Raw genomic sequence first — 56938 nt, forward strand, 5'->3', positions numbered from 1 at the left:
TTTTTCTACATCACCTTTCGAGCGGGCCACAAACCCCCCCCAAACGCGGGGGCGCCGTCCCCCCTGGGGCCCCCCCCCACCGGCGTATTGGATTTCCGGCGGCTCATCGGGCCGCTCAGCCCGCGAGGTTGTCCGCCATCTCCTCGGTGAGGTTGGACTCCGTACCCGGGATTCCCAGGTCCTGGGCCCGCTTGTCGGCCATGGCCAGCAGCCGTCGGATACGGCCGGCGACCGCGTCCTTGGTCAGCGGCGGGTCGGCGAGCGCGCCCAGCTCCTCCAGGGAGGCCTGCTTGTGCTCCATGCGCAGCCGTCCGGCCGCGGCGAGGTGCTCCGGCACCTCGTCGGCGAGGATCTCCAGGGCGCGCTGGACGCGTGCCCCGGCGGCGACGGCCGCGCGGGCGGAGCGGCGCAGGTTGGCGTCGTCGAAGTTGGCGAGCCGGTTGGCCGTGGCCCGGACCTCGCGGCGCATCCGCCGCTCCTCCCAGGCCAGTACGGACTCATGGGCGCCGAGGCGGGTCAGCAGCGCGCCGATCGCGTCCCCGTCCCGTACGACCACCCGGTCCACGCCGCGCACCTCGCGGGCCTTCGCCGCGATCGACAGCCGCCGGGCGGCGCCGACCAGCGCGAGCGCGGCCTCCGGGCCCGGGCAGGTCACCTCCAGCGAGGAGGAGCGGCCCGGCTCGGTCAGCGAGCCGTGCGCGAGGAAGGCCCCCCGCCAGGCCGCCTCCGCGTCGCAGGTGGCCCCCGAGACCACCTGCGGCGGAAGGCCCCTGATCGGGCGTCCACGGCCGTCCACGAGCCCGGTCTGGCGGGCCAGCTGGTCGCCGCCCGCCACCACGCGCACCACGTAGCGGGAGCCGCGGCGCAGGCCGCCGGGCGCCATCACGATCAGTTCGGAACTGTGGCCGAAGATCTCCAGGATGTCCCGCTTCAGCCGACGCGCCGCCATCGCGGTGTCCAGCTCCGCCTCGATCACGATCCGGCCGCTCACCAGGTGAAGGCCGCCCGCGAACCGCAGAATGGCGGAGACCTCCGCCTTTCTGCAGCAGGTCCGGGTGACGGGAAGCCGGGAGATCTCATCCTTCACCGCTGCCGTCATCGCCATGGGCCGATCCTTCCATGCATCCGAAAAATACGGTCGTACGCGGCGGCCAACAGCTCCGGGTCGTGCCGCGGAGATCCGTCGGTCCGGGCCACCGGCGCCAGCTCGACCGCGGCGCCGAGCCGCTTGGCAGCGTCGGTCAGTGAGTCGCGGTCGGGCACGGCGGCCTCGTCGGCCAGCACCACGTCCAGGGCGAGTTTAGGGGCGTGTCGTCCCAAAACCTCCAAATGACGCTGCGGAGAGAAGCCCTCGGTTTCTCCGGGCTGCGGGGCGAGGTTCAGGGAGAGTACCCGGCGGGCCTTCGTCTGCGTGAGGGCGTCCAGCAGCTCGGGGACGAGAAGGTGCGGAATCACCGAGGAGAACCAGGAGCCGGGACCCAGCACCACCCAGTCCGCGTCGAGGACCGCCGCGACGGCCTCGGGGACGGCGGGCGGGTCGTGCGGCACGACGTGCACGGACTGCACCTCGCCGGGGGTGAGCGCCACGGTGGCCTGCCCGCGGACCGTCTCCACCTCGTCGGGCCGGTCCGGACGGTGCCCCTTGACCAGGGCCTGAAGCTCCAGGGGCACGGCGGACATGGGCAGCACCCGGCCGTGCGCGCCCAGCAGCCGGCCGACCAGGTCCAGGGCCTGGACGTGGTCGCCGAGCTGTTCCCACAGGGCGACGATCAGCAGATTGCCGACCGCGTGCTCGTGCAGGTCGCCCTTGGACTGGAAACGGTGCTGGATGACGCGGGCCCAGGTCTGGCCCCAGTCGTCGTCGCCGCACAGCGCCGCCAGGGCCTTGCGCAGGTCGCCGGGGGGCAGCACGCCCAGCTCGTCGCGGAGGCGACCGCTGGAGCCGCCGTCGTCGGCCACGGTGACGACGGCGGTCAGGTCGCCGGTGATCCGGCGCAGCGCGGCGAGCGAGGCGGACAGGCCCATGCCGCCGCCCAGGGCGACGACCTTGGGCTGGGCACCGCGGCGGCGCGGCTTCGCGCCGCGTGTCTCGGCGGGTCTGCCGCCCTGTCCCTCCGCGGTGATCCTCCGCAGCCTGCTCAGCCGCAGTGCGGCACGTCCCGTCATTCGCGGCCCATGTCCCGGTGGACGACCACGGTCTCCACGCCCTGGGAGGCGAGGCGGGCGGCGAGCTTCTCGGAGGTGGCGACGGAGCGGTGCTTGCCGCCGGTGCAGCCGACCGCGATGGTCACGTAGCGCTTGCCCTCGCGGCGGTACCCGGCGGCGATCAGCTGGAGCAGCTCGGCGTAGCGGTCGAGGAACTCCTTGGCGCCGGGCTGGTTGAAGACGTAGGCCGCGACCTCCTCGTTGAGACCGGTGTAGGGGCGCAGCTCCGGGACCCAGTGGGGGTTCGGCAGGAAGCGCATGTCCACGACGAGGTCGGCGTCCACGGGAAGGCCGTACTTGAAGCCGAAGGACATGACGGTGGCCCGCAGCTCGGGCTCCTCCTCACCCGCGAACTGGGCGTCCATCTTCGCGCGCAGCTCGTGCACGTTGAGGCTGGAGGTGTCGATGACCAGGTCCGCGTCGCCGCGCAGCTCGCGCAGCAGCTCGCGTTCGGCGTCGATGCCGTCGACGATGCGGCCGTCGCCCTGGAGGGGGTGCGGGCGGCGCACGGACTCGAAGCGGCGCACCAGAACCTCGTCGGAGGACTCCAGGAAGACGATCCGCCGGGTGACGTTCTTCGCCTCCAGGTCGGCGAGCGACTCACGGAGGTTGTCGAAGAAGCGGCGGCCGCGTACGTCGACGACGACCGCGATCCGGGCCACGTTGCCCTGGGAGCGGGCGCCGAGCTCCACCATGGTGGGGATCAGCGCGGGCGGCAGGTTGTCCACGACGAACCAGCCGAGGTCCTCCAGGCACTTGGCGGCCGTCGACCGGCCCGCTCCGGACATCCCGGAGATGATCACCAGTTCGGGGATGGCGGCGTCGGCCGCCGCGGCCGTCTCCGTCGCCGTGTCTTCCTGTGTTCCCTGCGTTCCCTGTGTCGCGTCGGCGCCCTGCGGGGCGTCCTCTTGTCGGTCCTGGCGTTCGTTGTCGCTCATGTCTCCTGCCCCCGTCGCTCGTACGAGGTGCCCGCGGTCACGGGCTCCTCCGGGGAGTCCGGCGTCGTCCCGGGCTCCTCGTCTTCCATGATCTCTCCAGTCGCCGTGTTCACGGCGGGTGCGGCCGGAGCCGCCTGGGCGAGGGCCACGGCGATCGCCTCGGCCGTCTTGCGGCCTATGCCGGGAACTTCGCAGATCTGGTCGATTGTCGCGGATCGCAGCTTTTTCACGGAACCGAAATGCTTGATCAGCGCCTGTTTGCGTGTCTCGCCGAGACCCGGCACCTCGTCCAGCGGGCTCGCCTTGAAGCGCTTCGCCCGTTTGGCGCGCTGGTAGGTGATGGCGAAGCGGTGGGCCTCGTCACGGACGCGCTGGAGCAGGTACAGGCCCTCGCTGGTCCGCGGCAGGACCACCGGGTCGTCCTCGTCCGGCAGCCAGACCTCCTCCAGCCGCTTGGCCAGGCCGCAGACCGCGATGTCGTCGATGCCCAGCTCGTCGAGGGCCTTCTGGGCGGCCGCGACCTGCGGCCGGCCGCCGTCGACGACGACCAGCTGCGGCGGGTAGGCGAAGCGCTTGGGGCGGCCGTCGTCCTCGGTGAAGGCGTGTTCCCCGTCACCCGCCCCCTCGGCCTCGCCGTCCGTCCATTCGCCGGTCCGCTCCTTCTCGGCGAGGTAGCGCCGGAAGCGGCGGGTGATCACCTCGTGCATGGACCGGACGTCGTCCTGGCCCGCGAAGCCCTTGATCTGGAAGCGGCGGTACTCGCCCTTGCGCTGCAGTCCGTCCTCGAAGACCACCATGGACGCCACCACGTCGTCGCCCTGGAGGTGCGAGATGTCGTAGCACTCGATCCGGAGCGGCGCGCTGTCCAGGCCGAGGGCCTCGGCGATCTCCTCCAGGGCCCGGGAGCGGGTGGTGAGGTCGGAGGCGCGCTTGGTCTTGTGCAGGGCGAGCGCCTGGAGCGCGTTGCGCTGCACGGTCTCCATGAGCGCCTTCTTGTCGCCGCGCTGCGGGATGCGCAGGGACACGTTGGACCCGCGGCGCGCGGCCAGCCACTCCTGGACGGGCTCCACGAGGTCGGGCAGCGCCGGGACGAGCACCTCCTTGGGGACGGAGTCGCCCGTCTCCTCCCCGTAGAGCTGCTGGAGCGCGTGTTCGACCAGGTCACCGGTGGTGACGGCCTCCACCTTGTCGGTGACCCAGCCGCGCTGTCCGCGCACCCGGCCGCCGCGTACGTGGAAGATCTGCACGGCGGCTTCCAGCTCGTCCTCGGCCACGGCCATCAGATCGGCGTCGGTCGCGTCGGCGAGGACGACCGCGTTCTTCTCCATGGCCTTCTTCAGGGCCTCGATGTCGTCGCGCAGGCGGGCCGCCCGCTCGTACTCCATCTCCTCGGCCGCGTCCGTCATCCGCTGCTCCAGGCGGCGGATGTACGTCCCCGTGCGGCCGGCCATGAAGTCGCTGAACTCCTCGGCCAGTTCACGGTGCTCCTCGGCGGTGACGCGCCCGACGCAGGGGGCGGAGCACTTGCCGATGTACCCGAGGAGGCAGGGGCGGCCGGTGCGGGCGGCGTTCTTGAACACGCCGGCCGAGCAGGTGCGGACGGGGAAGACGCGCAGCAGCAGGTCCACGGTGTCGCGGATCGCCCACGCGTGCCCGTACGGCCCGAAGTAGCGCACGCCCTTGCGCTTGTGGCCGCGCATCACCTGGACGCGCGGGAACTCCTCGTTCATGGTCACCGCGAGGTACGGGTAGCTCTTGTCGTCGCGGTACTTGACGTTGAACCGGGGGTCGTACTCCTTGATCCAGGAGTATTCCAGCTGGAGCGCCTCGACCTCCGTGGACACCACCGTCCACTCCACGGAGGCCGCCGTGGTGACCATGGTGCGGGTGCGGGGGTGGAGATTCGTCAGGTCCTGGAAGTAACTGGCCAGGCGCTGGCGCAGGCTCTTCGCCTTCCCGACGTAGATCACCCGGCGGTGCTCGTCGCGGAACTTGTACACCCCTGGGGAGTCCGGGATCTGTCCCGGCTTGGGGCGGTAGCTGGAGGGGTCGGCCATGTCCCACACCCTACTGGCGCGGGCTGACACCGTGACGGCCTCCCGGCCCGCCGGTGGACGGGCCCGGCGGCGTCCGGGGCCCGGCGGGACTCCGGGAACGCCGGGAACGCCGGGCACACCACGGCCACCGGGGACTCCGGGGAGGGGACGGCGCGGCCTGGGTCAGGGCGGGGAGGCCGGGGACGGGACGCGGAGGCCGGGGAGGCCTGAGTCAGGGCGGGGAGGCCTGGGCGGCCGGTCCGGGCCGGTGGGCCGGTCCTGGTGCCGGCCGGCACCCCGGCCCCGATGCCCCGGGACGCTCGGCCACCAGCGTGACGCGCTCCCGACGATCCGGTGCCGACCGTGACCGGCCCGGCCCGCGTGTTCCCGCCGAAGTCGGCCACGGCCGGGTACCCGCCCGGGGAGCCCCTCGGCCTCCCTGCCCTGTCGGCGGGACGGGCGGGCGCGGCCGACGAACGCATCCGCGCCACGGGGCCGCCCGGGTTGGGCGTCAGGTGTTGTCGGGACTTGGTCAACACGCTTCAATGCGGGGGAACTCGGGGGCGTGGACGGGCGACGGGCGCGTGTGAACAGGACCCACGCGTCGGCCGGGCGTCCCCGGGAACCCTCGCGCGACGGTCTGACCAGCCGTTGTGAACTCCATAGAAAGGCCCCTGCATGCGGTACGGCACACAGCACGCGGACGTCGCCACGGCTGAACTGGAGACGGCCCTCGCGGGCGGCCCCTTCCATATCGCGCTGCGTGCCGCGATCACCGCACGCGGCCTGCCCCTGCAGCGCGTCCAGCACCATCTGTCGCGGTACGGGGTGAAGGTCGGGGTGACCAGCCTGAGCTACTGGCAGCAGGGCGCGCGGCGCCCGCAGCGCCCCGAGTCGCTGCGGGCCGTACGCGCGCTGGAGGAGATCCTCCAGCTCCCCGACGAGTCCCTGATCCGGCTTCTCACCAGGGCCGACGAGCGCTCCGAGCCCCAACGCCCCGGAGGCCGCTCGTACCGGTCCCTGGTGGAGGCCTCCGGGGTCCTGGAGGAGCTGCTGGCCGAGCTCCAGTCGACGCTCGACGGCGGACTGCACACGATCGGACACCACGAACGCGTACGGATCGGCGCGCACCGCGAGCTCCTGGCACGCGAGTCGCAGCACATAGTCCGCGCCCATAGAGACGGGGTGGACCGCTATGTGGCCATCCACCATGGCGATCCGGGTTGCGCTCCGGACCGTACGGGGGTCCGCGCCCTGGAGAACTGCCGTACGGGCCGGGTGCGATGGCACCGTGACACCGGGGTGCTGGTGGCCGAGCTGCTCTTCGACACACGGCTGCGCGCGGGCGACACGTTCCTCTTCCGCTACGCCTTCGAGGACGGCACGGCGGGAGCGTCCAGCGAGTACGTGCGCGGGTTCAGCTTCGCGGGCGGGCAGTACGCCCTCCAGGTGGGGTTCGCCGAGGAGGCGCTGCCGGTGCGGTGCCACCGCTTCACCCAGCACTCGGCCGCGGCACCGCGCAGCGGCCGCCAGGAGCTGCCGCTGAGCGGCCACCACCGCTCGGTGCACCTCGTCGAGCCGCGGGTGCGGTCGGGCATCGTGGGCATCGGCTGGGACTGGGAGTGATCCGGTCCCCGCGACCGCGGTGATCAGGCGCCGGGACCGGCGACGATCTTTCCGTCCTTTGCCTCCACGGGCAGTTCCTTCAGCGGCTCGGTGGCCGGTGCCCGCAGCACCTTGCCCGTCGCCGCGTCGAACTCGCTGCCGTGGCACGGGCAGACGAGGGTCGTGCCCTGGAGCTTGTTGATGGCGCACCCGGCGTGCGTGCAGATCGTGCTGAAGGCCTTGAGGACGCCGTTCCCGGCGCGGCTGACCACGACGTTCCGGTCCCGGTACAGCTTGGCACCGCCCTCGGCGATCTCGCTCTCGGCGCCCAGGTCGACGGGCGCGGTCGGCGTCGCCGGTGTCCCGCCGTCGCTTCCGCCGGAGCAGGCGGTGAGGGCGATCCCGGCGACGGGGGCGAGAGCCGCTCCTCGCAGGACGGTACGACGGCCGGGCATGGCGTCTCCACTGGTCGGGGCTGGATTCGCCTCGACGATACCGGTACGGGTCGCTCGCTCCCGAGCGGGGCGGGGGACGGGTGCCCCTGAGGACGTAAACGCTTACGCAACCGTTTACGCGCGTCGCCGTGTGCGATAGGTTCCCGCCGGGAAAGGCCACGGCGGGGAAGGGCTGGGCGATGGCGACGATGGTCGACGTGGCGGCGCGCGCGGGTGTGTCCGTGGCGACCGTCTCCCACGTCCTCAACGACACGCGCCCTGTACGGCCCCACACGCGGCAGGCCGTCCTCGACGCCGTCGACGCGCTCGGCTACACCCCCAACGCCCTGGCGCGTTCGCTGGTCACCTCGCGCACCCGGTCCATCGGCCTCGCGGTGTCGGCGATCAGCAACCCCTACTTCACGGACATCCTCCAGGGCGTCGAGGCGGGCGCCCTGGAACAGGGCTACGGCCTGCTCCTCGCCGACCCGCACGACGACCCCCGGCACGAGCGGAAGGTCGTCCAGCTGCTGCACGAGCGGCGGGTCGACGGACTGATCGTCGCCCCCTCGGCGGACCCCGACGCGCTGCTGCGCTACCTCGGCCGGCACGAGGTTCCGACCGTCTTCCTGGACCGCCTGGTCGAGGCACCGGCCGGCCACTCCTTCGCCTTCGACCAGGTCTGCACCGAGAACGCGGCCCCCATGGCACAGCTGGTCGCCCATCTCGCCGGGCTCGGCCACCGGCGCATCGGTCTCGTCGCCGGCCTGCCGGGCCTGAGCACCACCACCGAGCGGGTCTCCGGCTACCGCCACGGTCTCGCGGGGGCCGGACTCCCGTACGACGAACGGCTCGTGGCGCACGGCGACTCCGTGACGGAGGCGGCCGAGCGCGCCACCGGAGCCCTGCTCTCCCTCGGCGCGCCGCCCACCGCTCTCGTCACCGCGAACAACGCGATGACCATCGGGGCGCTGCGCACCCTGCGCGAGCACGGCCTGTCCGTACCGGACGACCTGGCGCTGTGCTGCTTCGACGACTTCGCCTGGGCGGACCTGTTCGCGCCCCGGCTGACCGCGATCTCGCAGCCCAGCAAGGAGATCGGGGAACAGGCCGTCCGACTGCTCCTGGAACGGCTGGCCGAGCCGGAGCTGCCCGGCCGGACGGTCCGGCTCCCGTGCGCCTTCGTCCACCGCGGCTCGTGCGGCTGCGCCGAGATCCTCCGCCCCGAGATTCCCGAGAGCCCCGCGAAAGGATCCCTGTCGTGATCGTCGTCGCCGGTGAGGCCCTGATCGACCTGGTGCCGCAGGGTGCGGGCGCGCTCGTGCACCTGCGGCCCGCGCGAGGTGGCGGGCCCTACAACACCGCGGTGGCACTGGGCCGCCTCGGCTCCCCCACCGTCTTCTGCTCCCGTGTCTCGAACGACGCCTTCGGCGAGGCGCTGCTGGGCGGGCTGCGGGAGGCGGGCGTCGACGTGTCCTCGGTGCAGCGCGGCGCGGAGCCGACGACGCTGGCGGTCGCCACCGTCGACGCGGACGGTTCGGCCGCGTACTCCTTCTACGTGGAGGGCACGGCGGACCGTCTGTTCACCGCACCGGACCGGCTTCCCGACAGCGTGCGCGCGGTGTCCTTCGGGACGGTCTCCCTGGTCCTGGAACCCGGCGCGAGCGCCTACGAGACGCTGCTGCGGACCGCCGCCGAGCGGGGTGTGTTCACCGCGCTCGACCCGAACGTCCGGGCAGGGCTGATCCCCGACGCGGACGCCTACCGCGCCCGCTTCAGGAGCTGGCTGTCCTCGGTGTCGCTCCTCAAGCTCTCCGAGGAGGACGCAGGGTGGCTGGGCGGCACCCCGCGCGAGTGGCTGGCGTCCGGTCCCGCGGCCGTCGTGATCACCCGGGGCGGCGACGGTCTGACGGTGTTCACCCGGGGTGGCGGCGTCCACTCCGTGCCCGGTGAACCGGTCGAGGTCGTGGACACCATCGGCGCGGGTGACACGGTGAACGCGGCCCTGTTGCACGGCCTGGCCGCACGGGACGCGCTCTCTCCCGCCGCCCTGGCGGACCTGGACGCCGAGGACTGGACCGAGCTGCTGCGGTTCGCGGCCCGCGCGGCGGCGATCACCTGCTCACGCGCGGGCGCGGAACCGCCGTACGCCGCCGAACTCGACGCCCTCTGACGTCTCCGGGGACCCGAGATCACCGGGGCCCCTTCGCAAGCGGCCGGGTCAGCGGGATCGTCAGCGGCGGCCGGGTCGGCAACCGCGGCCGGGTCGGCAGAATCGTCGGCGGCGCCGGCCCGGGACCCGTACCCGTCGAACCGGCCCGGGATCTGAGCCGGGACCGGCCCGGCGCGGCGGCGACCGCCCGGCGGCCCGCCCACGGCAGGCGGTCGAACGGGCGACGGTCGAACGGACGGCGGTCAAGCGCGCGGGCCCCGCGGGGAGTTCCCGCGAGGCCCGATTCCCGCCGCCGTGTCAGGCCTTGCGAGCCCGCGTGGTCTTCTTCGCGGGTGTCGCCTTCTTGGCCGCCGTGCTCTTCGTGGCCGCGGCCGCCTTCTTCGTGGCCGTGTTGTTGACGGCCTTCGTGGCCGTCTTCCTGGCCGCCGTCTTGGCCGCCACCGCCTTCTTGGCCACCGTCTTACGGGGGGCCTTCACGGCGGCGCCGTCACTGATCCGGTCGGCGCCCAGGATCTCGCGGAGGAACTTGCCGGTGTGGCTGGTCGGGACCCCGGCGACCTCCTCGGGCGTGCCCTCGGCGACGACGAGACCGCCGCCGTTGCCGCCTTCGGGACCCATGTCGACGACCCAGTCGGCGGTCTTGATGACATCGAGGTTGTGCTCGATCACGATGACGGTGTTGCCCTTGTCGACCAGACCGGACAGCACCGTGATGAGCTTGCTGATGTCCTCGAAGTGCAGACCGGTGGTCGGCTCGTCCAGTACGTACACCGTGCGTCCCGTGGAGCGCTTCTGGAGCTCGCTCGCGAGCTTGACGCGCTGGGCCTCGCCGCCGGACAGCGTGGGCGCGGACTGGCCGAGCCTGACGTAGCCGAGACCGACGTCGTTGAGCGTCCTGAGGTGCCGGGCGATGGCGGGGACGGCCTCGAAGAAGTCGAGGGCCTCCTCGATCGGCATGTCCAGGACCTCGGAGATGGACTTGCCCTTGTAGTGGACCTCCAGGGTCTCCCGGTTGTAGCGCGCCCCGTGACACACCTCGCAGGGGACGTAGACGTCCGGCAGGAAGTTCATCTCGATCTTGATCGTGCCGTCGCCCGAGCAGTTCTCGCAGCGGCCGCCCTTGACGTTGAAGGAGAAGCGGCCGGGCAGATAGCCCCGCACCTTCGCCTCGGTCGTCTCGGCGAACAGCCTGCGGACGTGGTCGAAGACCCCGGTGTAGGTCGCCGGGTTCGAACGGGGGGTGCGGCCGATCGGCGACTGGTCGACGTGCACGACCTTGTCGACGAGGTCGTCGCCCTCGACCCGGGTGTGCCGGCCGGGAACGCTCCGGGCGCCGTTGAGCTCACGCGCCAGGTGCGTGTACAGGATGTCGTTCACCAGCGTGGACTTGCCGGAACCCGAGACACCCGTGACGGCCGTGAGCACGCCCAAGGGGAAGGACACGTCGATGTCCTGGAGGTTGTTCTCCCGGGCGCCGTGCACCGTGAGGCTGCGGCCGGGGTCCACGGGGCGGCGGATGTCGGGGAGCGGGATCTGCCTCTTGCCCGACAGGTACTGGCCGGTCATCGACTCGGTGTTGGCGAGCAGCTCCTTCAAGGGGCCGCTGTGCACGACCTTGCCGCCGTGCTCGCCCGCTCCGGGGCCGATGTCGACGACCCAGTCGGCGACCTTGATGGTGTCCTCGTCGTGCTCGACGACGATCAGCGTGTTGCCCATGTCGCGCAGCCGGACGAGGGTCTCGATCAGGCGGTGGTTGTCGCGCTGGTGCAGACCGATGGAGGGCTCGTCGAGGACGTACAGGACGCCGACGAGGCCGGAGCCGATCTGGGTGGCCAGGCGGATGCGCTGGGCCTCACCGCCGGAGAGGGTACCGGCCGCGCGGTTGAGCGAGAGGTAGTCGAGGCCCACGTCGACCAGGAAGCGCAGCCGTTCGTTGACCTCCTTCAGGACGCGTTCGGCGATCTTCTTGTCGCGGGCGTCGAGCTTCAGCTCACCCAGGAAGTCCGCGCAGTCGCTGATCGACATCGCGGAGACCTCGGCGATCGACTTCTCCATGACGGTGACCGCGAGGATGAGGGGCTTGAGGCGCGTGCCCTCACACGTGGGGCAGGGCACCTCGCGCATGTAGCCCTCGAAGCGCTCACGGCTGGCGTCGCTCTCGGCCTCGCTGTGCCGCCGCTTGACGAAGGGGACGGCTCCTTCGAAGGGCGTGGTGTAGACGCGCTCGCGGCCGTACCTGTTGCGGTACCGCACCTCGATCTGCGTCTTGTGGCCGTAGAGCAGGGCCTTCTTGGCGCGCTGCGGGAGACCGGCGAAGGGGATGTCGGTCCGGAACCCCAACGCGTCCGCGAGGGCTCCGACGAGCCGCCCGAAGTAGTCCTTGGTGTGTCCGTGCGACCAGGGGTGGATGGCTCCCTCGTCGAGCGACTTGTCCTCGTCGGGGACGATCAGCTCGGGGTCGACCTCCATGCGCGTGCCAATGCCGGTGCACTCGGGGCAGGCGCCGAAGGGCGAGTTGAAGGAGAAGGAGCGGGGTTCCAGCTCCTCGAAGGAGAGGTCGTCGTACGGGCAGTACAGGTGCTCCGAGTACATGCGCTCGCGCTCGGGGTCGTCCTGCGGGAGGTCGACGAAGTCGAGCACGACCATGCCGCCGGAGAGGCCGAGGGCCGTCTCCACGGAGTCGGTGAGGCGGCGCTTGGCGGTGTCCTTGACCGTGAGGCGGTCGATGACCACCTCGATGGTGTGCTTCTCCTGCTTCTTCAGCGTGGGCGGCTCGGTGAGCTGGATCGTCTCGCCGTCGACCCTGGCCCGGCTGTACCCCTTGGTCTGGAGGTCGGCGAAGAGGTCGACGAACTCGCCCTTGCGCTCGCGCACCAGCGGGGAGAGCACCTGGAAGCGGCTGCCCTCCGGCAGCTCCAGGACCCTGTCGACGATGGCCTGCGGCGACTGACGCGTGATGGGACGGCCGCACTCGGGGCAGTGTGGCTTGCCGATGCGCGCGAAGAGCAGACGCAGGTAGTCGTAGACCTCGGTGATGGTGCCGACCGTCGAGCGCGGGTTGCGCGAGGTCGACTTCTGGTCGATGGAGACCGCCGGGGAGAGGCCTTCGATGAAGTCGACGTCCGGCTTGTCCATCTGGCCGAGGAACTGCCGGGCGTACGACGAGAGGGACTCGACGTAGCGTCGCTGCCCCTCGGCGAAGATGGTGTCGAAGGCCAGCGAGGACTTGCCCGACCCCGACAGGCCCGTGAAGACGATGAGCGAGTCGCGCGGGAGGTCGAGCGAGACATTCTTGAGATTGTGCTCGCGCGCTCCACGGACGATGAGACGGTCGGCCACGCCGGTCCGCACCTTTCTTGAGAGAAGTGACAGGGGCGGGGCCCCCGTCGTTTTCAGACTAGGGGGAGCCACTGACAGCGCCGGTTGCTTTCTCTGGTTCAAACAAACCCGGACTCTCCAGCATGCCCGACGCCGCGCCCGAGCTTATAGCACGCGCATTCGATTTGCGGGGCCGGCCGACCACCTTCACCCATACGTGTGGCCGGGCTAGGGTCGGCCACATGATGGATCATGTGCGCGACCTGGCGTCTGTACGTGACGCGACCGAACGGCTGCTCAGCGCTGCCGCCGAACTGGACAACGCTTCCGTGTCCGAGCCGTCACGGCTGCCCGGCTGGAACCGTGGCCATGTGCTCGCCCACCTCGCCCGCAACGCGGACGCACTGGTGAACGTCCTCGGCGGGCGCCCCATGTACGTCTCCGGGGACGCCCGGGACGCCGACATCGAGCGGGACGCCCCGCGCCCCCTGGACGTACAGCTGCTGGATCTCCGCGAGAGCGCGGCCCGCTTCCAGGAGAGCGGGGACGCACCCGCGGACTGGTCCCGCACGGTGGAGCTGCGCAACGGGGTCACCGACACCGCGGCCCGGGTGCCGTTCCGGCGGTGGGTCGAGGTCGCGCTGCACCATGTCGACCTCGGGATCGGGTACGAGTTGGAGGACCTGCCGGCGGAGTTCGTGACGAGGGAGATCGACTTCCTCGCGGAGCGGTTCGGCGGGCACGGGGACGTGCCGAAGACGGGGCTGGCCACCGACGGAGGCCAGGTCTGGACGACCGGCGGTGGCGCCGTCGGCGGGCCGGTGGCCGTGCGCGGTCCGGCCCCCGACCTGCTCGGCTGGCTCTGCGGCCGGCGCGACGGATCCGCGCTGCGGGTCGAGGGCGGAACGCTGCCGCCGCTCCCGCCCTTGTAGGCCCGTACGGACCTCGGGTCCCCTCCCCCGCCTATAGGCTGGCCGCCATGACGTACAGCGGAGCGGTGAAGGTCGGCGGACCCGCCGAAGTGCACGAGCTGCAGAACCTGATGATCTCCAAGGTCGCGGTCGGCCCGATGGACAACAACGCCTATCTGCTGCGCTGCCGGGCCACCGACGAGCAGTTGCTGATCGACGCCGCCAACGACGCCTCGACCCTGCTCACGCTGATCGGTGACGACGGCATCGCGTCCGTCGTCACCACCCACCGGCACGGCGACCACTGGCAGGCGCTCGACGAGGTCGTGGCGGCCACCGGGGCCCGCACCTACGCGGGCCGGGACGACGCGGAGGGCATCCCGGTGCCCACCGACGTCCTGGTCGGCGACGGCGACACGATCCGGGTGGGGCGCGTGGAGCTCACCGCGCGCCACCTGGTGGGACACACGCCGGGCTCGATCGCCCTGGTCTACGACGACCCGCACGGGCACCCCCATGTGTTCACGGGGGACTGCCTCTTCCCTGGCGGTGTGGGCAACACACGCAAGGACCCGGAGGCGTTCGCCAGCCTCATCCACGACGTGGAGACGAAGATCTTCGCCCCGCTGCCGGACGAGACCTGGGTCTACCCGGGGCACGGCAACGACACGACCCTGGGCGCCGAGCGTCCGCACCTGCCGGAGTGGCACGCGCGCGGCTGGTGATCGGGCCGTCCGGCGGAACCCTTGCCCCGGCTCGGGGCGTGAGGCCGTCGGGAGTGCGGCCGTCGTGCGCGCGCCCCGTGTGAAGCGGACGCACGCGCCGGTGCCCCGCGCGCGCTCCCGGCGTGCGCCGTGGTGCAGTCCACTGGAAGCAGCCCCGCACAGGATGACGGCTCCTGTGGTGGGACAGGCCGCCGGCCTTCGATTCCCGCCCTCGGCCGGCGGCCCCGGCGAAGCCCCCGCCGGACCGCTCGGCCGGACTTCTCGCCGAGCGTTCACGCGACTGCAACACCCGTTCCCACCATGCGGACAATTACCGCTGTGACCTCGACAGACGGCATGGTGCACTGCCACTCTCCCGCCATGCCTCTCGCCCAACGCGCCCTGCGCCGCGCCGCGTCCACCGCCACCGTCGCCCTGCTCGCCGTCGCCGTGGGCTGTGCCCCGCAGCCGGAGGACAAGGCCTCCGCCAAGGCCTCCGGGAAAACCGGCGGGACCTGCGCGAAGGGCGCGTTGGCCACCCGGACCTCCGGCCAACTGACGGTCGCGACCGACCAACCCGCGTACGAACCGTGGTTCAAGGACGACAAGCCCGCCAACGGCAAGGGCTTCGAATCGGCGGTCGCCTACGCCGTGGCGAAGCAGCTCGGCTACGCCCGGTCCCAGGTCGTCTGGCAGACCGTCCCCTTCAACAAGGCCTTCGCGCCCGGTGAGAAGACCTTCGACTTCGACGTCAACCAGGTGTCGATCAGTGCCGAGCGCAAGAAGGCCGTGGACTTCTCGTCCGGTTACTACGACGTCCGCCAGGCCGTCATCGCGCTCAAGGGCTCCAAGGCGGCCGGGGCGAAGAGCCTCGCGGACCTCAAGGGCGTGAAACTCGGTGCCCAGGTCGGCACGACCAGCCTGGACTACATCGACGACGTCGTGAAGCCGGACCGGCAGCCCGCCGCGTACGCCAAGAACGACCAGGCCAAGTCCGCGCTGAAGAACGGTCAGGTCGACGCCATCGTGGTCGATCTGCCGACCGCCTTCTACATCACCGCGGCCGAGGTGACGGACGCGAAGATCGTCGGGCAGTTCGAGAACACCGGCGGCACCCCCGAGCAGTTCGGACTCGTCCTCGACAAGGGCAGCGCGCTCACCTCGTGCGTGACGAAGGCCGTGGACGCCCTGCGCGAGGACGGCACGCTCGCCTCGATCGAGAAGCAGTGGCTGTCCGAGGCCGTCGACGCTCCGGTGCTCAAGTGACGGTCACGAAGGAGGAGTCGGGAGAGGGCCCGGCAGAGCACTCCGGCGAGGGTGACCCGTCCGAGGCGTACGTCCCGTCACCGCGACGCGTCGAACGAGAGCGCTACAAGCGTGCCCGTGCCCGCCGCGCGACCGCGATCGCCGCGCTCTCCACCCTGGTGACCGGAGCCGCCCTCTACCTCGTCGTCGTCAGCGCGCCCGGCTGGCAGCGCACCAAGGAGACGTTCTTCGACGGCCGGTACGCGCGCGAGGCGTTCCCGAAGGTCCTGGAAGGGCTCTGGCTCAACGTCCGGCTGCTCCTGGTCTGCGGTGCGGCCGTCCTCGTCCTGGGCATGCTGATCGCCGTCGCCCGTACCCTGCGCGGCCCGGTGTTCTTCCCGGTGCGCGCGCTCGCCGCCGCCTACACGGACTTCTTCCGCGGACTTCCGCTGATCATCAACCTGATGATCGTGGTCCTGGGCGTGCCCGCGCTGCGGCTGCAGGGCGTCACCGTGGACCCGGTGCTGCTCGGCGGAACGGCACTCACCCTCACGTACTCGGCCTACGTCGCCGAGGTGTTCCGGGCCGGCATCGAGTCCGTGCACCCCTCGCAGCGCGCGGCCGCCCGCGCGCTCGGTCTCACCAACCGGCAGGCCCTGCGGTACGTGATCCTCCCCCAGGCCGTGCGCCGCCAGGTTCCGCCGCTCCTCAACGACCTGGTGTCCCTCCAGAAGGACACCGGGCTCGTGTCGATCGGGGGCGCGGTCGACGCGGTGCGCGCCGCGGACATCATCGTGGGCCGCAGCCTCAACTACACGCCGTACATCGTCGCGGGCCTGGTCTTCGTCGCACTGACCATCCCGATGACCCGCTTCACGGACTGGGTCACGGCCCGGATGGACCGTCAGCGGACTCAGGGAGGGGCCCTATGACCGACACCCCGGTGCTGCGGATGGAGTCCGTCCGCAAGACCTTCGGCGAGACGGTGGTCCTGCGGGACGTCGACCTGGACGTCGCCCCGCACACGGTGACCGCGCTGATCGGCACCTCCGGCTCGGGCAAGTCGACGCTGCTGCGCTGCGCGAACCTCCTGGAGGAGATCGACGACGGCGCGATCTGGCTCGACGACGAGGAGATCACCCATCCGCGGGCCGACCAGGACGCCGTGCGCCGCCGCATCGGCGTGGTCTTCCAGGCGTACAACCTCTTTCCGCACATGACGGTCCTGGAGAACATCACGCTCGCACCGCGCCGTGTGCACGGCGCGAGCCGCGCCGAGGCGGAGGCGCACGCCCGGGAACTGCTCGACCGGCTCGGTCTCGGCGCCAAGGCCGGCGAGTACCCCGACCGGCTCAGCGGCGGCCAGCAGCAGCGGGCCGCGATCGTCCGGGCGTTGGCCGTACGTCCCCGGCTGCTGCTGCTCGACGAGATCACCGCGGCCCTCGACCCGGAACTCGTGGGCGAGGTCCTGGCCGTCGTCCGGGATCTGAAGGACGAGGGAATGACCATGGTGCTCGCCACCCACGAGATGGGCTTCGCCCGCGAGGTGGCCGACCAGGTGTGCTTCCTGGACGGCGGTGTGATCCTCGAACGCGGCACGGCCTCGGAGGTCTTCGGGAACCCGCGTGAGGAACGCACCCGGCGGTTCCTGAGCCGGATCGTGGAGGCCGGACGGCTCTGAACCGCGCCTGCTGCCGGTCAGGCCTCCGTCTTCCCCGTTCCCGCCAGCGCCGCGACCCGCTCCACCGCGAACGCGTACCCCTGCACACCGCATCCCGCGATGACCCCGTCCGCGCGCAGCGAGACGTACGAGTGGTGCCGGAACTGTTCGCGCTGGTGGATGTTGGAGATGTGGACCTCCACCACCGGCAGACCGTCACAGGTGTTGAGCGCGTCGAGGATCGCGACGGAGGTGTGCGAGTAGGCGGCCGGGTTGATCACGATCCCGGCGTGGTTCCCGCGCGCCTCGTGGATCCAGTCGACCAGTTCGCCCTCGTGGTTGGACTGGCGGAAGTCCACCGTGCCGCCGTGCGCGGACGCCGTCCTGGCGCACAGGGCCTCGACGTCGGCGAGCGTGTCGGAACCGTAGATCTCCGGCTGCCGCTGCCCGAGCAGGTTCAGATTGGGCCCGTTGAGAATCATGATCGGGGCGGTGGCGAGGGTGCGGGGCACGGTTCCTCCGGTCCTTCCAGGTCTGCCGGCCCTTCGAGGACCGCTGCTCGGACCCCGGTCTATCACGGTGCGACGTTTCCGCGACCGTCCGTACGCCCCTCCTGACCGGTCCCCCGACCTGATGAACGTCTTCGACGGTGACCGGGAGCACGACGATCCCCGCCCCTTCGTCCTTTGTGGCGGAGCGCGAACCGGACCGACGGGGCCCGCCGGGCGCATCACCGTCACCTGCTGACGCACCCCGCGCTCCCGTACGCCCCCCGTAACCGTTGGTCACCGTGGGTAGTTGACGCGGCATGCACGACGTACGCTCCGTGAGGGCACCCTCCATGCTCCGGCTCGCGGCCGCCTCGCTCGTCGGGACGGCCATCGAGTTCTACGACTTCTTCGTCTACGGGACCGCTGCCGCCCTCGTCCTCGGGCCACTGTTCTTCCCGACGTTCTCGCCGCTGGCGGGGACGCTCGCGGCCTTCGCGACGTTCGGCGTCGGATTTGTCGCCCGTCCGCTCGGCTCGGTGCTGTTCGGACACATCGGGGACCGACGCGGTCGCCGTCCGGTACTCGTCGCCTCACTGCTGCTGACCGGCGTCGCGACGGTCGCGGTCGGCTGCGTACCGACGTACGACACCCTCGGTGTGGCCGCTCCCGCGCTCCTTCTCGTGCTGCGCTTCCTGCAAGGGCTCGGGCTCGGCGGGGAATGGGGCGGGGCGGTACTGCTGACCGCCGAGCACGCGCCCGCGGAGCGCCGCGGGCTGTGGTCCAGCTTCCCGCAGATGGGTCCCTCGCTCGGGTTCGTGCTGGCCAACGGCGTGATGCTGGTGCTGTCGGCGACCCTGTCCGACGCGCAGTTCGCCGAGTGGGGGTGGCGGGTGCCGTTCTGGGCCTCGGGCGTTCTCGCGGCGGCGGGGCTGTGGCTGCGCGGCTCACTCGAGGAGAGTCCGCGGTTCCTGGAGGTGCGGGACCACTCGCGCGCGCCGATCGTCGAGGTGGTGCGCCACCACTGGCGGCTGGTGCTGCTGACGGCCGGCGGGCTCGCGGTCGGCTACGCGGTCTTCTACGCGGTGACGACCTGGGCGCTCGCCTACGGTGTCGAGCGGCTCGGTGTGAGCCGTACCGTCATGCTGGCCTGCATCATGGCGGCCGTGGTGGTGAAGGGTTCCTTGACGCCCGTTTTCGCGCTGCTCGGCGACCGTTACGGACGGCGGCCGCTGTGCCTGGCGGGGTGCACGGCCGCCGCGCTGTGGATGTTCCCGATGATCGCGCTGCTGTCCACCGGCGAACCGCTTCTCATGTTCCTCGGGTTCCTGGTCGCGCTGCTCGCCTTCATCACGATGTTCGCCGTGATCGCCGCGTATCTTCCGGAGTTGTACGAGCCCCGGGTGCGCTGCACGGGCGCGGCGGTGGGCTACAACCTGGGCGGGGTCCTCGGGGGCGCGCTCACGCCGATCGTGGCGACGGCGGTGGCCGACGGAGAGCGGGTTCCCTGGGGCGTGGCCGCGTATCTGACCGGGGTCGCGCTGCTCAGTCTGGGATGCTTCGCGCTGCTGCCGGAGACCCGGCCGGTGCCCCGCCTGGCCGTCTCGGCCGTCACCGACTGACGACCGGTGGCCGAGCGTCGGCCGAGCGCCGGGGCGACCGACTAGCGGGCGGTGCCGTCTAAGGGGTGACCGCCAGTTCCAGGTACGCGGCGAACAGCACCAGATGGACGCCCCCCTGGAGGGGTGTGGCGCGCCCCGGGACGACCGTCAGGGAGCTCACCACCACGGTCAGCACGAGCAGCACCATGTGGGTGGGGCCGAGGCCGAGGACGAGCGGCCCGGAGAGCCAGACGGACGCCAGCGCGACGGCGGGAATCGTCAGGCCGATGCTGGCCATCGCGGAGCCGAGGGCCAGGTTGAGACTGGTCTGCACGCGGTCGCGACGGGCCGACCGGAGCGCGGCGATGGTCTCGGGCAGCAGAACGAGCAGTGCGATGATCACGCCGACCACGGACTGCGGCATGCCCGCCGCCTCGACACCGGACTCGATCGTGGGCGAGACGCCCTTGGCGAGACCGACCACGCCGACGAGCGCGAGGGCGAGCAGCCCCAGGCTGATCCGCGCGGCGCGGGCGGACGGTGCGTCCGCGTGGTCGTCCACGTCGATCACCTGGCCCTGGCGGGTGATCGGGAGGAAGTAGTCGCGGTGCCGCACGGTCTGGGTCGCCACGAACAGGCCGTACAGGACGAGTGAAGCGAGCGCGGCGAAGGTGAGCTGGGCCGTGGAGAACTCGGGGCCCGGCTTGCTGGTGGTGAAGGTCGGGAAGACCAGGCTGAGTGTGGCGAGCGTCGCGACCGTCGCCAGGGCCGCGCCGGTTCCCTCGGCGTTGAAGACGGCGAGCCCGTGGCGCAGGGAGGCGACGAGCAGACACACCCCGACGATGCCGTTGCAGGTGATCATCACCGCCGCGAAGACCGTGTCGCGGGCGAGGGTCGAGCTCTTGGCGCCACCGTCCGCCATCAGGGTGACGATCAGGGCCACCTCGATGATCGTGACCGCGACGGCGAGGACGAGGGAGCCGAAGGGCTCACCCACCCGGTGCGCCACCACCTCCGCGTGGTGGACGGCTGCCAGCACCGCCCCGGCGAGGACCACGGTCACCAGCGCGACCACCGCGCCGGGCAGGCCTCGCCCCCAGGTGAAGACGAGCAGCACCACCGCGGCCACGGGCACGACGGCCGTCCACCGTGTCAGGAGCGACCGGAGCGGAACGATCATGCAGCGATCGTCGCAGGCGTGGACGGCCCCCGCATTCCGGTGGCGCGCCGCTCCGGGCGACCGCGAACACCGGGAGGGTCGCACGGCGGTTCACCGCGCGACCCTCCCGGGACGCTTGTTCCTGGGCCCGACGGGCTCAGACGTCGATGCTGTCCTTCTGGGCGCCTTCGGAGTTCTCCCGCGCCGCCTGCCTCCTGGTGGCCGTCAGGCTGGTGATCGTCGTGACGACCAGGACCGCGCAGATGACGCCGAGCGAGACCGGGATGGATATCTCGGGGACATGGACGCCGGACTCGTGGAGAGCGTGCAGCACGAGCTTGACGCCGATGAAGCCGAGGATGACCGACAGGCCGTAGGAGAGGTGGACCAGCTTCTTGAGCAGGCCGCCGATCAGGAAGTACAGCTGCCGCAGACCCATCAGCGCGAACGCGTTGGCCGTGAAGACGATGTACGGGTCCTGGGTGAGGCCGAAGATCGCGGGGATGGAGTCCAGCGCGAAGAGGACGTCCGTGGTGCCGATCGCGAGCATCACGACCAGCATCGGCGTCATGACGCGCTTGCCGTTCTGCTGGATCCACAGCTTGGTGCCGTGGTACCGGTCGGCTACCCCGAAGCGCTTCTCCGCGGCCTTGAGCAGGCGGTTCTCCTCGAACTCCTCCTCGTCCTCGTCGGCCCGGGCCTCCTGGATCAGCTTCCAGGCCGTGTAGATGAGGAACGCGCCGAAGATGTAGAAGACCCACGCGAAGTTCGCGATGATCGCGGCGCCCGCGGCGATGAAGATCGCGCGCAGGACCAGGGCTATGAGCACACCGACGAGGAGCACGCGCTGCTGGTACTGCGAGGGCACCGCGAACTTCGCCATGATCAGGACGAAGACGAAGAGGTTGTCCACGCTCAGCGACTTCTCGGTGATGAAGCCCGCGAAGAACTCGCCGGCCGGCTGGCCGCCGGAGAAGACGAGCAGCCCCAGCCCGAACAGTCCGGCCAGAGCGATCCAGACGAGCGTCCAGATTCCGGCTTCCTTGATCGATACGTCGTGCGGTTTGCGGCCGATGAAGAAGTCGACCGCGATGAGGGCGGCAAGGCCCAGGATCGTGAGGACCCAAAGGGTCAAGGAAACATCCACTGCGCCTCCGGCAGTACGTAACGGCAGATTTCAGCGTCGTCGCTACCGGAGGTCTCTTCCACCCGTGTCCGGTGGGGCGCGTGAGGCGCCTTCCGGTCGCGGGCCGGCGCCCCGGGATCTGGCCAGATCCGTATTGACGGGTACGCCGCAGCAGGTAGGGAGTACTCCCCTCCGTGAGAACGAGAGTACCCGAATTACCAAGTAAAGGTAAAGGGATTGGTAAAAGAAACACCAAATGAGCAGGTCAGAGCAACTTTACCGATGCTTGGTGAAGCGCTTCGAAGGGTCAGCGGTTCCATGGGCGACGGGCCGCCGCGACCTGGGAGAGCACCTGCTGGAGCACCTGGCTGCCCGCCGGGACGAGCGCGGGCTCGTACGTCCAGGCGTGACCGACCCACGGGTCCGCGAGGTGGTCGTCGGGCACCGGCGTGAGCCGCAGCAGCGCACGCCACAAGGGGTCCAGCAGAGGCCCGAAGCCCGCGGTGTCCTCCCGGTCGGCCACCAGCATCAGATGGACGCCGACGGCCGGTCCCTCGTCCGCGAGATACCGCAGCTGGGTGACGGCGCGGTCGTCGAAGCCGTGCGGGAAGTCGTTGACGATCAGCAACTGCTCCGCCGTGTCGAGGCCGGGCGGCAGCGAGTCCGCGGCTCCGCCGCGCACCGCCATCTGCACCAGGTCCACACGCTGGGTGAGCCGGGCCAGGACGTCGGCCACACCCGTGGCACCGGCGGCGGGCGGACCGGCCAGCACCCCCGAGCGCACCAGCGGCGCGAGGGACGAGGCCGCGGTACCGGCCGGATCGATGACGTGCACGCTGAACTCGCCCGCGGGATAGACGGCGAGCAGCCGCGCGGCGTTCGCCACCGCCGCGTCCATCGCGAGCCGGCGCAGCTCGTCGGAGTCGGCGATCGAGTCCTCCCGGGTGACTCGTCCGCTGTCGATCCACAGACCGCGCTCCAGCGGCAGCCGGACCAGCAGTGGAATGCTCAGTTCCTCGCTCTCGGGCAGATGGAGGTCGCCGAGACGCACCGCCATGGGTATCTCCATGGGCACCCGGTAGCCGTGCCAGACCGGGTTGTCCCAGCGTGCGTACGCCGCGGGCAGCGCGGGCTCGACGACGTCGGCCTCCGCGGCGAGCTGGGCGAGGTCGCGGTCGAGCGCCGCGCGCGCCTGGTCGACCAGGTCGGCGTGCCTGGACTGGGCGGCCTCGCGGGCCGCGTCGCCCTGCCCGCCGATCCGGCTGCGCGGGTCGGACAGGGCCCTGTCGAGTTCCTGCTCCATGCGCGAGTCGGCGAAGTCCACGGCACTGCGATAGGCGGCCGTGGTCCGGGCCAGGTCCTCGAACATCCCCCACACCTGGTTGTAGAGCCGCTCCTCCATGGACCAGCCGGTCGCGTCGCCCGCGACGGGCCGCGCGGTCTGTCCCGGCGGGGCGGGGGGCGCGGTCGGCGGGGGCGGGGGCGGCGCCGAGGTCTGCCGGCGGGGGTGGCTGTAGTCGACGGGACCGGCGGCGGGTGCGGACGGCTGGGCGACCGCGGAGGCATCGGCCGGTGCGGGGCCGCTGCCCGGGTACCCGGGCTGCGGAACGGTGGCTCCCTGCCCGCCGGGGGTGTCGTACGGGGACGAGGAGGGGGTCGGGAGCGGCGGTACGGTCCCGGAGGCGCCCTGCGGTCCGGCGTACGGCTGGTCCGGTCCCGGTGCCGAGGCCGCCGCCTGTCGTGAGCGGTCCGCGTCCGGCGCACGGGGCGGGGGCGCCGACACGGAGCGGGCCAGCCCCTGTGCCACCGCCTCGTTGATGCTGTCCGCGAGGCGGCGTGCCTCGGGCAGTCCCTGGTCGGTGAGGAGATCGGCGAGGCCGCCCGCGTACCCCTGGCCGACCGCGCGCACCTTCCACGCGCCCTGTCTGCGGTAGAGCTCCAGGGCGACGACGGCCGACTCGGTGTCCAGGCCCGTGACGGTGTAGCTGGCGATCTCGGTGCCGTCGAGCGCGGTCACGGCGACGAAGGGGGCGGCCACGGCGCCGAACCGGACCGGACCGACGCCGGTCGGCAGCGCGAGCAGCACACTGACCCGGTGCACGGTCCCCGGCAGGGCGTCGAGATCGAACGCGAGGCGGTGGTCGGCCGCCGCCTGTTTGGAGACCTCCAGTCCGGGAAGGGTGGGCGCGCCCGGGTGCGCCACCCATTCGACGCCCCGGACCCTGCCCTGCTCGTCGCTGAGCGTGGCCCCGGCCACGACGGGCCGGCCGGCCGACACCCGGACCTCAAGACGGACCTGCGGGAGCGGATGGTTCTGCCCCCGGACCAGCTCGGCCGTCATCGCCTTGTCCCCCTGCGTCGCTTCGTGCCTGCGGTCGGGCTGCCTAGAGGTGCGGCAGGATCGCGGGCATCAGGTCCTGGAAGGTGCGGCCGTTGGCCGGGGTGCCGAGGGCCGTCATCTGCCAGCCCGCGCCGGATCGGTGCACCTTCGCCATGATCTGGGCGGTGTACTGCCCGCCGCCGGCGAGCGTGTAGCGGGCGAGCTCCTGGCCGTTGGTCTCGTCGACCAGACGGCAGAAGGCGTTCTGCACCTCCTGGAACGTCTGGCCCGTGAAGGAGTTCACGGTGAAGACGATCTGGTCGATGTGGACCGGGAGGCGCTGCAGGTCGACGAGGATCGCCTCGTCGTCGCCGCCCTGGCCCACGCCGCCGACCACGTTGTCACCGGTGTGCCGCACGGAGCCGTCGTCGCTGACGAGGTGGCGGAAGAACACCACGTCGACGGGCTGCTTGTCCGCGAACAGCACGGCGGAGGCGTCGAGGTCGATCTCCCGGGTGCGCGAGCCGAACAGGCCGCGCCGGGGTGCCGCCTGCCAGCCGAGTCCCATGCGCACCGCGGTGAGGGTGCCCCCGTCGTTCTTCTGCAGACTGATGGCCTGACCCTTGGTCATGTTGACCGTCACGCGCTGATCCCCTCTCGGACTGTCCCCTGTTGCCGCGGAATCCGCGGATGACCAGAACACTACGCAGCGCCACCGACAGTGCCGAACCCCGCGGCGCGCTTTGTGTCGGTCTTGCAACACTGCGCGCGTCCGCCGAGGTCCGGCGTGGTCGAAGGGGCGTCAGGCCAGGCCCCCCTCCTTCATCTGACGCAGTTCCTTCTTCATCTCCGACACCTCGTCGCGCAGTCGGGCCGCGATCTCGAACTGGAGGTCTGCCGCGGCGGCCCGCATGCGTTCCGTCAGCTCCTCGATCTGCTCGGTGAGCTCGGCCGCGGGGCGGTCGGTCGGGGTCTTCGCCGCGTTCTTGGCGGACTTGGCCGCCTTGCCGCCGAGCGAGGGCACCGGGGCCTTGGCTCCCTTGCCGTCCTTCGCCTTGCGGTAGCCGGAGCCGAGCAGCTGCTCCGTGTCGACGTCCTCGCGGGCGATCTGCGCCACGATGTCGTTGATCTTCTTGCGGAGGGGCTGCGGGTCGATGCCCCGCTCCTCGTTGTACGCGACCTGCTTCTCGCGCCTCCGGTTGGTCTCGTCGATGGCCTTCTCCATCGCCGGGGTGATCCGGTCGGCGTACATGTGGACCTGGCCGGAGACGTTGCGCGCGGCGCGGCCGATGGTCTGGATCAGGGAGGTGCCCGAGCGCAGGAACCCCTCCTTGTCGGCGTCGAGGATCGACACGAGGGACACCTCCGGCAGGTCGAGGCCCTCGCGCAGCAGGTTGATGCCGACCAGGACGTCGAACTCGCCCGCGCGCAGCTCGCGCAGCAGCTCGACCCGGCGCAGGGTGTCGACGTCGCTGTGCAGATAGCGCACCTGGATGCCGAGTTCCAGGAAGTAGTCGGTGAGGTCCTCGGCCATCTTCTTGGTGAGCGTGGTGACCAGGACGCGTTCGTCCTTCTCGGTGCGCTTGCGGATCTCGTGCACCAGGTCGTCGATCTGGCCCTCGGTGGGCTTGACGACGACCTCGGGGTCGATCAGACCGGTGGGCCGGATGATCTGCTCGACGTAGCCGTCCGCGCGGGAGAGTTCGTACTTGCCCGGGGTCGCGGACAGGTAGACGGTCTGTCCGATGCGCTTCTGGAACTCCTCCCACTTCAGGGGACGGTTGTCCAGGGCGGAGGGCAGCCGGAAGCCGTGGTCGACGAGGGTGCGCTTGCGGGAGGCGTCGCCCTCGTACATGGCACCGATCTGCGGCACGGTGTTGTGCGACTCGTCGATGACGAGCAGGAAGTCGTCCGGGAAGTAGTCGATGAGCGTGTTCGGCGGGGAGCCGGGCTCACGTCCGTCGAAGTGCATCGAGTAGTTCTCCACGCCGGAGCACGAGCCGATCTGGCGCAGCATCTCGAGGTCGTACGTGGTGCGCATGCGCAGCCGCTGGGCCTCCAGGAGCTTGCCCTGCTTGTCCAGCTCGGCGAGACGCTCGCCGAGCTCCTTCTCGATGTCGTTGACGGCGCGCTCCATGCGCTCGGGACCCGCCACGTAGTGGGTCGCCGGGAACACGTAGATCTGCTCGTCGTCGCTGATGACCTCGCCGGTCAGCGGGTGCAGCGTGGAGAGCGCCTCGATCTCGTCGCCGAACATCTCGATGCGGACGGCGAGCTCCTCGTAGACCGGGAAGATCTCGATGGTGTCGCCGCGGACCCGGAAGGTGCCCCGGGCGAACGCCACGTCGTTGCGGGTGTACTGGATGTCGACGAAGCGGCGGAGCAGGTCGTCGCGGTCGATCTCGTCGCCGACCTTGAGGCTGACCATCCGGTCGACGTATTCCTGCGGCGTGCCGAGGCCGTAGATGCAGGAGACCGACGCGACGACCACGACGTCGCGCCGGGTGAGCAGCGAGTTGGTCGCGGAGTGGCGCAGCCGCTCGACCTCCTCGTTGATCGAGGAGTCCTTCTCGATGTAGGTGTCCGACTGGGGGACGTAGGCCTCGGGCTGGTAGTAGTCGTAGTACGAGACGAAGTACTCGACCGCGTTGTTCGGGAGCAGCTCGCGGAACTCGTTGGCCAGCTGGGCGGCCAACGTCTTGTTCGGTGCCATGACGAGCGTGGGGCGCTGGAGCTTCTCGATCATCCACGCGGTGGTGGCGGACTTGCCGGTGCCGGTCGCGCCCAGCAGGACGACGTCCTTCTCACCTGCGCGGACGCGCTTGTCCAGCTCCGCGATGGCCGCCGGCTGGTCACCGCTCGGCTGATAGGGGCTGACGACCTCGAAGGGCGCCACCGAACGTTCGATCTTTGATACGGGCCGCATGGGTTCCACCGTACGACCCCGCACTGACAACGGGGTCCGGTCACCGGCTCTGCGGGGTGCGCACTCTCCGGTGGGCGCGGTCGTGGCCGGGGCGCCGCTGCGGTCGGTGACCGGGGTGGAGGCCGCCCGGGTGGGCCGGAACGCCGGGTATGCGTTCCACGGCGGGCCGATCCGGTCTGCCCGTCACCATCAGGGGGTCGACCACCACGACGACGCCGGCCAGACAGAGGAAGACCAGCGGGCCGATCATCATGGGCGCGAGCAAGGAGGTGGCCGAGTCACCCGCCGGGGTGCTGGAGGTGTGGTGGAGATGGACGGTGAGGGCGGCCATACCCGTGTAGTGCATGCCGCTGACGGCCAGCCCCATGACGAGGGAGGCGCCCACGCTCCAGAGGAATCCGCGGACCTGGCCCGCCGCCCACAGCGCGGTGATGGCGGCGACGACGGCTATGACGACCGAGGCGGAGACGGTGAGCGTGTTGTACTCCAGCTTCCCGTTCAGGCGCATTCCGGCCATGCCCAGGTAGTGCATGGAGGCGATTCCCAGACCGGTGATGGTGCCCCCGGTGAACAGTGCCGTCCCGGTGGCACCGCGTTGGCCCACGATGAAGATCCCGACGCCGACCATCACGATGGCCACGCCCAGGCTGGCGAACGTCGTGGGTGTGTCGTAGTGGATCGGGGTCTCTTCGACGGAGAACCCCATCATCGCGATGAAGTGCATGGTCCAGATGCCCGAACCGATCGCGGCCGAGCCGAGCGCGAGCCAGCCGGCCCGCCAGGAGCCGGTGACGAGCATCGATCTGGTGGTGCACCGCAGACCGAGCGCTCCACCCAGGCAGGCCATGAGGAACGCCACCACCGGTGTGACGAGTCCGTAGCTGAAGCCGTCGATCGTGCCCTGCATGTACGGCTGTCCTTCCCGCCCTTTTGCACCAGAAATTCAGGTAACGCCCCCGCTCTCCAGGCCGCGTCGGCGGCCGGAGGTGAGGCAGAGAGTATGACCCCCACCGGAATGGTCGAACGATTTTCCGGCAAAGAATCACGATCTCACCGCACTTGTGCGCTGCCCGTGAGCGGACTTGGCCAACTCGATTCCATCCGCGCCCGACACACCTCCCCCATGTGTCACTCTGTGCTGTCACTCTTGAGCTGTAAGTGATCGACCGACGCGAGGAGTACGCATGCACGCGCGCGTTGCCGCCGCCACGACCACAGCGCTCATCGGGGGCACCGTGCTTCTCGGGGGCACCGCCTCGATACTGCCCGCTCCCCACGGGCGGGCCGGCTCACCGAACGGCGGTGTCGTGATCGTCGCGCACCGCGGCGCTTCCGCCTACGCGCCCGAGAACACCCTGGCCTCCATCGACAAGGCCGCCGCGATGGGTTTCGACTGGGTCGAGAACGACGTCCAGCGCACCAAGGACGGCAAACTCGTCGTCCTCCACGACGCCACGCTGGCGCGCACGACCAATGTCGAGAAGGTCTTTCCCCACCGGGCTCCCTGGAAGGTCAAGGACTTCACCGCCGCGGAGATCGCGCGTCTGGACGCGGGAAGCTGGTTCGCCCGTCGGTACGCCGGGACGCGCGTGCCGACGCTGCGGCAGTACATGGAGCGGGTCTCGCACAACCACCAGAAACTCGTCCTGGAGATCAAGAACCCCGACCTCTATCCGGGCATCGAGCGGGAGACCCTCAGGCTGCTGAGCAACGAGGGCTGGCTCGACCCGGAACATCTCAAGCACCGGCTGGTCGTCCAGAGTTTCAGCGAGGACAGCGTACGAACGGTCCACGACCTGAATCCCCGGATCACGACGGCGTTCCTGGGCAAGCCGTCCTACGCGCAGTTGCGCGAGTACGCGCGCTTCGTCGACCTGATCAACCCGGAGAACGCCTCCCTCACCTCCGGCTATGTCTCCACGGTCCAGGCCTTCAAGGGACCTCACGACAAGCCGATGGGGGTCTACGTCTGGACCGTCGACAACGCCGACACCGCCCGGCGCCTGGCGGGCTACGGCGTGGACGGCGTCATCACGAACAAGCCCGACGTGGTCCGCAGCGCGCTGCAGGAGAGCTGAGCGGCCTGCCGGAGGCCGTCCGCGGCGGCACGGACGCCGAGCGGCACGGACGCCGAGTGGTGCCCGTGCCACGGCCGTGCCGCGGCCGGCCACGGGCGGGCCACGAGCGTTGTCAGTGGCGCGTCGTACGGTGGATCTCATGAACAGCCATGGGCAGGACGAGCATCGGGTCGTGTGGAGCGTCGTCGGCACGGACATCGGTCCGCTGCTGCTGGCGGCGACGGACGACGGCCTGGTGAACGTGGTGTTCCACGCCACGGACGCGGTCCGCGACAGGGCGCTCGACCGGCTCGCCGCGCGCCTGGGCACCGAGCCGGTCGAGGCACCCGCGTCGCCGCTCCTGGCCGAGGCGATACGCCAGGTCGAGGCGTACTTCGCGGGTGAGCGGCGCGACTTCGAGCTTCCGCTGGACTGGTCGCTCATCTCCGGGTTCAACCGTCAGGTGCTGCGCGAGCTGGAGTCCGGCGTCGCGTTCGGCGCGGTCGTGGGTTACGGCGACCTCGCCCGGCGGGTGGGGCAGCCGGGCGCGGCACAGGCGGTCGGCGTGGCGATGGGCTCGAACCCGCTGCCGGTCGTCGTGCCGTGCCACCGGGTCGTCGAGAGCGACGGTGGCATCGGAGGGTTCGGCGGCGGACTGGAGACGAAGCGGAAACTGCTGGCGCTGGAAGGGGTGCTGCCGGAACCGCTGTTCTGAGGCCGAGGCCGGCAGCGGACGCCTGTGCGGAGGTACGGAGGTCTGTGCGGAGGTACCGAGCCGCTCCTGAAGCCGCCGCCCGCACGGTGTGACGTACCAGCGCCCGCGGAGGTGAGTGGCGAGCCGCCCCCGGCCTCGTTCCCCCTTGTTCGCTCGCGGCGCGGAATGGAGACTGCGCCGGTGACCCGAGCCCGTTCCACCGCATCCGCGTGCCCCGTGACCGCACATCCCGCAGGCGCGTCCCCCGTACGCGCTCGCTCCGCAGCCACGCCCCCCGTAGTGGCTCGCTCCACTCGTCCCCTGTCCGAGTGCTCGCGGTGACCGCCGTCGGACGGCAGGCTGCCGTGCCCGTGGACATCGAGGGGATACCCGCGCTGCGCCGCCGTATCACCGCCGTGCTGATCGCGGGTCAAATCCTCGGCGGGCTCGGTGTGGCCACCGGCATCGCGCTCGCCACCGTGCTGGCCAAGCAGGTCAGCGGGACCGAGTCGCTCTCCGGTCTCGCGCCCACCGCGACGGTCACCGGCACGGCGGTGCTCTCCGTGCCGCTGGCAGCGCTGATGACCGCGCGCGGGCGTCGGCCCGGGCTCGTACTGGCGTACCTCATCGGCGCGTCGGGGGCCTGCCTCGTCGTGGTCGCCGCGTGCCTCGGGAGCTTCCCCCTGCTGCTGCTCGGCATGGCGGGGTTCGGCGCGGCCTCCTCGGCCAACCTCCAGGCCCGGTTCGCGGCCGCCGACCTGGCCGAACCCCAGCGGCGTGCCCGCGCCATCTCGAACGTGGTGTGGGCCACCACGATCGGGGCGGTCCTGGGACCCAACATCGCCGCGCCCGCGGGACGCAGCGTGTCCGGGCTCGGGATACCGGAGGCGGCCGGCCCGTTCCTCTGGGCGGCCGTCGTCTTCCTGCTCTCGGCGCTGCTGGTGGCCGTCCTGCTGCGGCCCGATCCGCTGCTGACCGCCCGGGCACTCGCGCCGGCCGAGGAGCGGTCCGCCGACGCGCGGTCGATCCGAGCCGGTTTCGCCGCCGTCGCCGCCTCGCCACGGGCCCGGCTGGCGCTCGTGACCGTGGCCGTGTCGCACACGGCGATGGTCTCGATCATGTCGATGACCCCCGTCGATCTGGGGCACCACGGGGCGAGCATCGATCTGATCGGTCTGGTGATCAGCGCGCACATCGCGGGCATGTACGCGTTCTCGCCCCTCATGGGACGGCTCTCCGACCGCTTCGGACGACTCTCCGGCATCGGGCTCGCCGGCGGCCTGCTCGCCTGCGCGGCGCTCCTCGCGGGCACGGCGGGCGGCAACCACGGGCAGACCGCCGCGGGCCTCTTCGTCCTGGGCCTGGGCTGGTCCTCGGGACTGGTGTCCGGGTCGGCGCTCCTCACCGACTCCGTGCCCCAGGCCGCGCGGGCCGCCGCGCAGGGGGTCTCCGACCTGACCATGAACACGGCCGCCGGTGTGGGTGGGGCGACCGCCGGTCTCATCGTCGCGGAGGCGAGTTACGGGTGGTTGAACCTCGTCGCCGCATGTCTGCTGCTCCCGCTGGGCGGGCTGGCGCTGTTCACCCGTGGCAGGCAGGACCGGCCCTCGGGGAGCCTCCGGGACGGTGCGGGGCAGAAGCCCACGGCCCCGGGTTAGGGGCGAGGGCTCAGGAGTCCGGGGCAGGCTGCCGGGAGCCGCGCGCCGGGTCTGAAGAAGGCCAGGGGCTACAGGCTGATGTGGTACGCCTTGCGGAGCGTCTCGTGCACGGTCCACGTCGTACGGTCGCCCTCGCGCAGGATCGCCGCGTCGCCCGGGCCCACCTCGATGACGTCGCCACCCTCGATCTCGATCGTGGCGCGGCCGCTGACGACGACGAAGAGCTCGTTCGCCTCGGTGTCGGTGACCACGCCCGGGGTGATCTGCCAGATGCCGCGCAGCTGCTTGCCGTCGGCCGACTCCCACAGCACCTTGCCGGTCACCTCCGGGGTTCCGGAGACGATCTGGCCAGGGTCGAGCGGCTCCGATTCGAGCTCGGCGTCGGGGATGTGGACGGCGAAGGACGGGGTGGCCCGGCTGTTCTCGGTCATGAGCGGTCACCTTAAGGGCAATCGAGAAAGGCGTCGCGCGGAGGGTGGTCGGAACGCGTGACCGGTAGCAGACTCCGCCCTGCGCACAGCCGCTGGCATCCGAACACACGGGGGCCGAAGGGACGGCGATCACGCATGAGTGAGAGCGGAAACAGGGCAGTCGCTTATCTCAAGCCGGGTGCGGTGGAGGTCAGGACCATCGACCATCCGACGCTTGAACTGCAGGACGGGCCGGGAGTGGCCGCCGAGAACGTCGGCCGCAAGTGCCGGCACGGGGTCATCCTCAAGGTGCTCGCCAGCAACATCTGTGGCAGTGACCAGCACATGGTGCGGGGGCGCACGACCGCGCCCGAGGGGCTGGTCCTCGGACACGAGATCACCGGAGAGGTACTGGAGCGCGGTCCGGACGTCGAGTTCATCGAGGTCGGGGACATCGTCTCGGTACCGTTCAACATCGCCTGCGGCCGGTGCCGCAACTGCAAGGAGCGCAGGACCGGCATCTGCCTGAACGTCAATCCGGCCCGGCCGGGCGCCGCCTACGGCTATGTCGACATGGGCGGCTGGGTCGGCGGCCAGGCCCAGTACGCCATGGTCCCGTACGCGGACTTCAACCTGCTGAAGTTCCCCGACCGCGACCAGGCGCGCGAGAAGCTCCTCGACCTGACCATGCTGTCGGACATCTTCCCGACCGGTTTCCACGGCGCGGTCACCGCGGGCGCCGGGGTCGGTTCGACGGTGTACGTCGCCGGGGCGGGCCCGGTCGGTCTGGCGGCGGCCGCGTCGGCGCAGCTTCTGGGTGCCGCCGTCGTCATCGTCGGCGACCTCAACGCCGAACGCCTCGCCCAGGCCCGGAGTTTCGGGTGCGAGACGGTGGACGTCTCCGAGGGGCCGGTGGAGGACCAGATCGCGCAGATCCTCGGCGAACCCGAGGTCGACGCGGCCGTCGACGCGGTCGGCTTCGAGGCACGCGCGCACGGCCCGGACGCCGAGGAGGCCCCCGCGACCGTCCTCAACTCGCTGATGGGCATCACGCGCGCGGGCGGGGCGCTGGGCATCCCCGGTCTGTACGTCACGGACGACCCCGGCGGGATCGACCAGGACGCGCGGACCGGAACGCTGAAGGTGCGGCTCGGTCTGGGGTGGGCGAAGAGCCATCGCCTCAGCACGGGCCAGTGCCCGGTGATGCGGTACCACCGGGGGCTGATGCAGGCGATCCTGCACGAACGGGTCCACATCGCCAAGGCGGTCAACGCGACCGTGATCGGCCTGGAGGACGCACCGCGCGGTTACGCCGAGTTCGACCAGGGCGCCGGCCGCAAGTACGTGCTCGATCCGCACGGGGCACTGGCCGGAGTACGGCCTGTCTGAACCGGGGCGTAACGGAGGGGTGCTTCCCCGAGTCCGGGAAGCACCCCTCTCCCGTTCCCCCGGTTCTCCCGTTCTCCTACTTGTCCTGCATCTCCTGTCGCCCGGGGCCGCCCGGGGACCGGCCCGGGTCTACTCGTAGTGCCGCGCCTCGAAGACATTCCCGTCCGGATCGCGGAAGTAGAAGCTGCGCTTGGCCATGCCGCGGGCGCCGAACGAGTCGTAGGAGAAGCCCGATACCGGGACGGACGCCTCTTCCAGGCGCGTTCGCAGTGCGTCGAACTCGTCGGCCCCCAGGGACAGGCACACGTGGTTGACGGGATGGCCGGCACTGGCCGCGCCCCCGGGGACCATGTTCATGTACTCCGCCAGAGGGAGCGGCGCGAGGTCGAAGATGGTGTCCTCGTTGAGGCGTACGGAGGGGAACGACTCCTTGCCCGCGGCGTATTCGGTGACTCTCAGGGGCTCCAGACCGACCGATCTCTCGTAGAAGTCGGCCGACGCGACCGGATCGCGTACCCAGAGAACGACATGGTCGAGACGTGGCGAGTTGTCCGTCATGCCCCCAGGCTGGTGCCGTGGGCCGCGGGTCGCAAGGGTTTGACCGGGCGCGCCGCCCGCCAGAGATGAGGAAAGGCGACAGACAGGAGGCAGGCGCGTGATCGTGGTGTCCGAAGAGGTGCGGGAGGCGCTCGACGCGCGCCGTCCGGTGGTGGCCCTGGAGTCGACGATCATCGCGCACGGGCTGCCGCGTCCGCGCAATCTGCAGGTCGCGCTGGAACTGGAGGACGTCGTACGGCGGGAGGGTGCCGTACCCGCGACGATCGCCGTGCTGGACGGGCGTCCCCGGGTCGGGCTGGACAAGGAGCAGTTGGAACGGGTCGCGAACGAGGACGGCATCCGCAAGCTGGGACACCGCGATCTGCCGCTCGCGGTGGCGACGGGGGCGAGCGGCGCGACGACCGTGTCCGCCACGGCGCTGTTGGCCGCCCGCGCGGGCGTACGGGTGTTCGCGACGGGCGGGCTCGGCGGGGTGCACCGGCAGTGGACGGCGACGCAGGACGAGTCCGCCGACCTCGGCCTGCTGGCGCGGACCCGGATCACGGTGGTGTGCGCGGGCGTGAAGTCGATCCTCGACGTGCCGGCGACCTTGCAGCGTCTGGAGACCCTGGGGGTCGCGGTGGCCGGGTACGGCACCGACCGCTTCCCCGGCTTCTATCTGTCCGACTCCGGGCACCCCGTGGACTGGACGCTGGACTCTCCTAGTCAGGTGGCGGATGTCATGCGCGCGCAGGACGCGCTGGACGGCCCGGAATCGGCGCTGATCGTCGCGAATCCCGTCCCCGAGGAGGAGCAGCTCGATCCGGGGCTCCACGCGCGCGTGCTCGCCGACGCGCTGCACGCGTGCGAGGCCGAGGGCGTGACCGGGCAGGCCGTGACGCCGTTCCTGCTCGACCACCTGGTGCGGCACACCGACGGCGCGTCGCTCGCGGCCAATCTGGCGGCGGTGCGGGGGAACGTACGGCTCGCGGGACGGATCGCGGCGGCCTGGGCCGGGGCGTGAGCGGGACGGACCGCGGCGCTCCGGAAGGGGACGCCGGCCGCGCCGGGCAGGGCGCACGGCCGCCCCTGGACGCCCCCGGGGCGCTGCTCGTCGTCGGCGATGTGATCACGGACGTGGTCGCCCGACATCGAGGGCCGCTCGCGGCGGGCACCGACACGGCCGCCGCGGTCCGCACCCTGCCGGGCGGGGCCGGCGCCAACGTCGCCTGCTGGGCCGCCCATTGGGGCTGCCCGGACGTACGGCTGCTCGGCCGGGTGGGGGCGGATGCCGCCGCCTGGCACGAACGCGAGCTGTCGGCCTGCGGTGTACGTCCCCTGCTGGTCGTCGATCCCCACGCGCCGACCGGAACGGTGATCTGTCTGGTGGACCAGGGCGCCTCGGCCGAGCGGACGTTCCTCACGGACAGCGGGGCGTCGCTGCGGCTCGATCCCGGTGACTGGTCGTCCGCGCTGCTCGACGGTGTCGCGCGGCTGCATCTGTCGGGCTATCTGTTCTTCTCCGAACCGAGCCGGGCGCTGGCCTCGGCCGCCCTGGAATCAGCTCGTGCGCGGGGTGTACCGGTGAGTCTGGACCCGGCGTCGGCGGGCTTCCTCACGAAGCTGGGTGCGGACCGTTTCCTCGCCCTCGTCGAGGGCGTCGACCTGCTGCTGCCCAGCCGTGACGAGGCGTGTCTGCTGACCGGTCTGTCCGATCCGGCGGACGCGGCGGCCGAGTTGAGCCGCCGTGTCCCGCTGGTCGTCGCGAAACTGGGCGGCGACGGAGCCCTCGTGGCCCGCTCGGGCACCGTGCGGGAGCACGTTCCGGCGGCACCCGCGGCGGCCCTGGACACCACGGGCGCCGGTGACGCGTTCACCGGCGCGTTCCTCGCCGCCCTGCTCGCGGGTGCCGAACCCGAGGCGGCCGCGGTGGAGGGGTGCGGGGCGGGAGCGATGGCGGTGGAGCGGATCGGAGGACGGCCGGAAGGGGCGTCCCCGGCCAGGTAGTCCCTCGCTCGCGCTGTCTACTTGCGCCCCCACGCGGAGATCATGGGTGCCGTCGCCAGATCCATCGAGCCGGCGGCCACGTTGGCCAGGTGACGTTCGATGTCCTGGGGGGTGGCGAGGCCCGCGGTGACGAGCTGCCCGCCGATCTGCCGGACCGTCGCGGTCTCGAGGGCGGCGCAGGCGGGCGAGGTGACGGGGAAGTACGCGTCGGCCTCCACCTCGCGCAGCCCCGCCTCCCGGAGCAGGCGCGGGAGTTTGCGGCCGTAGGCGAGGTCGGCGCCGCGCTCGGCGAGCAGCTTGCGGAACCCCTGGCGCAGCCGGTTCGCGAGCTGTTGCTCGGGGCCGTGCTCGTCGGGGCAGAGCAGGGGCTGGAGCGCCGGGTCGGCGTCCTCGAGGAGAAGCCGGCCGCCGGGCCGCAGCGCTTTGATCATCGATCGCAACGCCCGGTCCCGGTCAGGCACGTGGACCAGGACGAGCCGTGCGTGCACGAGGTCGAAGCTCTCCCCCGGCGGTTCCTCCGCGGCCACGTCGTGCACCCGGACCTCGACCGGCGATCGGGCCGCCGAGGCGGCCCAGGACGTGTCGATGTCGGTCGCGACGATCTTTCCGGTCGGGCCGACCTTCTTGGCGAGCCAGGACACCACGGACGTACCGCCTGCGCCGACCTCCCAGCAGCGCCAGCCGGGCCCGATGCCGAGGCGCTCGATGTGCCGGAAGGTCGCGGGGTCGAAGAGGGTGGCGAAGGCGTCGAAACGCTGTCCGGCCTCGGTCTGCTGGTTGTCGAGGAGATACCCGTCGGTTGGCGTCATGCAGGGATCATCCCAGTTGACCCCCTTGTCCGGAATCGGCGACGCTTCCCGATCTCCCGAAAGTGAAGCGGAAGATTCCGTTCCCACAGGCTTTCCCGGAGATCCGGCACGCCTGGCAGACTGGCGGACGACGGCGCGGAGTGCGGCGCGGGAAGATCCACGCAAGGGGGTCCTGATGTCCATGGCAGGGAATCTGCGGAAGGTCACGAGCCTCGGCAGGGTTGGCGGCCTGCGCAAGGTGGCGCGGCTGGCCAGGCGGCGCGTCCGTGTCGACCTGAGTCACCCCGCCCGGTCCCCGCTGGGCTCCGCCGTGGTCAACTGCGTGGCCTACCGGGACGGCGTCAGGGTTCCGGGCGGCCGCGACCTGGTCGACACCGTGGAGCGCATCCGCAAGAGCGAGGACGGCTTCGTCTGGCTCGGACTGCACGAGCCGACCGACCAGGAGTTCGCCGGCATCGCCGACCTCTTCGATCTTCACCCGCTGGCCGTCGAGGACGCGGTGGAGGCCCACCAGCGCCCGAAGCTGGAGCGGTACGGCGACACGCTGTTCGCGGTGTTCAAGACCGTCTGTTACGTCGAGCACAAGGAACTGACGGCGACGAGCGAGGTGGTCCACACCGGCGAGATCATGGTCTTCGTCGGTACCGACTTCGTGATCACCGTGCGGCACGGACGGCACGGTTCGCTGGGCCCGCTGCGCGAGGAGCTGGAGGCCGACCATCGCCAGCTCGCCAAGGGACCGGCCGCGGTCCTGCACGCGATCGCGGACCACGTGGTCGACGACTACGTACATGTCACGGACTCGGTCCAGGAGGACATCGACGCGGTCGAGGCCGACGTGTTCGCCGAGAACGGCGCGCGGGCCGACGCGGGCCGCATCTACCAGCTCAAGCGTGAACTCCTGGAGCTGAAGCGCGCCGTGGTCCCGCTCGCCCGCCCCGTCCAGGAACTCGCCACCCGGCCGATCCGGGTGGTCGATCCCGAGATACAGGCGTACTTCCGGGACGTCTCGGACCATCTGATCCGGGTGACCGAGCAGATCGCCGCGTTCGACGAACTGCTCAACTCGATCCTCCAGGCGCACCTGGCCCAGGTCACGGTGGCGCAGAACGAGGACATGCGGAAGATCACGGCGTGGGCGGCGGTCATCGCCGTCCCGACGATGGTCTGCGGGGTGTACGGCATGAACTTCGACAACATGCCGGAGCTGCACTGGCGGTTCGGCTACCCGATCGTCATAGGCGTGATCACCGTGGGCTGCCTGGTCCTGTACCGGGGCTTCCGGCGCAACGGCTGGCTCTGACGGGCCTCTCGTCCGGCACGTCCGACCGGACGAGAAGCGTGACGGGAGAACTCCGTACGGTCAGCGGACCATGCTCGTCGCGTAGACGCTCTCCACCCAGCCCGCCAACTGATCATCCGTCAGGTGCTGGGCCAGATCGGCTTCGCTGATCATGCCGACGAGGCGTTTGTTCTCGATCACGGGAAGCCGGCGGATCTGGTGCCCCTTCATCTCCTGGAGCACCTCGCCCACGTCGGCCTCGGACTCGATCCAGCGCGGGGTGCCCTGGGCCATCTCGCCCGCGGTGATCTGAGCCGGATCGCGGCCCATGGCCACACAGCCGACGACGATGTCGCGGTCCGTGAGGATGCCGCAGAGCCGTTCGTTCTCGTCACTGATGGGCAGCGCGCCCACGTTCAGTTCGCGCATCAGTTGAGCGGCGCGGTCAAGGGTCTCGTGGGCGGGAATCCACTGGGCACCACGGTGCATGATGTCTCCGGCGGTGGTCATGAAGTACCTCCCGGTGCCGGACGGCCGGCGCGGCGCGGAACACACCGCTAGTCCCGGCGCCCTCATTCTTGCCGCGTCGCCGGGGATGTGCACCCGGAGGTCCTGGCCGCACGGGTCGGCGCGCGCGATCGGCGGGGGCGGTCGGACAGGCGCCGCGGGCCGTGCCGTCAGCCGTTCCAGGCCGGGTGGCGTGGATCGTCCGCGCGCACCAGAACGTCCGCCGCGGTGCCCGGGGCCACTTCCGTCTCGTAGCGCTGGAAGGCGGGGAGGGTCCAGCGCTCGGGCTCCGGTGTACGGCGGCTCAGGGCGCCCGGGGAGAGGAGGACGTGGACGCTCAGGTCGAACGGGAACCAGTGCCGCAGCAGGAGGGGGCCATGGAGCAGAAGCAGCCCGCCGGGCGGGAGTTGGACGTAGGAACTGCGGGTGGCACGGTCGGTGACCGGGTCCCAGAGGTCGGGCAGGACGCGGCCGTTCCCGCCGGGGTCGAGGGGCCCGAAGACCTCGCGCCACAGGGCGCCGGTGTCGAACCAGCCGTCGTAGTAGGCGTCGACGTCCTCGTGACCGTATTCGAACCGGAGCGACGCGGGCCGCAGGAAGTCCTGGGCGCCGATGACGACGGAGGCCCTGCCGCGTATGCGCAGCGCCTCGGAGACACGGTGCGCGAGGTCGCCCGGGCGGGCGGCCGGGGCTCCGTCGAAGGCGATCCGCGGCCAGGCACCGCCGTCGTCGGGCTTCAGGTCGAGCAGGCGCTCGGCGAGGAGGTCGCCGAGCCGTTCCCAGGTGATCGCTTCGAGTCGCACAGGCCCATGATGCCGCGCGGGGGCGTCGCGCTCGTGGGCCCGGGGAGGTGGATCGGGAGGTGGAAGCGGGACGGCCCGTGGCCGGGGCCGCGCGGGAGAGACGACCGGCCGTGGCGTGGGTCCCGGGCCGGGCCGGGGAATGAACCGCATATGGCACCGATCGCGACTCCTCCGTCCCGCGGCGGACTTCTCGTCATCCAGCCGCTCAGGAAACGGCACTGTGCCGAGTGCCGGACCGGACCGCTGACACTGCTGGTGCTGGAGGAGGGATCGCCGCGCTGCGTGGACTGCGCGGACCTGGGGCATCTGGTGTTCCTGCCGCGCGGTGACACGGCGCTGACGCGGAGATCACGGGAGGGCAGCGCGCTGTCGGCGGTGGTGGTGCGGTTCAACCGTCGGCAGAGCCGGTACGAGCGGCAGGGCGTGCTCGTCGAGGAGGCGGCGCTCGCCCGGGCCGAGGAGTGGTGCCTGGAGGATGCCGAGGCGCGACGGCGGCGCCGTGCGCGGGACGCGCGGCGCCGGGAGGCCGAGGACCAGCGGTTCACGGACGCGTTCGGGTGGGAGATACGCAGGCTGTTCCCCGGCTGTCCGGCCGAACGGGCGCGGGAGATCGCCACGCACGCCTCGCTGCGCGGGAGCGGACGGGTGGGGCGCAGTGCGGCGGGCCGTGCCCTGTCCGAGGCGGCGGTGGCCTCGGCGGTCCGTGCGTCCGTGCGGCACGTGGACACGCCGTACGACCAGCTGCTGATGAGCGGCGTGCCGCGGTACGAGGCGCGGCGGCGGATCGCGCCCGCCGTGGAGGCGCGGCTCCAGGGGTGGCGCGAGGAACTCACGGCCGGCGCGTGACGGTGGCCTCCCCCGCTCGCCCCGCCGTGCGCGCGGCGGCGGTGACCCGCTCGTGGACGCTCGCGCATGCGTCCGGACCCCTCGGCCATGGCCGCGGTCACCGCGCGGGATTTCACTTGTGATGGCGGGGGGCGCCATGCAGGATCTTTGGCTTCGGGGAACGACGACGGGGGGTTGTCATGATCGATGGGCCGTATCTGGTGCTGACGGTGCTGGGGGTGCTCGGCTGCGGGTTGGTGGCGGGGGTGTTCTGCGGGTTCTCGGCCTTCGTGATGCGGGGGCTGGCCGAGCTGCCGCCCGCACAGGGGGTGGCGGCGATGAACGCGATCAACAGGGCCGCGGTCCGCCCGGCGTTCATGACGCTGTTCGTCGGGTCGGCGGTGCTGTGCGCCGTGCTCGGCGTGGTCACCTTCGTACTGCTGCCCGAGGACGGGACGGTGGAGCTGCTGCTCGGCAGCGCTCTGTATCTGTTCGGGTCGTTCGGGGTGACGGTCGTCGCGAACGTCCCGCGCAACGAAGCGCTGCTGAAGACGGACCCGGGCGGACCGGACACCGCCGCGCACTGGCGCTCGTACGTGCGCGGGTGGACGAGATGGAACCACGTCCGCGCGGTCGCGTCGGCCGCCGCGGCGATCTCGTACACGCTGGCTCTCATCTGAGCACGCGGGGCACCCTCCGCCGAGCACGCGGGGCACCCTCGGCCGAGCGGACGGGGGCGCCGTCGCCCGAGGCACGCGCCGCCTCCGTCCGGGGCGCGTGCGGGCCGTCACCTGAGCGGCAGGGCCCGGGAAGGCGTCGTATCGTGGCGGGAGAGGAGTGCCGCCCGAAGGGTGTGGCCGAAGGTGTCCGACGCCCGTGCGGCTCCGTGACGCTACGCGCACGCAAGGGGGACGGCCATGGCCGATCCCAAGGGATTCATGACCACTCCGCGCGAGGAGTATCCGCGCCGGCCCGTCGAGGAGCGGGTGCGGGACTGGAACGAGGTGTACGTCCCCGGTGCGCTGCTGCCGATCATCAGGCGCCAGGCCGACCGCTGCATGGACTGCGGAGTCCCCTTCTGTCACGAAGCCTGTCCGCTCGGCAACCTGATCCCCGAGTGGAACGACCTCGTCTCGCGCGACGACTGGCGTGCGGCGAGCGACCGGCTGCACGCGACGAACAACTTCCCCGAGTTCACCGGACGGTTGTGCCCCGCGCCGTGCGAGGCGGGCTGCGTCCTCGCGATCAACCAGCCCGCGGTCACCATCAAGAACGTCGAGGTGGCCATCGCCGACCGGGCCTGGGCGGACGGCTTCACACCACCGAGCCCACCGGAGCGGCTCTCCGGGCGGACGGTCGCGGTGGTCGGATCGGGGCCCACCGGGCTCGCCGCGGCCCAGCAGTTGACCCGGGCCGGACACACCGTCGCCGTCTACGAGCGGGCCGACCGGATCGGCGGCCTGCTGCGGTACGGCATCCCCGCTTTCAAGATGGAGAAGCGCCACCTGGACCGACGGCTCGAACAGATGCGGGCGGAGGGCACCAAGTTCCGTACCTCGACGACGATCGGGCGGGATCTCACGGCGTCGGAGCTGCGGATGCGCTACGACGCCGTCGTGCTCGCCACGGGTGCCACGGCCTGGCGTGAACTGGACGTGGAGGGACGCGAGTTGAGCGGCATCCATCAGGCGATGGAGTATCTGCCGTTCGCCGACCGGGTGTGCGAGGGAGATCTGGAGGTCTCGCCGCTGTCCGCGGCCGGCAAGCATGTCGTCATCGTCGGCGGCGGCGACACGGGAGCGGACTGTCTGGGGACGGCGGTGCGGGAGGGCGCCGCGTCCGTGACCCAGCTCGACATCTATCCGCAGCCGGAGGAGGAGCGCGACGAGGACGCGGAGCCCTGGCCCACGTATCCGAAGATCTACCGGCTCTCGGCCGCGCACGAGGAGGCGCGGGACCTGGAGACGGCGCCGTCGGCGCACGCGGACGCGCGGCTCTTCGCCGCCTCCACGCTGCACTTCACCGGGGACGCGAGGGGACGGGTGCGCTCGCTGCACCTGGTCGCGGTCGACGCGGGACGCCGCCCCGTGCCGGGTTCCGGCCGGACCCTCCCGGCCGACCTCGTGCTGCTCGCCCTCGGCTTCTCGGGCCCGGACCGGCACGACGGCCTGATCGACCAACTCGGTCTGGCCCTCGACCCGCGCGGCACGATCACCCGCGACGCCGGCTTCGCGACCAATGTTCCGCGCGTGTACGCCGCCGGGGACGCGGCCCGCGGCCAGTCCCTCATCGTGTGGGCCATCGCCGAGGGCCGCGCGGTGGCGGCCGCGGTGGATCGCGAGTTGACCGGTATCTCCAGCCTGCCGGCGCCGATCGGTCCGTACGACCGCCCCATGACGGCGTGACCGGGTCGGTGCGGATGACGGCGTGACCGGTCGGTGCGGGCGGGGGCGGGTCCGTACGACTGGACGCGAGTCCGTACGACTGGACGCGGATCCGTACGACCGGACGCGGATCCGTACGACCGGACGCGAATCCGTACGACCGGACGCGAATCCGTACGACCGGACGCGAATCCGTACAAGCGGGTACGGCCGCCGAGCTGCGCGTGGGGCGCGCTCCCGGCCGTGTCCGGGGGCCGCGCCGGCTGCCCGCGCCGGCCCCCGGGCCTCTCCTCAGCGGGTGTCGGTCCCCGCGACCTTCGCCGTCGCCAGCGCGACCCGGTTCCAGGTGTTGATCGTGAGGATCAGGGCGAGGACGTGGGCCAGTTCCTGGTCGTCGAAGACCGCGGCGGCCCGCGCGTAGACGGCGTCCGGGACACCGCCGTCGGCGACCAGGGTGACCGCCTCGGTGAGGGCGAGGGCGGCACACTCCCGTTCGGTGAAGAAGTGGGAAGCCTCGCGCCACACCGGGACCATGTGCAGCCGGTCCTCGCTCTCACCGGCTTTGCGGGCGTCGTTGGTGTGCATGTGGAGGCAGTACGCGCAGTGGTTGAGGTGCGAGGAGCGGATCTGGATCAGTTCGACCAGGGCCGGATCGAGCCCCTCCCGGGCCGCCGCGTCGAATCCGATCAGGGCCCGGAAGACCTTCGGGGCGGACTTCGCGAGGTCGAGGCGGGGACTCCCGGCGACGGCGGGCGCGGGCGCCGAACCCGCGGGGACTCCCGCCGGGACACCCGTCGCACGCCCCGCGCTCGCACCCGATCCCGCACCCACACCCGCGGCCGCGCCCCCGCCCGGATGCACAGCCGGACGCGCGGTCGGGGCCGCCGTCGGGTTCGCCGTCGGGTTCGCGGTCGGGCCGGTGTTCGTGTTCGTGTTCGTCGTCATGACCATGAATCTATGGCTCGCAAAGACCAGCTGTAGGGTTCATTTCCATGGCGGAATCATGGGTCAATTCTGCGGAACGGATCGGCGCCGACCTGCACTTGGAGCTGTCCGGGCCGGGCGGCCGCCGGGCCGCGCTGATCCGCGCGCTGCGCGACGCCGTGCGCGGCGGAAGGCTGGCGCCGGGCACGCGGCTGCCGCCGTACCGTTCGCTCGCCGCCGACCTGGGCATGGCGCGCAACACGGTCGCCGACGCGTACGCCGAGCTCGTCGCCGAGGGCTGGCTGACCGCCCGCCAGGGCTCGGGCACCCGGGTCGCCACACCCTTGAGGCAGTGGGGGAACACCGCGCCGCCGGGCGCCGCCGCGCGCGTACCGAAAAAGGCGCCCGCACCCCTCCGCGGACCGCGCCACGATCTGCGGCAGGGCACGCCGGACGCGTCGTCGTTCCCGCGCTCGGCCTGGCTCGCCTCGTACCGCCGGGCCCTCCAGCAGGCGCCCAACGAGGCCTTCGGGCCCGGCGATCCGGCGGGGCGGCCCGAACTGCGCGAGGCCCTCGCCGAGTACCTGACGCGGACGCGCGGCGTGCGCGCCGAGCCGGGGCGGATCGTGATCTGCTCCGGGTTCGCGCACGCTCTGCGGCTGTTGTTCCCGCAGGTCCTGCGGGGGCCGCTGGCCGTCGAGTCGTACGGCCTCGGCTTCCACCGCGAGCTGCTGACCGCCGCGTCCGTGCGGACCGTGCCGCTGGCCCTGGACGAGGACGGCGCCCAGGTGGACGGACTGGACCGGGAGCAGGCCGTACTGCTCACGCCGGCGCACCAGTTCCCGACCGGCGGCCCGCTGCATCCGGCGCGGCGGGCCGCGGTGGTCGACTGGGCACGCGCGCGCGGCGGGCTGGTCCTGGAGGACGACTACGACGGGGAGTTCCGCTACGACCGCAGGCCCGTCGGCGCGTTGCAGGGAATGGACCCGGAGCGGGTCGTCCACATCGGCTCGGTCAGCAAGAGTCTGTCGCCCGCGCTGCGGCTGGGCTGGATGGTACTTCCGCAGCGGTACGTCGACGGCGTCCTCGCGGCCAAGGGCGAGCGGGAGGCCTGGGCGAGCACCCTGGACCAGCTGACGCTCGCGGACTTCCTCGCCTCGGGGTCGTACGACCGTCATGTGCGCCGGATGCGGCAGCGGTACCGGACGCGGCGCGACCGGCTCGTCGCGGCGCTCGCCGAACGGGCGCCGCACGTCGAGGTCACCGGGATCGCGGCCGGGCTGCACGCGGTGCTGAGACTGCCGCCCGGCACCGAGCGGTCGGCGGTCAAGGCGGCGACGTGGCAGGGCCTCGCGCTGGACGGACTCGGCGAGTTCCGGCACCCTCGGGCGACGATGCCCGCACCGGACGGTCTGGTGGTGGGTTACGCGACGCCTTCGGACCACGCGTACGCGGCCGCCCTGGAGGCGTTGTGCGAGGCGCTGCCACCGGGCTGACCGCTTCCGCCGCCAACCGGGACGACCACGCCCCGCACCGTCGTGCTTCCGGGTCCTGTGTCGTGCCTCCGGATTCTTCTCGTGTCGCGATGAGTGATCAATTCAGCACTGTTTTAGGGGGGTTCAACAGCATTCAACGGGTTCAGGAGGAGGGCAAGGGGGTCAGGAGAGAAGGAAGTCAGCCACCCCTTCCTTGGCTCCCTGGATGAACGCGGTCATCTCACCGGGCGTGTAGATCAGAGCGGGTCCGTCCGGGTCCGCCGACTGGCGTACCGCGATCCGCCCGTCGGCGAGTTTCATCGCTTCCAGACAGTTGCCGCCGTTGCCTCCGCTCCAGGGCTTGTGCCAGCCCTCGCTGCCGAGTTCACGGGCCGGCATTCCGTTGTAGATCCGCTCGTTGCGCATCCGCTGCTTGATGTTGTCCATTCACAACTCCTTGCGGAGATCGCGGAGGATCTCCTTCGTGCGATGTGCCGTCGCGGCCTGCGCCGCCATGCGGTCCATGACCTCGAGGTGGGTCGCCACCTCTGAGCGCTCGTCCAGATAGACGGCACCGGTCAGGTACTCGCTGTAGACCATGTCCGGGAGTTCCGGCATGGCAAAGCGAAAGAGCACGAAGGGCCCGTACGTGCCGGGGTGCGGCCCCGTGGAGAACGGGACGACCTGGAGCGTGACGTTGGGCAGCTTCGTGGCCTCGATCAGTTTGTCGACCTGGGCGCGCATCACCTCGGGACCGCCGACGGGACGGAGCAGGGCCGTCTCGTCCATCACGGCCCAGATCCGGGGTGCGCCCTCGCGGGTGAGCAGATCCTGGCGTTGCATGCGCAGGGCCACATGCCGCTCGATGTCCTCGGGTCTGGTCTGGCCCACGGCGCCCGACTTCAGGACACCACGGGCGTACTCCTCGGTCTGCAGGATCCCGGGGACGAAGTGGGGTTCGTACGACCGGATGAGGGTGGCGGCCCCCTCCAGGCTGACGTACATCGAGAACCAGCCCGGCAGGATGTCGTGGAAGCGCTGCCACCAGCCGGGCCGGTTGGCCTCCTCCGCCAGTTGGACGAAGGCCTCGGCCTCCTCGTCGGAGATCCCGTACGACTTCAGCAGCAGCTGGAGGTACGGGATCTTGAGGGAGACCTCGGCCATCTCCATCCGGCGGACCGTGGCGGGCGCGACGCGCAGGATGCGCGCGGCCTCCTCACGCTTGAGACCCGCGCGTTCGCGCAGGTCCAGCAGGCGTCGGCCGAGGACGACCTGACCGACCGTCGGCGCGGACCGCGGTTCGCTCACGTCCCACCTCCACTGAAGTCCTGTGAGTCCTGAACGGCACTGAGCCCCGAGCGACACCGCTCCCGGGCCGGACACCGGGTCCTGACAGAACGGGCGGCGCCGTCCGGGGTTCCGTCCGTCTTCTACGACGGTCCCAACTGGCGCCGCTCGGCGTGCTGTTGTCAGCAGTGTGCCATGGCCCTTCTCGCCGTCACACGGCACTCTGCATTTTTCAGAGTGACACTTGCCAAGTGTCCACGGCGGGGCGATAGTGGCAAGCGTGACTCCGTCCGCGCCTTTAGGAACAGACACCGCCGAAGACCGTTCCGGTCTCCGTGCCATCGCAGGGCTGCGCTCGCGCGCGGCCCGCGGGCGCCGGTTCCGCTTCGAGTTGGCCGCACACCCGGCTTCCGTCGCTCAGGCGCGGCAGTTGACGCGTGCCCGGCTCGCCGGCTGGGCCGTGTCCGACGACACCTGTGACACGGCTGTCCTCGTCGTGTCCGAGCTGGTCACCAACGCGATCCTGCACAGCGCGAGCAGTCGGGTGGTGTGCGAACTGCACGACAACGACGACCTGGTGCGGATAGCCGTACGGGACGAGGGCTGCACTCCGGGCGAGCCGCGTCCCTCGCCGCAGCGCCCCGACGAGGAGCACGGCCGGGGCCTGCCGCTCGTCGCGGCCGTGTGCCGGGCCTGGGGCGCCCAGGACACCGGACCGGGCCTGCTGGTCTGGGCGGATCTGCCGCGCTGCCCCTCGACGGGCGCCGACTCGGCCCGTTCCGACCTCGGCTGGACCGCGAAGAAGCCACCGTCCGAAGGGCGGGGCAGCGGGACCGAGGCGTCACGGGGCACGGAGACCGGGACATCGTGGGCCACCGGGACGGAATCGTCGTGGGCCACGGGGACCGAATGGCTGTGAGGGGTACGTCAGCCGCAGGACCCGCCGCTCCGGTCCTGGGCCTGGACACGCTGGTCCGCCTGAAGCGCGCGCGGGCCGCGTCCGGAGCCGTCCGACGTCTCCCCGTACCCGAGGGAATGGCCGAGCCGCTGGGTTGCGACGCGGTGGCCGTACCCGCCCCGTTCGGTCCCCTGCTGCTGTCCCGGCTGCCCCGCGTGGGCTGTGTGTACGCCGACAGGGCGCAGTGGTGGTGGCTGGTGCCTTCCGAGTCCGACGTGTCCCTGGACTGGCCCGCGCCCGCCCGCTACGCCGCCGGCGCGGTCGTACCGGACACGTCGCTCGCACCCGGACTCATCCACAGACCGCACGGCACCCTGCCGTACACCCCGCCGATCCCCCTCTATCTGGCCCTGTGCCGGATCACGGGGACGACCCCGGTCTGGTCGCGCCCGATCAGCGTGTAGGCCACCACGCCCGGGGGCTCCCGGGCAGCGTCGAAGTGCGCCGGTCGCCACCCGTGCCCCGCTGCCGCCGTGCGTGAAGGGCCGCGTTCCTGGGGAGGGCACCGTTCGTCCGTACCCGGGGAGGCCCATGGTGGGGAGTTCGGCAGGAGAGCCCGCGCAGGGGACGACGCACACACCGGCGTCCGAAGCGGCACCGGAAGCGACGCAAGGAGCAGCGCAAGAAGCGGCGCGAGAGGCGACGCAAGAAGCAGGAAGTGACGCACGGCTGGAAGCAGGACGGGAAGCACCTAAGAAGAGGAAGGGGCGTGACGACGGCAGGACGGCGCCCTCCGCGTCGGAACGCCTGCTCTTCGGCGGCCCGTTGCGCTACGACATGGGGTGGTCCCAGCACTCCGACGCGTTCCTCGAGCTGAACTTCCGCGCGATGGTGACGCGGCTGCCGGCACTGCTCGCCTCCAGTTTCCGGCTCGCCTGGACGGCGGACCGCCGCGCCGCCCGTATCGTGCTCGTCGCCGAACTGGCCCGGGGCGCGGCGCAGGCGGTGAGCCTGCTGGCCGTCAACAACGTGCTGGGCAGGCTGGTGTCGGGCGGCCCGGTCCAGGACCGGCTGCGCGGGGCCGCACCGGCGCTGATCACGGTCGCCGTCGTGATGCTGCTCTCCGCACTGCTGAGGGCGGCCTCCACCTACGCCACCGGACGTCTGGAACCCAAGGTGGAGCGGGTGGCGACCGAGCTCTATCTGGAACGCGCCGCGGCCGTGGAGCTGTCCGCGATCGAGGACGACGCCTTCCACAAGCTGCTGGACACCGCGCAGTACGGTGCCTCGTCGGCCCGGCGCATGATCGCGATCGCCACCCGCGTCGTGAACGCGATGATCTCCCTGACCGCGGCCGCGGGTGTGCTGACGGTGCTGCACCCCGCCCTGCTGCCGCTGCTCGTGACGATGACCCTGCCGAGCGCTTGGAGCTCCCTGACCATCGCCCGCCGCCGCTACGAGTCCTTCCACACCTGGGTGCAGCACGCCCGCGCCGGGCATCTGATCAGCAACCTGCTGACCGAGCCCGAGGCAGCTCCGGAGATCCGCGTGCACGGGGTCGGCCCGTTCCTGCTGCGCCACTTCCGTGCGATGTCGGAGACCGCCGAGGCGGAACAGGCCCGACTGGCCCGCCTCTCCGCCCGTACCGGCCTGATCGCGGCGGCCTGGACGGGGCTGGCCACCGTGGCGACGTACGCGACCCTGGGCGCGCTGCTGGTCACCGGCGCGATGGCGCTCTCGGTGGCGGGGACGGCCGTGCTCGCGATCCGCACCGGTTCCGCGAGCCTCGACACCCTCGTCCTGGAGGTCAACTCCCTGCATGAGGAAGCCCTGTTCGTGGGTGACCTGCAGCGTCTGTACGTCGAGGCGGCCGAGCGGGCGATCCCGGTCGGCGGCGATCCGCTCCCCGAGGATCCGCGCGAGATCCGCTTCGAGAACGTCACGTTCACCTATCCGGGCGCGTCGACCCGGCCCGCGCTCGCGGATGTCACCCTGCGGCTGCCGCTGGGCAGGATCGTGGCGCTCGTCGGCGAGAACGGTTCGGGCAAGACGACCCTGGTGAAGCTGCTCGCCGGTCTCTACGCGCCGGAGCGGGGCCGGATCCTGTGGGACGACGTCGACGTGGTGACCGTCGACCGGCAGCAACTGGCCGGGCGCATCGCGATGGTGGCGCAGGACTTCAAGCGGTGGCCGTTCACGGCCCGTGTCAACGTGGCGGTCGGCCGGGCCTCGGCTCCGCTGACCGACGAGCGGGTCGCCTCGTCGGTCGCGGAGGCCGGCGCCGAGGACGTGGTCGCCGACCTGCCCCGCGGTCTGGACACGCTCCTCGCCCGGGGTTTCAGCGGTGGACACGAGCTGTCGGGAGGGCAGTGGCAGCGTCTGGGCATCGCGCGGGCCGCGTACCGCCGCGGCCGCATCCTGATCGTGGACGAGCCCACCGCGGCCCTGGACGCCCGGGCCGAGCTGGAGGTGTTCGAGAAGATCCGGGCGCTGGCGGGCAGCGGGCAGACGGTCATCCTCATCACCCACCGGCTGGCCTCGGTCCGCCACGCCGATCTTGTGCACGTACTCGAACAGGGCCGGCTCGTGGAGTCCGGCAGTCCCGACGAACTGCTCGCCTCGGGCGGCGTGTACGCCGAGCTGTACTCGCTGCAGGCGGAGCAGTTCACCTCGAAGCTGCCCGCGCCGAAGGCGGGTTGACGCGGCACGGGACGCTACTCGACGAGTTCCCCGCCACGCACGATCACCAGGAACGCGTCCGAGGCGAGGTCCATGACGACCTCCGCGGCCTGACCCTCCAGGCGGCACGCGTGCGCGAACTCCTCGGCGGGCCACGAACCGCGTGGTCCGCCGGCCGGAAAGCGCTCCAGCACCATTCGCCCGTTCACCCTGTACCTCCATGCAGCGCTGTACTTCAAAAGTTGAGCGACTCATAGAGTTAAACGCCCGGGGCGGGGTGAAGGGCTCGCCCGGTGACGGTACTGAGACGTAGCCGACACCAGTTCACCACTTGCTGTGAGGGAACTCTCCTTCCACACGCGTTTCCTGTCCGTTCTCGTACGCGACCCGATCTCGTACCCGGACCGACCCTCGTACCCGGACCGATCCTCGTACCCGGGTCCGTCCTCGTACTCGGCTCAGTCCTCGTGCCCGGCTCAGTCCTCGTACTCGTCGTGGTACCGGACCCGGTCGCTGCCCGCCGGCGCCCCGAGCGCGGACGCCCGTCCCACGGGTTCCTCCCACTCCTCCTGCCGCCCGAGCGCCGTGAGATCCAGCAGGGTGGTCGTGGAGCCGAGCCCGTCGAGGCCCCGCTCGTACGTGGAGTACGTGTGGAACACCCGGTCGCGCTCCCGCAGGAAACAGCTCATCCCCGGCCGTTCGTAGGGCTCGTCGCCCCCGAAGGACGCCTGGAAGTCGTAGTTGAAGTCGCTGTCGCGGGACGAGTACCAGGGCAGCGTCCAGCCCATCCGGGCCTTGAACGGCAGGATCTTCGTGTACGGCGCCCGGGAGACGGCGGCGAACTCGGTGCCGCGGGCGCGCAGATGGGCGAGATGCCCGATCTGGTCGAGGAACGCCGAGCAGCTGCGACAGCCCGCGTCCCACTCCGGGGCGAACATGAAGTGGTAGACCACGAGTTGGTGGCGCCCCGCGAAGAGGTCGAGCAGCGTCGCCTTCCCGTCGCCGCTCTCGAACACGTACTCCTTGTCGATCTCGACCATGGGCAGGCCGCGCCGCTCCGCGGCCAGCGCGTCCCGCGCGCGCGTGGCGGCCTTCTCCTTGACCAGCAGGTCCTCGCGCGCGGTGCGCCATTCCTCACGCGAGACGATCCGCGGAAGCGTCATGTGTCCCTCCTACCGAACGGTGCCTTCGGAGTGGTGACCGGACGCGGGGACGGAACTCATCGGCGCTTCACCAAGATTTTTTGACCGCGTTGCGCGCCGCCCCGCCGACGGCCGCGTCGGACCGTCGCCGGGTTCTCGTCGGACCCTCGCCGGGCTCTCGTCGGGCCGTCGCCCGCCGGTGTTCAGCCCGCGGGCGTCGCGGTGGCGGGTCGCCGTCCGTCCGGTGGTGCGAGCCCCACCGCCGCCCGCCGTTCGGCGAGTTCGTCGAGGAGTTCGGCGACCCGCCCGGTGTGCCGGGAGGTGAGCCGCCCCGTGTCGTCGAGCTGCACGGCGCAGGCGGTCGTCGTGTCGACCAGCCGTTCGAGGGTGGCCGCGACCTCGTCCGTGCCCTCGGCGTGCCGGGCCAGGGCCGGGAGCTCCGCGGCGGCGACGTCGATCACGGCGCGGGCCTCGGCGAGCGAGCGGTAGGCCTCGCGGCGCAGCACCCACCGGCCCGTCCGGTCGTCCGTCGTACCGTCGTCCAGGACGTGGGCGAGGTAGGCGTGCGCGGCCTCGGCGGCGCGGGCGAGCCGGGCCCGTACCCCTCCCCCGCGCTGCCCGAGCGCCGGCAGGTGCCCGACGAGCAGCACGATCGCGCAGGCCAGCAGTGTCTCGCCGATCCGGTTCCAGGAGGCCCCCGGCTCTCCTCCCACCATGACGAGGCAGAGCACCAGGACGGTGACGACGGCGGTCTGCGCGGCGAAGTGCCGGGTGGCGACGGGGATCAGGGCTCCGCACAGCGCGACCAGGGCGACCAGCCCGGCCGGCCTCGGCAGCAGCGCGGCGAGGCCGGCGAAGACGACGGCGCCCAGCACGGTCCCCGCGGCCCGGCAGATCACCCGGGAGGCGAGCGGACCGAGATCGGGTCTGACGAGGAAGACGGCGGTTGCGGGGAGCCAGTACCAGTGGGGGTGGCTGCCGTACCAGCGGGTGTGGTGCAGTGCCTGGGCGACGGCCACGGCGGTGCCGAAGCAGAGTCCGACGCGCAGCCCGTACTCGCGTCCGCCGGAGCCGAAGGCGGTGCGCACGAGGGACATCGCGGTACGGCGCCGGACGTGCGGGCGCCTTCCGGCACCGCTTCGGCCGCCTGCGTCTCCCGCGACACCCCGGCCTGCCCCGCCTGCTCGGCCTGCCCCGCCGCCTCTCCGGCCTTCCCGGTCGAAGGTGTCGGCGGCGTGCAGCAGCGCGTCGTCGAGGGCGCGCAGGGCGGGCGCGGAGCGCGTGGGCGCGGGCAACGCGCCGGTGTGCGTGCCGGTGCGCACGGCGACGGCGAGACGCCGCGGCCCCTGTACGGCGCGCACGGGTACCGGGTCGCCCGCCCAGGCGAGGGCGGTCGCGGCCTCGCCGAGCGGCAGTGCGGCGGCGTACTGGGCGTGCAGCCGCCGCTCGGCCGCGGAACCGGCGCGGCGTCGCAGCCGGGGTCCGTCGAGCGCGTCCTGGGCGTGATCGAGTGCGGCGGTGAGGGCGGCCCGGCGGCGGGGCGCGTCCGGCCCTCCGACCGCTTCGAGCAGCGCGGCGACCGCCTCGTACACGGCGCCGACCGCGTCCCGCTCGCCGTCGAACCGGTAGTCGCCGGCGGTGGCTCCGGGCGTGGGCAGGGCGAGTCGCAGCGCGAGCAGCCAGCCGGCCCCGCCGAGGAAGAGCAGCGCCCGCTGCCATCCGGGCTCGGGCAGCGGCATGCCGGCCCCGATGGCGGAGGCGACGAGCAGCTGGGTCCCCGCGCCGCTCGCGACGGGGCCGACCGCGCCGGCGGCTCCGGCGACCAGTCCGAGCAGCGTGAGAAGGAGGGTGAGCGTCACCGGTCCGGCCTGCTGTCCCGCGTACGACCCCACGAGCAGCCCGCCGGCTCCCGCGAGCGCCGGCACTCCGAGCCGCCCGACCGCGGTCCGGCGGCTTCCCGGGCGGTCGTTGATCCCGGCGAGCATGGCGCCGAGGGCCGCGACGACACCGGCGGAGGTACGGCCGTACAGGACGGCCACGAGCAGGAGGGGTCCGGCGGCCAGGGCACCTCGTACGACCGCGCTCCAGGGCACGGGGCCACGCTGCGTGCGCAGGGCGTGGGCGAGCCAGGGCGGTACGGCGGCGCTGAGGCGGGACACGGGGCTCCAGTCGGGCGAGGGCGGGGGCCTTCGGGCGACATCGGCCGGGCTCGGTACGGACCAGGGTAGATCGCCCGCCCGTGCGGAAAGGGGCGCGGGCGTTTCGGCGATGTGACGCTTTGCGGGAGAACGACGTTCTTTATGAACGCAACTCGGCTCGCGGTGACGGGAAACGGATCCGGGATGCGGATCCGGGAGGTGTGTCCGAGATGCGGATCCGGGAGGTGTGTCCGGAAGTTGCGTCCGGGAGGTGTGTCCGCGAGACGTGTCCGCGAGATCTGTCCGGGAGAAGAGAAGCGGGTCCGAGGGCGTAGCCGGCCCCCGGACCCTGTGATGCCACCCATTTCGCACGCCGGCACGCTTGAGGACCCAGGTCAGTCGTTATGTCGCCGCGTCCTGCCTTTGGACCACCACGCATCGAGCTGCGCGGACCGGACTTGAACCGGCATTTCGGCGTCCCGGGGCCTGGGCCCGGTCGATCCGGCGATCGGCGGCGAATGCTGAGACTGGAGCAAGAGTCTGAGATTGATCACGGTCTGCCTCTGCCGGTTGGGCTACCGCGGCGCGTAGGCACCGTGGGGGTGCCGTCGGGTGCCGCGGGGAGGACTCGAACCTCCACTGGAACCGTGCATTCACGACAAGCTTCAGGTTCAGCTTGCGCTCCTCGCGCGCCCCGGCCGTGGTGCGTCGTGGCCGGGGAGATTCAGAGGCTACCCGAACAGGTAGCCGAAAACGGAGTCCCCGACGCGCTGGTCGACGACGTCCACGCCGTTCGCCTCCTCACGGGCGAACTTGACGGCCTGCTGCAACTTCTCGACCCGGTCGAGGAGTTCGTTCACCCGCCGGGCGGGCAGGGCGCCGGAGAACTTCACGGTCGTCCAGTACCCGACGGGAATGTCCTCGTAGTACACCTCGACCTGCGCCGGGTGCTTCTCGGTGGCCTCGGCCTTCACGTGGTTGCGAGGGACCTTCTTCGTCCGCAGCGTGCGGACCGGCTCGGTCTTCCAGGCGTCGGTGGAGGGGTCCTGCACCCAGGACTCGGAGGCGTCGAGAACCGGCAGCTTCCTGACGAAGGTGTTGATGTCGGTGAGCTGCTTCTCGAGGAACAGCAGGTAGGAGACGGGCACGTCGGCGACGAGCACCCGGCCGTCCACCTTCACGTCCGCCCGCGCCGCGCAGTTGGCCCAGTCCTTCGTGGCGGTCACATCGAACAGCCGCGTGAGCGTCCCCGCGGTGTCCCGGAGCACGTCCTCGGCCTGCACCTGCACCCGCGTGGACTCGGGCGGCAGCTGCTCGCCCTCCTCGTCCTTCGGCTGGTAGGTCCGCGAGATACCGGCCAGCAACGCGGGCTTCTGCAGCCCGTGATGGGCTGCCGTCAGGTCCTGGTGCGACTTGGACTTGACGCCCTTCTCCACTGCGATGATCTGATTGAGTTTCGCCACGTCGGTGACGGTAGCAGTGACAACGGGGCCTTTTCGAAGGGTTATTCGGCGGCCGCCCGCCGGGGTCCCGGTCGCGAAGCCCGTGACCGCAGAGGTCGGTCAGACGGCCCTCGCCGCCACCAAGTGGCCGCGCAGTACGGCCTCCACCTCGGCCGCACCCCCGACAGCGGGCAGCGGCTCGGGGGTCTCGTCGCCATTCTCCATCGCCGCACTGCTGATGAAGGGCACGCCGGTCGGCGAGGGGACGTAGGAGGCGCGCAGCCACACGGCGAAGAGTGCCGCCTCCTCGGCGGTCCTTGCCGTTGGTCACGATCTCAAGCCCGCGTATCTCGGAGTTCGCCGGGTTGGCCATGGCCTTGTGATAGCGGGCGAGCTCGCGGCTGTCGTCGCCGTACGGTGATGACCTTGAGGTCCGGCGCCGGCTCCACACGCATCCACTCCCCGTGAACAGGCCCCGCGGCTCAGGGTGTTGAACGTCCGTTCTACCGAATGTCGGCGAGGATGATCCTGTCCGTCCACCGGCGTTCCACGTCGGAAATGCCGGTGCCGGACCCGCCGGGGATCCCTTTCGGGAGCCGTCAGCTCACCGCCGGCCCCTCCTCCCCCGGCGCCCCCCACACCCGCCGCTTGGGCAGCGGCCGCGCGTAGCCCCCCGCCCGGCTCGTCGTCAGCCCCAAGGACACCAGGGACTCCGCCAGTTTGACCGCCGCGGCGACCCCGTCGACGACCGGCAGGCCCAGTTTCTCGCCCACCGCCCGCTGGAGTCCGGTCATGCCCGCGCAGCCGAGGACCAGGACCTCGGCGCCGGCCTCGCGGGCGCGCTCGGCGGCGCGTACGAAGGCCGCCTCCGTGCGCGGGGCGTCGCCGAGGTCGAGGACGCCGAGGCCGGTGCCGACGACGGCGGCGCAGTGCTGGGCGACACCGGCCGCGTACAGGCTGTCCTCGATCTGGCCGCGTGAGCGTTCCAGCGTGGTGACGACGCCGTAGCGGCGGCCGAGCAGGCAGGCGAGGTGGGCGGCGGCCTCGGTGATGTCCACGACGGGCACGTCCAGCAGTTCGCGCGCGCCCTCCCGGCCGTGTTCGCCGAAACCGGCCATGACCACGGCGTCGTACGGCCCCTCGTAGGTGCGCAGGGTGTCGAGGACGGCCGCGGCCGAGAGGTAGCTGTCGAGCCAGCCCTCCGCGGACTCGGGTCCCCACGCGGGGGTGAGACCGAGCACGGTGGTGCCCGGGGCCGCGGCGGCCCGGGCACCTCGCACGATCTCCTCGGTCATCCCCCGCGTCGTGTTGCAGTTGGTGACCACGATGCGCACGCCGCTCAGACCTCCGCGGGCTCGGGGGCGGCCTCGGCGGAGGCGCCGCGCTCGGTCCGGCACAGGGCCATGTACAGGCCCGCGGCCAGCGCGGTCCCGATGAACCAGGAGTACGGGGCGACGTCGCTGAAGGCCTTCACCAGCGCCAGTACCGCGGCGACCGCCGCCGACGGGAGGAACGCCCACAGGGCTTTGGGGTTGACGCCCCGGCGGTAGTAGTACGGCGATCCGGGCCGCGCGTCGAAGAGCTGGTCGACGTCGACGCGACCGCGCCTGACCCAGTAGTAGTCGAGCATGATCACGCCGAACAGCGGGCCCAGGAAGGCGCCGAGGCCGCCGAGGAAGTAGTTGACGACGGTGGGGTTGGAGAAGAGGTTCCAGGGGGTCACGACCAGCGCGGCGACCGTGCTGATCATGCCGCCGACCCTGAAGGTGATCTTCTGCGGCCAGACGTTCGCGAGGTCGTACGCCGGGGACACGAAGTTGGCGACGATGTTGACGCCCATGGTGGCGACGGCGAAGGTCAGCGCGCCCAGCACCATGACCCAGGTGTTGCCGACCTTGGCGACGAGTTCCGCGGGGTCGGTGATGGCCTCGCCGAACGCCTCGATGGACCCGGCCGTGACGATGACCGACACGATCACGAAGGCCGTGGAGTTGATCGGCAGCCCCCAGAAGTTGCCGCGCCTGACCGTCCTGTAGCTGGGCGCGAACCGTGAGAAGTCGCAGAAGTTGAGCATCAGCGTGCCGTACGTGGCCAGGATCAGGCCGACCGCGCCGAACCACTGCCGCCACTGCTCCCCCACGGAGACCGGGTGCGGGGTCGAGGTGAGCGAGATGCTCCAGCCGGCCTTGGCGAGCACCCAGACCGCCAGCGCGATCATGACGAGCCAGATGGCCGGGCCGCAGAAGTCCTGGAACTTGCGGACCGATTCCATGCCCCGGCTGATGATGAGCGCCTGGATCACCCACAGCGAGAGGAAGGACGTCCAGCCGAGCGCGTCCAGGCCGAGGAAGGAGTGGCGGGTCCACGACTCCAGGCCCGGCCAGGCCGCGAGGAGCATGACGTTGACGGCGACCGACGCCAGATAGGTCTGGATGCCGTACCACATGATGGCGATGACGGCCCTGATCAGCGCGGGGATGTTGGCGCCCCACACACCGAAGCTGATGCGGCTGACGACGGGGAAGGGCACGCCGGTGCGCTGGCCGACGCGGCCCATCAGGTTCATGCCGGCATAGATGATCACGAAGCCGACCAGCAGCGACGTGAAGATCTGCCAGACGTTCATGCCGAGGACGAGCAGACCCGCCGCGAAGGTGTAGTTGCCGAGGTTGTGGACGTCGGACATCCACATGGCGAAGAGGTCGAAGACCTTCCAGTTGCGCTTCCCGGCGGGCGCGAGGT

The 56938-nt window shown here is 71.4% G+C and carries 51 protein-coding genes and 1 pseudogene (1 of these 52 running past the window's edge); 23 read left to right on the forward strand and 29 right to left on the reverse strand.

Annotation, left to right across the window (positions count from 1 at the left end):
- Positions 1–115 precede the first annotated feature (115 nt).
- Genes whiA through uvrC form a run of 4 tightly spaced genes read right to left on the reverse strand, consistent with a single transcriptional unit; the run spans position 116 to position 5200 of the window.
- Positions 116–1105, reverse strand: coding sequence for a DNA-binding protein WhiA (whiA, locus tag ACFV2J_RS26960; protein ID WP_010987695.1), 990 nt, complete (start codon positions 1103–1105; stop codon positions 116–118).
- Entirely contained in the window at positions 1096–2166 is a 1071-nt protein-coding gene (gene yvcK / locus ACFV2J_RS26965) for a uridine diphosphate-N-acetylglucosamine-binding protein YvcK (protein ID WP_385081609.1), read from the reverse strand. Before yvcK ends, whiA begins: the two co-directional genes overlap by 10 nt.
- Positions 2163–3143 carry an RNase adapter RapZ gene (gene rapZ, locus ACFV2J_RS26970; protein ID WP_385081610.1) on the reverse strand — a complete coding sequence of 327 codons (981 nt, stop codon included), beginning with the start codon at positions 3141–3143 and terminating at the stop codon, positions 2163–2165. Before rapZ ends, yvcK begins: the two co-directional genes overlap by 4 nt.
- On the reverse strand, positions 3140–5200 hold the full coding sequence (gene uvrC / locus ACFV2J_RS26975) for an excinuclease ABC subunit UvrC (protein WP_385081611.1): 2061 nt from the start codon (positions 5198–5200) through the stop codon (positions 3140–3142). The genes rapZ and uvrC overlap by 4 nt, the downstream gene beginning before the upstream one ends.
- Before the next feature lie 657 nt (positions 5201–5857).
- Between uvrC and ACFV2J_RS26980 the strand changes: the two genes are divergently transcribed.
- Positions 5858–6805: a hypothetical protein gene (locus ACFV2J_RS26980; protein ID WP_385081612.1), complete on the forward strand. Its 948-nt coding sequence runs from the start codon at positions 5858–5860 to the stop codon at positions 6803–6805.
- Positions 6806–6828: 23 nt separating this feature from the next.
- Here ACFV2J_RS26980 and ACFV2J_RS26985 read toward each other — a convergent pair whose 3' ends face one another.
- Entirely contained in the window at positions 6829–7239 is a 411-nt protein-coding gene (locus tag ACFV2J_RS26985; protein WP_385081614.1) for a Rieske (2Fe-2S) protein, read from the reverse strand.
- Between the two features lie 179 nt (positions 7240–7418).
- On the opposite strand from ACFV2J_RS26985, the gene ACFV2J_RS26990 reads away from it, so the two are divergent.
- Positions 7419–8483: a LacI family DNA-binding transcriptional regulator gene (locus ACFV2J_RS26990; RefSeq protein ID WP_385081615.1), complete on the forward strand. Its 1065-nt coding sequence runs from the start codon at positions 7419–7421 to the stop codon at positions 8481–8483.
- On the forward strand, positions 8480–9391 hold the full coding sequence (locus ACFV2J_RS26995; RefSeq protein WP_385081616.1) for a carbohydrate kinase: 912 nt from the start codon (positions 8480–8482) through the stop codon (positions 9389–9391). The genes ACFV2J_RS26990 and ACFV2J_RS26995 overlap by 4 nt, the downstream gene beginning before the upstream one ends.
- A gap of 297 nt (positions 9392–9688) precedes the next feature.
- Here ACFV2J_RS26995 and uvrA read toward each other — a convergent pair whose 3' ends face one another.
- Positions 9689–12730 (reverse strand): excinuclease ABC subunit UvrA, encoded by a 3042-nt coding sequence (gene uvrA / locus ACFV2J_RS27000; RefSeq protein ID WP_385081617.1) that lies wholly within the window; start codon positions 12728–12730, stop codon positions 9689–9691.
- Between the two features lie 221 nt (positions 12731–12951).
- Between uvrA and ACFV2J_RS27005 the strand changes: the two genes are divergently transcribed.
- The 5 genes from ACFV2J_RS27005 to ACFV2J_RS27025 all read left to right on the forward strand — a co-directional run bounded on the left by ACFV2J_RS27005 (position 12952) and on the right by ACFV2J_RS27025 (position 17250).
- Positions 12952–13641 (forward strand): maleylpyruvate isomerase family mycothiol-dependent enzyme, encoded by a 690-nt coding sequence (locus ACFV2J_RS27005; RefSeq protein WP_385081618.1) that lies wholly within the window; start codon positions 12952–12954, stop codon positions 13639–13641.
- A 47-nt stretch (positions 13642–13688) separates the two neighbouring features.
- Complete coding sequence (locus tag ACFV2J_RS27010; RefSeq protein ID WP_385081619.1) at positions 13689–14345, forward strand: MBL fold metallo-hydrolase; 657 nt, start codon at positions 13689–13691, stop codon at positions 14343–14345.
- 360 nt (positions 14346–14705) lie between these two features.
- The gene (locus tag ACFV2J_RS27015) at positions 14706–15590 is read left to right on the forward strand and encodes an ABC transporter substrate-binding protein (protein WP_385081667.1); all 885 of its coding nucleotides are present in this window, start codon (positions 14706–14708) and stop codon (positions 15588–15590) included.
- Positions 15587–16501: an amino acid ABC transporter permease gene (locus ACFV2J_RS27020; RefSeq protein WP_385081620.1), complete on the forward strand. Its 915-nt coding sequence runs from the start codon at positions 15587–15589 to the stop codon at positions 16499–16501. Before ACFV2J_RS27015 ends, ACFV2J_RS27020 begins: the two co-directional genes overlap by 4 nt.
- Positions 16498–17250, forward strand: a complete 753-nt coding sequence (locus ACFV2J_RS27025; protein WP_385081621.1) for an amino acid ABC transporter ATP-binding protein — start codon at positions 16498–16500, stop codon at positions 17248–17250. Before ACFV2J_RS27020 ends, ACFV2J_RS27025 begins: the two co-directional genes overlap by 4 nt.
- A 17-nt stretch (positions 17251–17267) precedes the next feature.
- On the opposite strand, the gene aroQ is transcribed toward ACFV2J_RS27025, so the two are convergent.
- Entirely contained in the window at positions 17268–17741 is a 474-nt protein-coding gene (gene aroQ, locus ACFV2J_RS27030) for a type II 3-dehydroquinate dehydratase (RefSeq protein WP_385441066.1), read from the reverse strand.
- Positions 17742–18037: 296 nt separating this feature from the next.
- On the opposite strand from aroQ, the gene ACFV2J_RS27035 reads away from it, so the two are divergent.
- Complete coding sequence (locus ACFV2J_RS27035; protein ID WP_385081624.1) at positions 18038–19339, forward strand: MFS transporter; 1302 nt, start codon at positions 18038–18040, stop codon at positions 19337–19339.
- A gap of 58 nt (positions 19340–19397) precedes the next feature.
- Here ACFV2J_RS27035 and ACFV2J_RS27040 read toward each other — a convergent pair whose 3' ends face one another.
- The 6 genes from ACFV2J_RS27040 to ACFV2J_RS27065 form a co-directional block, all read right to left on the reverse strand.
- Positions 19398–20498, reverse strand: a complete 1101-nt coding sequence (locus ACFV2J_RS27040) for a calcium:proton antiporter (RefSeq protein WP_385081625.1) — start codon at positions 20496–20498, stop codon at positions 19398–19400.
- Positions 20499–20634: 136 nt separating this feature from the next.
- Positions 20635–21624: a TerC/Alx family metal homeostasis membrane protein gene (locus ACFV2J_RS27045; protein ID WP_385081626.1), complete on the reverse strand. Its 990-nt coding sequence runs from the start codon at positions 21622–21624 to the stop codon at positions 20635–20637.
- Positions 21625–21910: 286 nt separating this feature from the next.
- Positions 21911–23944 carry a TerD family protein gene (locus ACFV2J_RS27050; RefSeq protein WP_385081627.1) on the reverse strand — a complete coding sequence of 678 codons (2034 nt, stop codon included), beginning with the start codon at positions 23942–23944 and terminating at the stop codon, positions 21911–21913.
- A gap of 43 nt (positions 23945–23987) precedes the next feature.
- Complete coding sequence (locus tag ACFV2J_RS27055) at positions 23988–24566, reverse strand: TerD family protein (protein WP_385081629.1); 579 nt, start codon at positions 24564–24566, stop codon at positions 23988–23990.
- A gap of 159 nt (positions 24567–24725) precedes the next feature.
- Positions 24726–26849 carry an excinuclease ABC subunit UvrB gene (gene uvrB / locus ACFV2J_RS27060; RefSeq protein WP_385081630.1) on the reverse strand — a complete coding sequence of 708 codons (2124 nt, stop codon included), beginning with the start codon at positions 26847–26849 and terminating at the stop codon, positions 24726–24728.
- A 40-nt stretch (positions 26850–26889) separates the two neighbouring features.
- Entirely contained in the window at positions 26890–27756 is an 867-nt protein-coding gene (locus ACFV2J_RS27065; protein ID WP_385081631.1) for an MHYT domain-containing protein, read from the reverse strand.
- A gap of 277 nt (positions 27757–28033) precedes the next feature.
- On the opposite strand from ACFV2J_RS27065, the gene ACFV2J_RS27070 reads away from it, so the two are divergent.
- The 3 genes from ACFV2J_RS27070 to ACFV2J_RS27080 all read left to right on the forward strand — a co-directional run bounded on the left by ACFV2J_RS27070 (position 28034) and on the right by ACFV2J_RS27080 (position 31258).
- Positions 28034–28927, forward strand: a complete 894-nt coding sequence (locus tag ACFV2J_RS27070; protein ID WP_385081632.1) for a glycerophosphodiester phosphodiesterase — start codon at positions 28034–28036, stop codon at positions 28925–28927.
- Positions 28928–29066: 139 nt separating this feature from the next.
- Positions 29067–29621 carry a methylated-DNA--[protein]-cysteine S-methyltransferase gene (locus tag ACFV2J_RS27075; protein ID WP_385441073.1) on the forward strand — a complete coding sequence of 185 codons (555 nt, stop codon included), beginning with the start codon at positions 29067–29069 and terminating at the stop codon, positions 29619–29621.
- Positions 29622–29929: 308 nt separating this feature from the next.
- Positions 29930–31258: an MFS transporter gene (locus ACFV2J_RS27080; protein ID WP_385081635.1), complete on the forward strand. Its 1329-nt coding sequence runs from the start codon at positions 29930–29932 to the stop codon at positions 31256–31258.
- Positions 31259–31326: 68 nt separating this feature from the next.
- On the opposite strand, the gene ACFV2J_RS27085 is transcribed toward ACFV2J_RS27080, so the two are convergent.
- A complete protein-coding gene (locus ACFV2J_RS27085) occupies positions 31327–31689 on the reverse strand; it encodes a cupin domain-containing protein (protein WP_385081636.1) in 363 nt (120 codons plus the stop codon).
- Between the two features lie 135 nt (positions 31690–31824).
- Here ACFV2J_RS27085 and fdhA point away from each other — a divergent pair, with 135 nt between their 5' ends.
- On the forward strand, positions 31825–33057 hold the full coding sequence (fdhA, locus tag ACFV2J_RS27090) for a formaldehyde dehydrogenase, glutathione-independent (RefSeq protein WP_385081637.1): 1233 nt from the start codon (positions 31825–31827) through the stop codon (positions 33055–33057).
- Between the two features lie 129 nt (positions 33058–33186).
- On the opposite strand, the gene ACFV2J_RS27095 is transcribed toward fdhA, so the two are convergent.
- On the reverse strand, positions 33187–33615 hold the full coding sequence (locus ACFV2J_RS27095; protein ID WP_385081638.1) for a VOC family protein: 429 nt from the start codon (positions 33613–33615) through the stop codon (positions 33187–33189).
- A gap of 97 nt (positions 33616–33712) precedes the next feature.
- Here ACFV2J_RS27095 and ACFV2J_RS27100 point away from each other — a divergent pair, with 97 nt between their 5' ends.
- The gene (locus ACFV2J_RS27100; RefSeq protein WP_385081640.1) at positions 33713–34618 is read left to right on the forward strand and encodes a pseudouridine-5'-phosphate glycosidase; all 906 of its coding nucleotides are present in this window, start codon (positions 33713–33715) and stop codon (positions 34616–34618) included.
- 65 nt (positions 34619–34683) lie between these two features.
- Complete coding sequence (locus ACFV2J_RS27105; RefSeq protein ID WP_385441097.1) at positions 34684–35601, forward strand: carbohydrate kinase family protein; 918 nt, start codon at positions 34684–34686, stop codon at positions 35599–35601.
- A 17-nt stretch (positions 35602–35618) separates the two neighbouring features.
- Here the strand turns inward: ACFV2J_RS27105 and ACFV2J_RS27110 are convergent, their stop codons facing one another.
- A complete protein-coding gene (locus tag ACFV2J_RS27110; RefSeq protein ID WP_385081642.1) occupies positions 35619–36410 on the reverse strand; it encodes a class I SAM-dependent methyltransferase in 792 nt (263 codons plus the stop codon).
- A gap of 175 nt (positions 36411–36585) precedes the next feature.
- On the opposite strand from ACFV2J_RS27110, the gene corA reads away from it, so the two are divergent.
- Entirely contained in the window at positions 36586–37713 is a 1128-nt protein-coding gene (gene corA, locus ACFV2J_RS27115) for a magnesium/cobalt transporter CorA (protein ID WP_385081643.1), read from the forward strand.
- A 60-nt stretch (positions 37714–37773) separates the two neighbouring features.
- On the opposite strand, the gene ACFV2J_RS27120 is transcribed toward corA, so the two are convergent.
- Together ACFV2J_RS27120 and ACFV2J_RS27125 are read right to left on the reverse strand one after the other, a co-directional pair.
- Complete coding sequence (locus tag ACFV2J_RS27120) at positions 37774–38202, reverse strand: CBS domain-containing protein (RefSeq protein ID WP_385081644.1); 429 nt, start codon at positions 38200–38202, stop codon at positions 37774–37776.
- Positions 38203–38369: 167 nt separating this feature from the next.
- Positions 38370–39002 carry a uridine kinase gene (locus ACFV2J_RS27125; RefSeq protein ID WP_385081645.1) on the reverse strand — a complete coding sequence of 211 codons (633 nt, stop codon included), beginning with the start codon at positions 39000–39002 and terminating at the stop codon, positions 38370–38372.
- A gap of 150 nt (positions 39003–39152) precedes the next feature.
- Between ACFV2J_RS27125 and ACFV2J_RS27130 the strand changes: the two genes are divergently transcribed.
- The 3 genes from ACFV2J_RS27130 (at position 39153) to ACFV2J_RS27140 (ending at position 42232) form a co-directional block, all read left to right on the forward strand.
- Positions 39153–39848, forward strand: coding sequence for a DUF2293 domain-containing protein (locus ACFV2J_RS27130; protein WP_385081647.1), 696 nt, complete (start codon positions 39153–39155; stop codon positions 39846–39848).
- A gap of 179 nt (positions 39849–40027) precedes the next feature.
- Positions 40028–40507: a DUF1772 domain-containing protein gene (locus ACFV2J_RS27135; protein ID WP_385081648.1), complete on the forward strand. Its 480-nt coding sequence runs from the start codon at positions 40028–40030 to the stop codon at positions 40505–40507.
- A gap of 237 nt (positions 40508–40744) precedes the next feature.
- The gene (locus ACFV2J_RS27140; protein ID WP_385081649.1) at positions 40745–42232 is read left to right on the forward strand and encodes a glutamate synthase subunit beta; all 1488 of its coding nucleotides are present in this window, start codon (positions 40745–40747) and stop codon (positions 42230–42232) included.
- A 270-nt stretch (positions 42233–42502) separates the two neighbouring features.
- Here the strand turns inward: ACFV2J_RS27140 and ACFV2J_RS27145 are convergent, their stop codons facing one another.
- Positions 42503–43042 carry a carboxymuconolactone decarboxylase family protein gene (locus ACFV2J_RS27145; RefSeq protein ID WP_385081670.1) on the reverse strand — a complete coding sequence of 180 codons (540 nt, stop codon included), beginning with the start codon at positions 43040–43042 and terminating at the stop codon, positions 42503–42505.
- A gap of 161 nt (positions 43043–43203) precedes the next feature.
- On the opposite strand from ACFV2J_RS27145, the gene ACFV2J_RS27150 reads away from it, so the two are divergent.
- A complete protein-coding gene (locus tag ACFV2J_RS27150; protein ID WP_385081650.1) occupies positions 43204–44631 on the forward strand; it encodes a PLP-dependent aminotransferase family protein in 1428 nt (475 codons plus the stop codon).
- Between the two features lie 162 nt (positions 44632–44793).
- On the opposite strand, the gene ACFV2J_RS27155 is transcribed toward ACFV2J_RS27150, so the two are convergent.
- Both ACFV2J_RS27155 and ACFV2J_RS27160 read right to left on the reverse strand, forming a co-directional pair.
- Positions 44794–45057, reverse strand: coding sequence for a DUF397 domain-containing protein (locus ACFV2J_RS27155; RefSeq protein WP_148013473.1), 264 nt, complete (start codon positions 45055–45057; stop codon positions 44794–44796).
- Positions 45058–45918, reverse strand: a complete 861-nt coding sequence (locus ACFV2J_RS27160) for a helix-turn-helix transcriptional regulator (protein ID WP_385081652.1) — start codon at positions 45916–45918, stop codon at positions 45058–45060.
- A gap of 250 nt (positions 45919–46168) precedes the next feature.
- Here ACFV2J_RS27160 and ACFV2J_RS27165 point away from each other — a divergent pair, with 250 nt between their 5' ends.
- The 3 genes from ACFV2J_RS27165 (at position 46169) to ACFV2J_RS27175 (ending at position 49495) form a co-directional block, all read left to right on the forward strand.
- Complete coding sequence (locus ACFV2J_RS27165; RefSeq protein WP_385081653.1) at positions 46169–46816, forward strand: ATP-binding protein; 648 nt, start codon at positions 46169–46171, stop codon at positions 46814–46816.
- Positions 46807–47259, forward strand: coding sequence for a hypothetical protein (locus ACFV2J_RS27170; protein WP_385081655.1), 453 nt, complete (start codon positions 46807–46809; stop codon positions 47257–47259). The genes ACFV2J_RS27165 and ACFV2J_RS27170 overlap by 10 nt, the downstream gene beginning before the upstream one ends.
- A 373-nt stretch (positions 47260–47632) precedes the next feature.
- On the forward strand, positions 47633–49495 hold the full coding sequence (locus ACFV2J_RS27175; RefSeq protein ID WP_385081656.1) for an ABC transporter ATP-binding protein: 1863 nt from the start codon (positions 47633–47635) through the stop codon (positions 49493–49495).
- Positions 49496–49509: 14 nt separating this feature from the next.
- Here ACFV2J_RS27175 and ACFV2J_RS27180 read toward each other — a convergent pair whose 3' ends face one another.
- From ACFV2J_RS27180 to ACFV2J_RS27215, 8 genes and pseudogenes are all read right to left on the reverse strand, one after another.
- A complete protein-coding gene (locus tag ACFV2J_RS27180; RefSeq protein WP_153291178.1) occupies positions 49510–49683 on the reverse strand; it encodes a hypothetical protein in 174 nt (57 codons plus the stop codon).
- 267 nt (positions 49684–49950) lie between these two features.
- Positions 49951–50637 (reverse strand): DUF899 domain-containing protein, encoded by a 687-nt coding sequence (locus tag ACFV2J_RS27185; RefSeq protein WP_385081657.1) that lies wholly within the window; start codon positions 50635–50637, stop codon positions 49951–49953.
- A 182-nt stretch (positions 50638–50819) separates the two neighbouring features.
- Positions 50820–52775: an FUSC family protein gene (locus tag ACFV2J_RS27190; protein ID WP_385441087.1), complete on the reverse strand. Its 1956-nt coding sequence runs from the start codon at positions 52773–52775 to the stop codon at positions 50820–50822.
- 710 nt (positions 52776–53485) lie between these two features.
- Positions 53486–54217, reverse strand: a complete 732-nt coding sequence (locus tag ACFV2J_RS27195) for a hypothetical protein (protein WP_153291175.1) — start codon at positions 54215–54217, stop codon at positions 53486–53488.
- 99 nt (positions 54218–54316) lie between these two features.
- Entirely contained in the window at positions 54317–54484 is a 168-nt protein-coding gene (locus ACFV2J_RS27200; RefSeq protein ID WP_385081659.1) for a hypothetical protein, read from the reverse strand.
- Between the two features lie 37 nt (positions 54485–54521).
- A pseudogene (locus ACFV2J_RS27205) lies at positions 54522–54647 on the reverse strand (restriction endonuclease fold toxin-2 domain-containing protein); the annotation flags it as partial.
- 148 nt (positions 54648–54795) lie between these two features.
- A complete protein-coding gene (locus ACFV2J_RS27210) occupies positions 54796–55530 on the reverse strand; it encodes an aspartate/glutamate racemase family protein (RefSeq protein WP_385081660.1) in 735 nt (244 codons plus the stop codon).
- Between the two features lie 5 nt (positions 55531–55535).
- Positions 55536–56938, reverse strand: the 3' portion of a protein-coding gene (locus ACFV2J_RS27215) for an NCS1 family nucleobase:cation symporter-1 (RefSeq protein ID WP_385081662.1). It continues 73 nt past the right edge of the window; 1403 of the gene's 1476 nt are visible here — the last part of the coding sequence; its start codon lies off the right edge, out of view — the gene reads right to left on this strand; the stop codon is at positions 55536–55538.

It is taken from the genome of Streptomyces sp. NPDC059668 (assembly GCF_042734135.1).
In the GTDB taxonomy this organism is placed as follows: domain Bacteria; phylum Actinomycetota; class Actinomycetes; order Streptomycetales; family Streptomycetaceae; genus Streptomyces.

Excerpts from the sequence above, each read along its gene's own strand:
- ACFV2J_RS26985 (WP_385081614.1), bottom strand. The coding sequence starts at position 7,239 with ATGCCCGGCCGTCGTACCGTCCTGCGAGGAGCGGCTCTCGCCCCCGTC.
- ACFV2J_RS27135 (WP_385081648.1), top strand. The coding sequence starts at position 40,028 with ATGATCGATGGGCCGTATCTGGTGCTGACGGTGCTGGGGGTGCTCGGC.
- ACFV2J_RS27050 (WP_385081627.1), bottom strand. The coding sequence starts at position 23,944 with ATGACGGCCGAGCTGGTCCGGGGGCAGAACCATCCGCTCCCGCAGGTC.
- uvrC (WP_385081611.1), bottom strand. The coding sequence starts at position 5,200 with ATGGCCGACCCCTCCAGCTACCGCCCCAAGCCGGGACAGATCCCGGAC.
- ACFV2J_RS27085 (WP_385081636.1), bottom strand. The coding sequence starts at position 31,689 with ATGACCGAGAACAGCCGGGCCACCCCGTCCTTCGCCGTCCACATCCCC.
- uvrB (WP_385081630.1), bottom strand. The coding sequence starts at position 26,849 with ATGCGGCCCGTATCAAAGATCGAACGTTCGGTGGCGCCCTTCGAGGTC.
- ACFV2J_RS27095 (WP_385081638.1), bottom strand. The coding sequence starts at position 33,615 with ATGACGGACAACTCGCCACGTCTCGACCATGTCGTTCTCTGGGTACGC.
- ACFV2J_RS26980 (WP_385081612.1), top strand. The coding sequence starts at position 5,858 with ATGCGGTACGGCACACAGCACGCGGACGTCGCCACGGCTGAACTGGAG.
- ACFV2J_RS27130 (WP_385081647.1), top strand. The coding sequence starts at position 39,153 with ATGGCACCGATCGCGACTCCTCCGTCCCGCGGCGGACTTCTCGTCATC.
- ACFV2J_RS27005 (WP_385081618.1), top strand. The coding sequence starts at position 12,952 with ATGATGGATCATGTGCGCGACCTGGCGTCTGTACGTGACGCGACCGAA.
- ACFV2J_RS27010 (WP_385081619.1), top strand. The coding sequence starts at position 13,689 with ATGACGTACAGCGGAGCGGTGAAGGTCGGCGGACCCGCCGAAGTGCAC.
- ACFV2J_RS27025 (WP_385081621.1), top strand. The coding sequence starts at position 16,498 with ATGACCGACACCCCGGTGCTGCGGATGGAGTCCGTCCGCAAGACCTTC.
- ACFV2J_RS27075 (WP_385441073.1), top strand. The coding sequence starts at position 29,067 with ATGAACAGCCATGGGCAGGACGAGCATCGGGTCGTGTGGAGCGTCGTC.
- ACFV2J_RS27035 (WP_385081624.1), top strand. The coding sequence starts at position 18,038 with ATGCACGACGTACGCTCCGTGAGGGCACCCTCCATGCTCCGGCTCGCG.
- whiA (WP_010987695.1), bottom strand. The coding sequence starts at position 1,105 with ATGGCGATGACGGCAGCGGTGAAGGATGAGATCTCCCGGCTTCCCGTC.
- rapZ (WP_385081610.1), bottom strand. The coding sequence starts at position 3,143 with ATGAGCGACAACGAACGCCAGGACCGACAAGAGGACGCCCCGCAGGGC.
- ACFV2J_RS27120 (WP_385081644.1), bottom strand. The coding sequence starts at position 38,202 with ATGACCACCGCCGGAGACATCATGCACCGTGGTGCCCAGTGGATTCCC.
- ACFV2J_RS27150 (WP_385081650.1), top strand. The coding sequence starts at position 43,204 with ATGGCGGAATCATGGGTCAATTCTGCGGAACGGATCGGCGCCGACCTG.
- ACFV2J_RS27185 (WP_385081657.1), bottom strand. The coding sequence starts at position 50,637 with ATGACGCTTCCGCGGATCGTCTCGCGTGAGGAATGGCGCACCGCGCGC.
- corA (WP_385081643.1), top strand. The coding sequence starts at position 36,586 with ATGTCCATGGCAGGGAATCTGCGGAAGGTCACGAGCCTCGGCAGGGTT.
- ACFV2J_RS27065 (WP_385081631.1), bottom strand. The coding sequence starts at position 27,756 with ATGCAGGGCACGATCGACGGCTTCAGCTACGGACTCGTCACACCGGTG.
- yvcK (WP_385081609.1), bottom strand. The coding sequence starts at position 2,166 with ATGACGGGACGTGCCGCACTGCGGCTGAGCAGGCTGCGGAGGATCACC.
- ACFV2J_RS27015 (WP_385081667.1), top strand. The coding sequence starts at position 14,706 with ATGCCTCTCGCCCAACGCGCCCTGCGCCGCGCCGCGTCCACCGCCACC.
- fdhA (WP_385081637.1), top strand. The coding sequence starts at position 31,825 with ATGAGTGAGAGCGGAAACAGGGCAGTCGCTTATCTCAAGCCGGGTGCG.
- ACFV2J_RS26990 (WP_385081615.1), top strand. The coding sequence starts at position 7,419 with ATGGCGACGATGGTCGACGTGGCGGCGCGCGCGGGTGTGTCCGTGGCG.
- ACFV2J_RS27140 (WP_385081649.1), top strand. The coding sequence starts at position 40,745 with ATGGCCGATCCCAAGGGATTCATGACCACTCCGCGCGAGGAGTATCCG.
- ACFV2J_RS27070 (WP_385081632.1), top strand. The coding sequence starts at position 28,034 with ATGCACGCGCGCGTTGCCGCCGCCACGACCACAGCGCTCATCGGGGGC.
- ACFV2J_RS27175 (WP_385081656.1), top strand. The coding sequence starts at position 47,633 with ATGGGGTGGTCCCAGCACTCCGACGCGTTCCTCGAGCTGAACTTCCGC.
- ACFV2J_RS27040 (WP_385081625.1), bottom strand. The coding sequence starts at position 20,498 with ATGATCGTTCCGCTCCGGTCGCTCCTGACACGGTGGACGGCCGTCGTG.
- ACFV2J_RS27170 (WP_385081655.1), top strand. The coding sequence starts at position 46,807 with ATGGCTGTGAGGGGTACGTCAGCCGCAGGACCCGCCGCTCCGGTCCTG.
- ACFV2J_RS27110 (WP_385081642.1), bottom strand. The coding sequence starts at position 36,410 with ATGACGCCAACCGACGGGTATCTCCTCGACAACCAGCAGACCGAGGCC.
- ACFV2J_RS27155 (WP_148013473.1), bottom strand. The coding sequence starts at position 45,057 with ATGGACAACATCAAGCAGCGGATGCGCAACGAGCGGATCTACAACGGA.